Source organism: Kitasatospora sp. MBT66 (genome assembly GCF_000710405.2).
Taxonomy (GTDB): domain Bacteria; phylum Actinomycetota; class Actinomycetes; order Streptomycetales; family Streptomycetaceae; genus Kitasatospora; species Kitasatospora purpeofusca.
Window position 1 is genome coordinate 24,403 of sequence record NZ_JAIY01000005.1, and the last position, 57,671, is coordinate 82,073.

Below are 57,671 nucleotides of genomic sequence, written 5' to 3' on the forward strand. Positions count from 1 at the left end.
CGTCCCGACGTAAGTCGGAAAGGCCGTTGGCCGGGTTAACACCCAGGTCAGCGGCCTTTTGCATGACGACCCGTCAGGAACCAAGGGAATTGGTTCGCGTACTGTTTGGGACCACTTTGGGACCAGCGGAGCCTGGAGCCCTTCCGGCGGGTGCGTGTGGGCCCGAAATGCCCGCTTTCCTGGCTACTCTAAGTGACCGTTGTCAAGCCGTAATAGTCGATTTTCGGTCACGTTCTTGGCGGAAATCAGGCTTGTGTGGCGAAAGTTGGCCACGCCTGACCGCCCCTCAGGTGGCGTGACCGTGTCTAGCCCGACACAATCCCCCCGGCCCGACTAGCGCGGGCGACCCCAACGGCGCGCCATGTGCATGGGCTGGTGGCTCTCTGTGATGATCTCTTCCCCGAACGGGGCAAGGCGCCGAAGGCGGGGTGGCCGTGGAAGTTCTCGGTAGGCTCGCGGTGGCCTGAGGAGGTGTCAGTGCGACGGGTCAGTGAGGTCACGAGGTACCGGTACTGGTCGGAACGGCAGATCCGCGCCCTTGGGCGGGACAATGGCCTCCGCCTGGAGGCCGCGTGGCAGTTTCCACCGCAAGCACCCCATCCTCCCTATTCGGCATCTCGCTTCCCGCGGTCGGCCTCCAGCACGCGGAAGGCCGCGAACGGAGTCGGAAGCACGTGGCCGACCGGCTCGTAAGGGCACTGCGAGATCAGATCGCCGTCACCTACGACGAGCCCCAGGTGCTGCTTGCCAGCGGGCTGGGTAGGGTCGCGTTCTCGGCCTTCACGGACGGACCTGCCCGGGAGAAGGGTGTCGTGCTCCATGCCCGTACCGAGAGCAGCTCTGGCCGGAGGGTCGACCTGTGCTTGTTCGGCAGCGTGGACAACACAGTCGACTTCCGGGCCGGCGAGGCGGTCGAGGGGAGCTCTTCGTCCGCCTGGTCCGCCGTCGCCCAACTCCTCGAAAGCCGAGGCACCCGGACCACCTCGCAGTGGGACGAGCCAGGACTCGCCATCGAGGCATTGAAGATCGCACTCGGGGGCAGGGAAGGGGCCCAGGGCGGCTCGCCGGAAGAACCGTGGACACGCCCGTGGGCCCTCGGTCATGCCACCGACGTCGAATGGCTCGCGGTGATCTACAGCGACGTCACGCTCGACCCCGAGCGGTGGGACTTCGACGGCACCAACCTTGAAGGCACCCAGCGGATCATTGTCGGGGCTCCGCTGTGGGTGCGCACGGCCGGCCCTCAAGCAGTGGTCCGGTATGCCGACCTACGCCAACCGCAGACACCTCGGTTGGCTCGGTGGCGCCGTCCGGGGGTCGTCAGAGCGGGCGATGACCACCTACGCGCGGGCGCCGTTTCCTGGGCAGGCTCGACCCCTGAGCGGTGATGATCGCAGGCCAGGTCGCCGTGAAGCACCACACCACCCGCTCCTTCGCCGACTGCGCGCCGACCTTGGCCGGGCGTTGGCCACGGCCTACCAGCTTGCCGCAGGGCCCAGTTGCACGAGCAAACGGTCGATTGGAAACCCTGCCTCTCTGGTGTCGAGCGCAGTGACTGGCATAGCGATATCGGTGTCAGAGATGAGCCGCTCGGCGATCAGCTGCGGGACGAGCAGGGCCACCGTTCCGTCCGGCCAGTTCGTGGCCACCTGGTACATGGCGAGAACCCCCGCTTCCCACTGGCTCAGCGGATCCCGGGAGCGGCCGAGGTAGCTGTCGAACGTCGTGGGCGGTACCGACACGGCCAGTAGCCGCCGGGGCGCCGCCTTGTGCATGTCGACTACGGAGCGGGCTTGCGCGCACCAGGACGCGACCAGCTCGTCGAGCGCAGCGTATGCCTCGTCGCGGCCCTTGCGGCGTTGGCCGAAGGCGCCGTGCAGGACCAGTGACGCTGAGGATCGGTCGTCCTCGAGCGCCAGCCACGAGCGGGCCGTGTCCGCGGCCCAATCGTCCCAGGCCCTCCGCAGTACTGGCGCGGCTTGATCCCCCAAGCCGGTGAAGCCTTCTTTCGACGCGAGGTCGTGAGGTGGCTCAAGTCGGGTGATGGCTGCGGAATCGAGCAGGGCGTCGGGGCGCAGTAGCGCGGCGAAGGCATGCCGTTCGGATTCGATCACGGCTGCGAGCGCGTCCAGGGTCGGCTTCGCCCATGTTGCGAGCCAAGGGTGGGCCGCCACGGCGGAGTTGCTCTCAAGCATGGAGTCGTGGAGGTGGCGCCAGTGTCCGTGGTGACGCTCGCGGATGAAACGGGCGCGTGCGTACCGGTCCGACTCCGCCTCGTCGTGCTCGTCTCCTCGGGGGTAGTCGCCTTGGGCGAGCACGGCAGCGGCGTCAGCCTCCTTGGAGGGGTCGAAGTCCACGTCCGGCGAAGGATCCGGGCCGGTATACGACGTCACTCCCAGTACGTCCCGGACCGCGTTAGTAAATGTGACCAGCGGATCACCGAAAGGCATCGGCCAGAAGCAGGTGCCGCACAACCGCTCCGCCGCCTCGCCCAGTTTCACCGTTACTGCTTCGACGGTCCGGGAGGAACGGAGCGATCCGCAGGTCTTCTTCCCGTGGAGTTTCCCGTTCCGGGAAGAGGCCGTGAAGCAGCTCAGAGGGATGCCCGCCAAGGGGCCGAGCGGCACGTCGGTGCTGAGGACGCGGCCGAGGTCCAGGCGGTAGTTGCGTGGGTCGAGGGGCATGGGTGCAGGCTAGCCAACGGCTCCCACCGAGGAGCGCCAGCTCCGTGGGAAACCAGCTAACTTCTTCGGGCTGATCGTTCGCTATGTCCGAGCCGCCGTTCGGTGGCGCAGGTATGGCGGCAGGGTGAGCGCCAGCTGCGCGACCTCCGAGGCTGGCAAGGCGAGGTCGAGCCGAGAAACGTGCGGACGACGCCGACGACGCCGCTCTCGGCATGCCGGTGGGCCGTCGAACCGTTGCACTGTTATGGCGAGCGGCTCTCAGCTGATGGGCAGTTAGAATCGGCGTGAGTTCTCCCGGTGCGTCCGGTCGTTGCCGTGGAGATCCTCAGCTGATCCGGTGGGTCGGGCTCGCGAGTCGTCACGCAGTGGGCGCCGGCTGGGGCTGACCGGCAGCCGCTAATGGGCCGCCGCGCCCAGGCGCAACGCACTACAATCCGTGTCCTGCCAAGAGCCCTAGGCGACGGTCGCCCCAATCCATCGGCTGCTCGAACGAAAGTTGCTGGTCATGCGCTGGTCTCAGATGCACATCCCCACCCTTCGTGAGAACCCGGCGGAAGCTGACGCGCCAAGCCACCAGCTGCTGCTTCGCGCGGGCTTCATCCGTCAGCTCATGGCGGGCCACTACTCTCTGCTGCCGCTCGCCGTCCGAGTGCGCTCGAAGGTCATCACCATCATCCGCGAGGAGATGGCGGCCATCGGAGCGCAGGAGTTCACCCTGCCGGCCATGCACCCCGCCGAGATCTGGCGGCGCAGTGGCCGGTGGGAGGTGATGGGCGATGAGATGTTCCGCCTCAAGGACCGCAAGGGTGCTGATCTGGCTCTGGGGATGACCCATGAGGAGATCTTCACGTCGTTGGCGGCGGAGCTGAAGTCGTACCGCGAGCTTCCTCAGATGTGGTACCAGTTCCAGACGAAGTTTCGTGACGAGCCGCGTGCCAAGGGCGGCCTGATGCGGACCCGGGAGTTCACGATGAAGGACTCCTACAGCTTCGATCTCACCCAGGACGGGTTGGACCGCTCGTTCGACCTGCACCGCGAGGCGTATGTGCGGATCTTCGCCCGTCTGGGAATTCCCGCCATTCCGGTGGAGGCGTCGAGCGGCAGCATGGGCGGGTCGGCATCGACGGAGTTCATGTGCCCGGCCGAGGTCGGCGAGGACTTCGTCGTCCACTGTCCCTCCTGCGGCTACGCGGCCAACATCGAGAAGGCCACTTCCCGGCTGGCCTCGGCGGCGGACGCCGCCGGCCCTGGTGCTCCCGAGCGGTTCGATACCCCCGGTGTGCGGACCATCGAGGACCTGGTCTCGCGCTTCGACGCGTCGGCGGACCGGCAGGTGAAGACGCTGGTCTACGTGCTGGACGAGCAGCTGACGCTGGTTCTGCTGCGTGGCGACCACGCCCTGGCGGAGCAGAAGCTCGCGGATGCCACCGGGGCGAACGCACTGCGGCCCGCACGTCCGGAGGAGATCCAGGAAGCCCTCGGCGCGCTGCCGGGCAGCCTCGGCGCAGTCGGTGTCACGTCGCTCACCGTCCTCGCGGATGAGGCCCTGCGCGGGCGGACGGACATGTTCACCGGCGCGAACGCGGACGGCGTGCACCTGCGGGGCGTGGACGTGGAGCGGGACATTGCCGTTTCCACCTGGGCCGACCTGCGTGAGGTCGCGTCCGGGGAGCCGTGTGTGCAGTGCGGTGAGCCGCTGCAGGTGCAGAAGGCTATCGAGGTCGGGCACATCTTCAAGCTCGGCACGAAGTACACCGACGCCTTCGACGTGACGGTCCTGGACACTGACGGCACGCCCAAGAAGATCATCATGGGCTCCTACGGCATTGGCGTCGAGCGTGCGATCGCGTCCGCTGTCGAGTGCCACCATGACGACAAGGGCATCGTCTGGCCGGTCTCCATCGCGCCGTTCGAAGCCGTCGTCACCGTGGCCCAGCCCGACGACGAGGCGACTGCCTCGGCCGGCGAGCAGGTCTATCAGCAGCTCCTCGCCGCGGGCGTGGAGACGGTGATCGACGATCGCACCGAGCGCGTGGGCGTGAAGTTCAAGGACGCCGAGCTCGTCGGCATCCCGCTGCGGGTGACCGTCGGCAAGCGCGGACTCGCCGACGGCGTCGTGGAACTCACCGACCGAGCCTCGGGCGAGACGCAGCGGATCCCGCTGGACGAGATCGCCGCCTGCGTGCGCAAGGGCATCGACTCGGCCAAGTAGAAGCACCTTTCGTCAAAGAAGATTGATGATCAGTCACCCGCTGGTAGCGTCCAGCGGGTGACTGGCCTGTCTGAACATCACAGCGCACCGAACGGGCTCCTGAGCCGGCTACAGCTCCTTCGGCAGCCGCAGCCAGGGGACGGAGCGAATGCGGGCCTGCTCGGCCTGTTCCTGCTCTGGAGCGAGCCCGGCATCGCCGAGTTGTGCGGCCTGCTCCCGCTCGACTTCGTCGTGATCGACATGGAGGCCGGGGCACTCGGCAGGCCCGAAGTCCTGAGAATGACGCAGGCCATCGCAGGTCGGCCAGTGTCGGTTCTGGTGCGAGTCCCCTCACATGACCAGCAGGCCATAGAGCACGCCTTGGACATCGGGGCCGACGGCGTGATGGTGCCCAAGGTCAGTACGTTGGCGGAAGCCGAGGCGGTGGCCGCAGCGACGCGCTTCCCGCCGGCAGGGCACCGCGGGGTCAACCCGGTGCGTGCCTCCGGCTACTTCGGTGACCTGCCCGGCTACTTCGAGCAGGCCAACGAACGGGTTCTGTGCGTTGTGCAGATCGAGACGGGCACGGCAGTGGAGAACGCCGAGGCGATCGCGGCGGTACCGGGCATTGACGGCCTGTTCCTCGGGATGGGGGACCTGGCGATGGACCTTGGCCAGCCAGGGGTGACGACCGGCCCGCTGATGGACGAGACCCGCGCACAGGTCCTGAAGGCCGCCCGCAGGCACGGCAAGCTCGCAGGGGCGTTCGCCTACTCACTTCCTTTGGCCCGGGGGTACCGGGCGGAGAGCTTCGACATGATCGCCGTCGGCAACGACATCAAGCTCCTGCGCGAGGGTATCGAGCAGACTCTCGCGGCGGTTCGCGCGCCCGGCGGACCGGCGCTGCCCGAAGGGTCGGGCGGCGCAGACTGACACCGCTCAACCGGGATCGGTCTGCCGCAAGGCGTTCAGCGCGCCGAAGCCGCGGTCCTGCCTGTTGACGGGCAGGTCGCAGATGCACAGGCGGAACTTGCCCGTTGTCGAGGACGGCATCTGCGTGAGCCGTTCGAAGGTGACCTGGAAGGGGAAACCGGCCAGCTCCCGGATCAGGCCGGCGACCTGCATCGTTACGGAGTCGTCCACAGCCCTGTGTGCGACGATGCGGACCAGCAGCGCGTCCTCGCGGTGCTGGACGACCTGGAACCAGTCGACGTCGGGGAATTGGCGCAGTACGTTCGAGAACAGCTGGGGGTGGACCAGGCCGCCTTCCGGAGTGCACAGCAGGTCCTGACTGCGCCCGATGACCTGCGACATGGAGGGCAGTGCGCAGTCGGCGGTCGCCGGAGTGGCCAGGGGCGTGGCGAGGTCGCCGGTGTCGTAGCGCAGCAGCGGCATGGCGCGGTTGTTGAGCGTGGTCACCACGACCCGGCCGGCCGTTCCGGACGGGCAGGGTTGCCCGGTGTCGTCCAGGATCTCGACGTAGCTGTGTTCGGCCTGGATCCGCAGGCCCGCGTGGTCGCGTCCCTCGTGGGCGATGATGTTGGTCTCGCGGCTGCCGTACTTGTCGAAGACCTCGCAGCCGAATGCCTCCTCCATCTCGGCCCGCATCACCGCGTTGAGGGGCTCAGCGTTCGGCTGGACCGCTCGCAGGCCCGGCAGCCGCACGCCCTGCGCGCGGGCGAGGCGCGCCAGCAGGTACAGGGCGGTGGCGTAGCCGCTGATCAACGTCGGCCGGTGACGGACCAGGCGCTCGAGGAGCCGGTGAAGGGATTCGTCGTCGAGCCGGAAGGCGTTGAGCTCGATCCGGTTGGTCAGGGCATTGTCGAGGCGGTCGCGCCGGCTTCGGGTCTCGAAGTAGGTGGGCGCTCCCCACACGAGTGCGAACGGCTCTCCCAGGCGCCAGTTGCCGCACCAGGCGTAGGTGCGCAGCTGGTGGGCCCGGCACCACCGGTCGAAGTCGCGGTCCTGCCAGAACTCCACCCGCTCCCCGGTGGAGCCACTGCTCTGCCTGCGTTGCAACGGGCTGCTGGCTGCGGTGCTTGAAATGAGGGTCCTGCCCGCGGAACGCAGGGCTGCCCGCGACAGGACGGGTAGGCGCCGGTAGTCCTCGGCGTCACGGATCCGCTCCGGGCGCAGGCCGTGCCGGTCCATCAGCGCCCGGTAGTAGGGAACGTTCTCGTAGCTGTGCGCCACAAGCGCCTGGAGCTTGCGGAACTGGAACGCGCGGACCCTGGTCGGCTCCCAGCGCTGGCTGTGCTCCAGGAGCGCGAGGCGCCGCCGCACGTCCGAGTCTCCCCGCATGGCCTGGCTAGTCCAGTACAGGAGGCGGGCCGCGTCAGGCGCAAGGGGGTTCACAGGAGGTCCTTTCCGTCGGCAAGGTCGAGGAGGGCCAGCCACTGGCGTTGGCTCATGCGGATCGTCTCGCCGAGGTCGGCACGACTACTACCGGGCCAATGGACGGTGGGAGAGGAGGCTTCCACGTGGGAGCGGACGGCTTGCATGTCCTGCAGAACCTCCTCGTAGGCGCGGCCCGCGAGAGCGGGCGAGAGCCCGATGAAGAGGCCGCCGTTACCGCGCTTGTCGGCGTCGTCCCGTACGAAGCCAGCCCCGGAGATCACCCCGGCGAGGAGCTCGACTGCTACCCCGAGGGCGAAGCCCTTGTACCCGTGGGTGCCGCCGAGGGGGGTCATGAACGCGGTCGGAGGGTCGCTGTACAACCGCCCCGGGTCGGTCACCTCTGACCCGGCCGCATCGACGAGCCACTCGCCAGGCACCGGGGTTCCGTCGAGCCAGTGCTGCCGGATCCTGCCCTCGGAGACGGTGCTCGTCGACATGTCGAGGACGAACGGGTCCGGTTCGGCGGGTACGGCGATCAGCAGAGGGTTGGTGCACAAGCGCCCGTCCTCGCCCTGCCAGGGCATGACGCGCTGCCCGGCCCCGAGGTAGTTCACGAAGCCCAGCACCGCGCCCCCGCGCAGGGCCACCGCCCTGCCGATCCCGGACAGGCGCCCGATGTGCCCGGCGCCGGCCAACGCAACCGCGCACAAGGGATGGGCTTCCAGCAGCTCAGACAGGTTCGCCGTCACGGCGTCCGCGGCCAGCACACCGAACCCGCCCTGCCCGTCGACGACCCGCACCTGGCTGCTGTGCGCGCAGACGGTGGGGCGGGCAGCGACATCGAGCAGGCCGGCCGCAGCGTCCTGCACGTAGTCCGTCAGCCGCAGAATCCCATGCGAGCGCACGCCGCCGACCTCGTTGGCGACGAGATCGCCCACCACCCGCTCCGCGATGTCGGCCGGTGTCCCTATCCGCAGGAGCGCACGCCGCCCGACGTCCAGTGCCTCGCGCGGCTGCAGCTCGATCGTCTCCGGCCGCTCGCCGGACATCTCGCTCATGCGCTCACATCCGAGGCGAGACGAAGGCGACCGTCTCCACCGGCTTACCGGTCACGACGCACGGTTGCGACCGGCCGGTGCGGCAGAAGCCGAGCACCTCGCCGCGGCGCAGCGCCGCGACCTCGCGCACGGCCTCCTCGCTGACCGACAAGCCGCAGACCGCCACCAGACGCTGAGCCAGCACCTCGGGCAGGTCGGACGCCGTAGCCGGCACCAGGCGGCTGCGAGCGAACTCCCACGCGCCTGCTGTGAAGGCGGAACCCAGGTCCGCGAGCAGAGCCCGCAGCTCTGCCGAAACCTCCAGCGGATCGCCGCAATGGACGGTGCACTCCTCGCCGGTGTCGGCGCGCCTGATCACCGCCTTCCACTGCTCGCCCGCAGTGCGCGGCTCGAACAGTTGGACCATGACCGGCACTCCACGCGGCTGCCACTCCCGCCGAGCCTTCGTCAACGCACCCGCACTCTCGCAGACGACCTCCCGGACGAGGACCCCACTTCCCGCCAGACCGCGGGCCAGGGCGCTGCCGCCCTGTGGCGACGAGGCCTGGGCGCGCACGAGTATGAGCACCTGGACCGGCGCCAGATCGGGATGGATGAACAGCTGCTGCCGCCCATGCAGGCCCAGCATCAGGTGGGCCATCAGCATCCGCCGCGACGTGTACCCCGCCAGCTGCTGACTGAGGTGGAAGGCGCCTTGCTCCCGGAAGCCGATCCGGTACGGGCGGGAGAACCGCGTGCCCTGGTCGTACAGGCACGCGATCTGGCCCGTCGCCCCCAGCGGTAGCGGCGCGTCGGCCGCCACCGCCAGGTCCGCCACCTCGGCCCGATTGGTCCACGGAGGCCGCGTGCTCCACACCACCGGGACGTGGAAGCGACCGATCAGACCTGCCACCATGTCCCTCAGCCGCCGCAGGTCCTGCTGCTGCGCCGCCCGGTCGGCGTGGGCGCAGTGGAACTCGAAGACATCGTCGTGCTCGGTGGTGTGGAACACTCCCCGGCCGCCGTGCCGCCCACCGCGCACCGGCCGGAAGTACCGGGCGCGCTGGTACATCCGGATCGGAAGATCACCGCGTCCGGAGACGGCCCGAGACCAGTGGGAGTAGATCACCATCTCCCCGGTCGGTGTGAGCACCAGCCGGGGCTTGCCTTGTGCCAGGTCGGTGTCCGTGCCGACGAGGAGCAGCCTGTCGTGGAGGTCCACGACCTCCCGGGTGGGTTCCGCCACGGACAGGGGCACGGTGTGGGGGTACTCGTGCTCGGCGAGGCCCGCGTCCTCGTACGCCGCCCGCACCAGGTGCCGGAACCGCTCCATCAGCGCCACCCCGTACGGCAGGACCACCGCCGCACCGGTCGCATCGATCGCGCGGTTGTCCAGGATCTGCGCCTCGCGCAGCACCCGGGTGAAGTCACCGACGTTGAACGGCCCCCGCGCCAGCACTTGGCGAGTGCTGCGGGCCGGCTCCTGCCACTCCAGGCGACCCTGCGGTTGAAGAGACAGGCTCGGCTCCCAATCGCCGGTCCAGAGTGTCTCGACATCGGCGGCGCTGACCTGTGGCCCGCTCACCGCAGGCTCCCGGACGTCGCGCCCGCGTTGGCTAAGACCGCCTCGACCTGGGATATGACCACCTCGAACACTTCCTCGCGGCTCCGGGCGGCGTCGACCACCATCACGTTCGGCTGGGCCTGTGCACAGGACAGGTACAGCTCGCGGTACTCGGCCAGGTCCGCGACGTTTTCATCGCGCCCTGGTCGGCCGCGCAGCGCAACCCGCTCGACCGCCAGTTCGGCGGGAAGATCGAGGACGACCGTGAGGTCCGGAGCCGGAGCGTGGCTCAAGATCACGTCGATGTCGGCACGGGGACACCCGGCCCGGTAGGCGTTGACCCGCCGGTCGAGGAGGTGTCGGTCATGGAGGAGCACCGTCCCGGGTCCGACCGTCCTGGCCGCCGCGCGGTCGAGCCGCACCTCCTCCAGCGCCATCACGTAGTCGACATACCGAGCGTCAAAGGCGAATCGGGCACTTCCGGGATCGCCGTGGTGCTCGGCCGCGTAGTTGAAGAAGAAGGACGAAAGGAACGGATCGCTGGGATCGATGATGCCGGTGTTGTTCTGCCGGTAAGCACGGGGCAGGTTCCCGACGACCCGCGTAGGCGTGCCCCGCGTCTCGAGCTCCGTCTGCAGCGCCTGGCACAACGTGGACTTGCCACCCCCGTCGATCCCACACACCGCGATGCGCACATGTTCGGTCACGTCGCCCGGCTCCTATCGCTGCGCGTCCGGGTGACCCGCTGACTCGCGGATCTCGCCATTGCCGACCAGTGTCATCCGATGGGGAGAGTCCAGGGGCGCGTGCGGAACGCCGAACGCGAGGATTTCCAGGGGCAGTTCGACCGCAGGGTCCGTCTTGACGCCGTGCGGGTACTTCGCTGGCACATACACGGTGTCGCCCGCCCGCATCCGAAAGTCCGTCCCGTCCACATGGATGAAGCCCTCCGAGGCGAGGACATACAGGATGTGGTCGCCCTCATGGGTGTGGAGCTCAACTCGCTACCAGGCTCCAGGACGATCCGGTCGACTCCAATGCGCATCCCGGCGAGAGCTTCCTCGCCGGCGCCCGGCCGACCGCTGATGCCCTCCAGGACAGTGCCATCCGACTGGGTCAGTACGGTGCTGGCCTCGGCGAGCACGTTCCGAATGTGCCGCGCGGGGTCAAAGTTGACCATGATGCCACTCCTTCGCTCTGTCGTAGCGCACGTAGTGGCCTCACTGGTGGTGCCGTGAGGCAGACCGCTGCCAGCCCGCGACGGGAGGCAGCAAGGTATGCCACCGTAGCCGCTCGGTGACCCTGCGTTCGAGGCAATTAGCGAATTGCCCGACCTGCAGCGGACCGACCAGCCGCCCGCCCGCCACCGGCCCCGGCAGGACGCCGAGCTTCGGAGTCCAAGCTCCCCGCTGACCCGCTTCGCCAACGGGCGTCGATCACGAACAGGCCGCTGACGCCGTCGCTCCGAGACCGGCACTGCCCAGCGGGCGTTGTCCATGCGACCATGCCCGCATGGACAACGCCGCGGATGATGTGAACGAGGCAATCCGCTCAGAGCTGCGCCTGATCGATCCACACGTACGCCTGTCGAGCGAGCAGGCGGCAGGGCTGCTGGACCCGGACTTCGTGGAAGTCGGCTCGTCCGGGCGGCGTTGGAGTCGCACTGACATGCTCGCGGCCCTACCCGATCTACCGGGCGCTGGCGACGACCCCTACCTGGCCACGGAGATGTCCGGTGTGCTGCTTGCGCCGGGGCTTGTGCACCTGACCTATCAGACGACCAGATCGGGGCACCGCGCGCGTCGCAGCTCCCTCTGGCGTCGCAGCGCGGACGGGCACCAATGGAAGCTGTACTACCACCAGGCGACCCCTGTGCCGCCGTCCCAACAAGGCTGACATCGCCGTCAGCTCCCACAGGTGAGCAATATTCAGGAGCTCGGCCGCATACGAACATGAGATGCTCGACTGCAGCTCCGGTCGCCGCGCAGGCGTGATGCAGCTCGGCGACCGACACGCGGCCCCAACACGTCTCAGGAAGCGGTCCTTCGATCTATGGCTACGGTCCTCTCCATCGCCGACGCGGTGAAGCAGCGCTTCGCGCAGGCGATCTCCATCGCGTTCCCCGACGCTGCGGACAGCGACCCTCAGCTGCGACGAAGTGACCGCGCGGACTTCCAGGCCAACGGCTTCATGAGCCTCGCCAAGCCCTTGCGGGCCAATCCGCGTGAGGTCGCCGTGCGCGTCCTGGAGAACCTGGCCGCGGACGAGGTGATCGCGAACCTGGAGGTCTCGGGCCCGGGGTTCATCAACGTCTCGGTCACAGATGCCGCGATCCTGGAGCGGCTGGCCGCCCGCGCGGCGGACACCCGGCTGGGCGTCGGCAGCAGCGCTGCACCTGGCGTGACGGTGATCGACTACAGCCAGCCGAACATCGCCAAGGAGATGCACGTCGGCCACCTGCGCTCGACGATCATCGGCGATGCCCTGGTGCGGATCCTGAAGTTCTCCGGCGAGACGGTCATCAAGCGCAACCACCTCGGAGACTGGGGCACCCAGTTCGGCATGCTCATCCAGTACCTCCTCGAGCACCCGGGCGAGCTCGACGAAGGCAAGGAGTCGGCCGATTCCGGTCCGTCGATGTCCCGCCTCAACCGCCTCTACAAGGCGTCGCGTGCTCTGTTCGACAGCGACACCGAGTTCGCCAACCGGTCCCGTCTGCGCGTGGTCGACCTCCAGGCCGGCGACGAGGAGACCGTCGCCTCCTGGCAACGGATGGTCGACGAATCGAAGCTGTACTTCGAAGCCGTCTACGCGAACCTCGACGTCCTCCTCGAAGACAACGACGCCATCGGCGAGAGCTACTACAACCACATGCTCGCGGACGTGTGCGCCGACCTGGAAGCCTCCGGTGTCGCCGTCCGCTCCGACGGAGCCCTGTGCGTCTTCTTCGACGACATCAAGGGCCAGGGCGGCGAACCGACCCCGCTCATCGTCCAGAAGAGCGACGGCGGCTACGGCTACGCCACCACCGACCTCGCCGCCATCCGCGACCGCGTCGGCATGCTCGGCGCCAACCAGCTCCTCTACATCGTCGACAGCCGCCAGGCCCTCCACTTCCAGATGGTCTTCGAGACTGCCCGGCGCGCCGACTGGCTCCCCGATGACGTGCGCGCCCTGCACCTCGGGTTCGGCACCGTCCTCGGCAAGGACGGCAAGCCCTTCAAGACCCGCTCCGGCGAGACTGTCCGCCTCATGGACCTCCTCGACGAGGCCGTCGACCGCGCCGGCACCGTCGTCTCCGAGAAGAGCCCCCAGCTCGCGAGCGAGGAACTCGAAGACCGGGCCAAGCAGGTCGGCATCGGCGCGGTCAAGTACGCCGACCTGTCGACCTCCCGCACCCGCGACTACATCTTCGACGCCGACCGCATGGTCTCCCTCAACGGCGACACCGGCACCTACCTCCAGTACGCCTACGCCCGCATTCAGTCCATCCTGCGCAAGACCCCCGAAGGTGTCACCCCGACCGCCCACCGGGACCTGGCCCTGGAGCCGGCCGAACGCGCCCTCGGACTCCTCCTCGACGAGTTCGGCGCCACCGTCGACCTCGTCGCCGAGACGTTCGAACCCCACCGCCTCTGCGCCTACCTACACAACTTGGCATCGGCTTACACGACCTTCTACGAGCACTGCCCCGTCCTCAAGGCGCCGACTCGCGAGGTCATGGAGACCCGGCTGCTGCTGTGCCAGCTCACCGGCCAGACCCTCCGGCAGGGCATGGACCTCCTCGGGATCGGGACGCCCGAACGCCTGTAGCCGGGCAAGCCTCCGGGTGAGCGGCCACTGGCCGCCCACCCGGAGGCTTCGGCGTCGAAGCGGGTCACCTGGGCTGGTGTACTGCTACCCAGTGGTGCGCATCAGGGTGACGCTGCGGCCTCGGTTCTCGATGCCGACGTAGGCGTTGACAAGGAAGGGAGCCAGTTTCGGGGTTGCCCGGTCAGCTCCGGTGCGCGCGTCGAGGATGACATTCCCATTGGTGGTGTTGCCGTAGACCAATCCGTGCCAGACCGCGGTGACCTGCGGAACGAGTCGCCCGCCCTGCGAGGCAGTGATTGACCAGAGCCATTTCATCGACGTCGCGTCCAAGGCCGCGATCGAGTGAGTCTGGCCGAACAACTGGTCGTTACAGAGGATGACGGACGTTCCATCGAAGTCGCAGTGCCAGGGGTGCACATACGCCCCTGGCCCCGGGTGGGCGCGGACCGCTCCGGTACGGGCGTCAACGATGACGAACCCGTCCGAGGCCGACATCGCGAGCAGGCCGGGGCCGGCGGAAGATGCGACCGCTCGGCTTTCCGTGTGGACGGCTGACCACCGGGGACTGCCGTCTGATGCGCCGTAGCCTGCGAGCTGACGCTCGCCGTACGTCGGAGCCTCGGCGCCGGCCACGATGCCATCGACAAGCTGCATCGCGTGGAAATTCGCCCTGGTCCATCGGAGCTGCCCGGATCCCGCGTCGACCACGTAGGTCGTCTCGTCGTCGGATACGACCACGTTCTGGTCGTCCACCGCCACCACCTGGGCCGCCCTGATGCCGTCGGCGAGCAGCGATTCGTCGCGGGTCACAGCCTGCTGGCTCAGTGGCGTTTCCACGAGGTCGACCTGCGCGCTCCAGACCGTCTTGCCCGTCGTGGAGTCGGCGGCCAGGATCTCGATCACGTTCCGACCCCGGCCCGTCCCGGTGCCCGGGACGTAGCGGGAGAACGCCACGAGCACGGCGTCAATGCCGTGGAAATGGGCAGGCAGCGGCGCGGCCGTCTCGGAGCCGAAGCCGCTCTTCGAAGCGGGGATGGTGCTGACCGCACTCCAGAGCGTGTTCCTGGTGACGACATCGACGGCTTTCAGACCATCCTCGGTAGTCACGAACGCGGTCGTGTCCTTCAGAGAGATCGCCGGACGTTGCCGCGTGGGGCTTGATGTCGAGGGCTGCACCCCCTCGTCGAGTGCGTCCCCCGTGCCCGGACCATCGCCGAAGTCGAATGACGTCGGTGGGTCGAAAGCCTGGAGATGCCGGGAAGCAGCAGGAGCGACCCCGTCCGCGGACAACGGAGTTGAACTGCTGCAGGCGGACAACGAGCCGACCAGTGCCAAGACCAGGCCGGCAGCGCCGACCCATTGGCAGTGCCCGCGAGCTGCGAAGATCACCATTCCCCCTTTGCTTGATCACCGAAGCAGTGCAGACTGTACCTGACAGTGATCAGCTGGCTCCGAAATGCCGCATGCCTGGGGACGACCCAGGGCGCCGGCGCACCGTGATCCATGGCCCGCTTGATCACGGGAAGGACTACACGCCTCCACCTGTCGGCCCCGACCGATAGGGTCAAGGCCGTGGAGAAGGCCATGGTTCGTCCGCGGCCGGGCAGCAAGGACCAGGAGGGTACAGGGGTGTCGGCAGCGGGCAAGGACGGCAACTCGGGGGCGCGTCGGCCAAAGCCTGCACCGCCGCGTGTGCAGCGCTGGTTTCAAGAACGCCCCTCCCCGTTCCCGCACGAGCAGGAAGCGCTCGACCACGTCAAGGCACTGATGCCGCAGGCGGAGCCCTTCCGGGCCTGGGCGACCTTCTCGTTCACGGCCGCCTCGGGGCGTACCAACGAGTGCGACCTGCTCATCCTCGTGCCGCGCGGCCTGTTCCTCGTGGAGCTCAAGGCGCACCCGGGGCGCCTCGTCAACAACGGGAGCACCTGGAACTTCCACGGCCCCGACCGGGTCCGCACGATCAACAATCCCCTGCACCTGACCGACCTCAAGTCCAAGGAACTGCGGGCCCGGCTGACCTGGGCCGCACAGACCTCCAACGCAGGCGTGCGCATCCCGTGGATCTCCCCGGCAGTGTTCCTGTCCGCTCCGAGCCTGCGATCCGAGCTCGACACCGTCCAGCAGACCAACGTCTACGGCCGCGACGACGGCGTCAGCGGCCTGCCCCGGATCTGGCAGGACTTCCTCGGCCTGCCCCCGCAGCGGGACTCCGAGGCTGCCCGGCGCGAGCGACTCGACCTGGCACGGGCGCTGCCCGACCTCATGAAGAGGATCGGCGTCCGGGCATCCACTGCCCACCTGAGCTTTGGTGACGGCTGGAACCTCGCCGGGCGCCCCCTCGACGGCGGCCCCACGTGGGAGGACCGTCTCGCCATCCGCGAGCAGCCCATCCGCGAGGAAGGCCGCGTCCGCGTCTACCTGGTGAGCCTCCAGGCAACCGCGGAGACCCGAAACTCGGTCGAACGAGCAGCCCGGCGCGAGTACCAGGTCCTCCAGGGCATCAGCCACCGCGGCATCGCGCAAGCCCGGGAGTTCCGCGACCACCAGGGTGGCCCGGCCATCCTCTTCAACCACCGCGCCTCCGACCTGCGCCTGGACGCCTACCTGGCCACCCACGGCGCCTCGCTGACCCACGAGACCCGACTCGAGCTCGTTCGCCAGATCGCCGACGCGCTGCGCTACGCCCACCAGCGCTCGCTCTACCACCGCGCTCTCGCGGCCCGGTCGGTGTACGTCTCCTGCAAGCCCGACGGGTCCAGCCCGGTCGTGCGCATCGTCGACTGGCAGGTCGCCGCCCGCGACTTCGACAGCTCCTCGCACCCTTCTCTCGGGACCCCGAGCGCGGGCGGCGACCACGTCGAGAACGCCGCCCAGGTCTACCTGGCGCCGGAGTTCGACATGGAATTCGCCGACCCAGTCGATCTGGACATCTTCGGCCTCGGCGCCCTCGCCCACCTGATCCTGAGCGGCGAACCGCCGGCCGAGCGCCGCAGCGCCATGATCGAGCGGCTGACGAACGACGGTGGGCTGCGCCCCTCGGCTGTGTCGGACGCCGTGTCGGATGAGCTCGACGGCCTCGTGTATCAGGCAACCCGGGCAGACGTCGCCGAACGGCTCGACTCGGTGGACCGGTTCCTGGACGAGCTCGACCGAATCGAGCACGCAGCGGCCACGGAAGCGCTGGCACCCGTTGGCGTGGACCCGCTTATCGCGATGGCGGGACAGAGCGTTGACGCGGAGTGGAGCGTCGAGAAGGTCCTCGGCACCGGCGCCACGGCCAGAGCCCTGCTAGTCCAGCGCGAAGTGGAAGATCTCGGCGGCACGATCCGGGTCGAACGACGCGTGCTCAAGGTTTCCCTGGATGAGACCCGCGACGACCGCCTGGAGTCCGAGGCGGACGCGTTGGCCAAGGTCGGTGGGGGCGCCGTTGTGCGGCTTCTCGCAGGCCCGCGCAAGATCCACAACCGGACGGTACTGGACCTCGAGTACGCAGGCGAGCGTTCACTCGGAGCCCGACTGCGTGGAGACGGGCGCCTGACCTATCACGAGTTGGAGCGCTTCGGCCGGGACCTTTTCACCGCCCTGGACCAGCTTGCCGGCAAGGGGGTGTGGCACCGTGACCTCAAGCCCGACAACTTCGGCGTGCTCCAACGGGCCGATCGGTCTTGGCAGTTGGTGCTTTTCGACTTCTCCCTTGCGGAGGTGTCGGAACGGGATGTGAAGGCCGGTACCCGCGGCTACCTTGACCCGTTCCTCGACACACCGCGCCGATCGGTCTTCGACAACCACGCCGAGTACTACGCCGCAGCGGTCACCCTGCACGAGATGGCGTCCGGCGAGCGCCCTCGCTGGGGCGACGAGATGACCGATCCCCGTACCACCGACGACGAGTACCCGGTGATCGCGGAGGATGTGTTCGAGCCTGCCCTGAAGGACGGACTGACGGCGTTCTTCCGGCGGGCGCTTCATCGCGACGCCGACCGGCGCTTCGACACCCTGCGGCAGATGCACGAGGCTTGGGAGTCCGTGTTCGCCAAGGCCGATGCGATGGCGCCGGATGACGAGGATGACGAGACGGAGGACCTGCAGGCCGCTCGCGATCGTGTCGCCGCGCAGGCCGCGCCGGACACCCTGCTCAAGGACGCTGGTCTTTCGCCGCGCGCGCAGTCCGTCGCGAACTCGTTCGGTGCGACCACGGTCGGGGAGCTTCTCAACGTTCCGCTGCACCAGATTGCCCGGGCACGTGGCGCCGGCGCGGTGATCCGCAAGGAGCTCAACCGTCGGCACAAGCAGTGGACGGCGAAGCTCCGCAAGGCCGCAGCACCTGCCGCGAAGCCCGCCGGGAATGCGGAGAGTGCGTCCACGGCCCCGCGGATGGACCTGGCTAAGCTGCCGGTGGACATTGCTGCCCGCGCCAGTATCGACGAGATCGCTGCTCACCTTGACCCGGGCCCGAACAGCAAGGGCTCGCGCAGGCGCGAGATCATCCGGCTCACGCTCGGCCTGCCCGGCGTGGACGGAGCGCCCTCCACGTTGCCGCCCTGGTGCTCCCAGACGGATATCGCCAAGGCTCTGCCCATCTCGCAGGCGACCGTCTCGCGGAGCCACGTGGCCGCGATCCAGTCCTGGGTGGCTGACCCTCTCCTGACGACTCTCAGGGAGGAAATTGTCGCGTTCGTCACCGGGGCAGGGCGCGTGGTCACCGCACAGGAAGCGGCTACCGACCTGCGAATCCGCAAGGGCGTTCGGGAGCAGGACCCGCAGCGTGCCGAGGCACTGGCGCTCGCCGTGGTGCGCGCGGCCGTCGAGGCAGAAGCCTGGCCGCCTGACGACGCAGACGGCGACCAGCCGCGGCTCGCCGTGCTCCGGCGCAGCGGACGTGTCTTCATCGTGTGCGAGTCCCTCTCGGGGACCAGCGACCCCAGCGCTCCCGAGCTCGCGGACTATGCACGGGCGCTCGGACAGCAGGCAGATCGGCTCGCCCAGACCGAACCACTGCCGGACCGCGCCGTCGTGATTCGCGACCTGCGGTCCGTACCGGTGCCGTCGGGCATGACTCCGGTGTCGGATGGGCGCTTGGTGGCACTTGCCTCGGCAGCCGCGCAGGACGCCTTGTATTCACCGCGTCTCGAGCTCTACCCGAGAGGGCTCGGCCTCGCTCAGGCGATCCGTATCTCGCAGGCCGCCGCCGGTATCCGGCGCGACCGGGGTGCAACCGCGGATGAGCTGCTCGCCAAGGTGCGACTCCGCTTCCCTGATCTGGATCTGGCCGAGCCGACCGCGGTCGAGCTGGAAGAGGCTTTGGCCGAGGCGATGAAGCAGGCGCTTCAGCACGCGGGATTCGTCCTCGAATACGACGCGGAAACCAAGCGTTTCCGCGCGCCGGTTCCGGAGGGCGTCCGCTCCATGACCGCATCGGCGACCGCGACCACGCTGTTCCCGAGCGCGGCCGGCGTAGCCGCAGCGTCGGCGGCGGCCGGCCGAGACCCGAAGGCACTCCTCGGGGCCAAGCTGGACGACGCCCTGCGCCGCGGAGGCTTTCTAGCTCTGACTCTGCGAGGCAAGCACCTCCCCGGGGCCGCCGACCTCCTTGCCGCCGCGTACGGCGTGGAGCCGGTCTCGCTGGGCGGGCTCTTCCTCCGTGAGTTCCGCGCGCTGGCCACCGAGCACGGCACGGACTGGGGACGTGTCCTGACCATCGACACCAAGTTCACCGAGTCCGGCGAACTGCCGCGAGGGCTGGCGTCGTACGTCAGGGGCACCTGGGCCCGCGTCGGTGAACGCCTGCGCGAGCGACTCGAGACTGCTGGGCCGACAGGCGTGCTGTTCCTTCACGATGCCGGTCTGGCTGCTCGATACCAGGATGCCGGCGGGCGGGAACTGCTGGTCACGCTGCAGAACGCGGCCCGTCGGGAGTTCGATGCCCCGCACGGCCTGTGGCTGCTTTGCCCGCAGGAGGCGCCCCACGAGAGCCCGCAACTGGACGGCATGATCGTTGAGGTGCTCGGTGAGGCGGAGCGGGCCGTGCTGATCAAGGACTTCCTGGACGAGCTCCGAGCACGGCGTACCGCAGCCTGACGAGACGCGCCGCGGCGGAGGGGACATCGACCTTTCGGAACGGCCGATCGTTCGGGTGCGCCGAACTGGCAAAATGGGGAACCGCACGGTCCGCCGGGACCGACGGATGGACGGACAAAGGACGGGCGCTGTGACCGGTCGGGGAGTGGACCAGAACGAGCTGCTGAAGGACCTGCGCAAGCAGGTGGCAGCGCTGGAGGACGACCTGCGAGAGCGCAGCCAAGACGTACCGGAGTTCGCGGAGAAGCTGGACGACGAGTACCAACGCGCTCGGGCAGCTGAGCGCACGGCAGCCACCTACGAGAGCTGGCGCGAGGAGCGCATCACCCAGGCCGCCGTCGCCTGGGTCCTCGGCACGGTGTTCATCCGCTTCTGCGAGGACAACGGGCTGATCGAATGGCCGTGGCTCGCCGGCCCTGGGGAGCGGCTGGAGATCGCGGAGGAGCGCCACGAGGCCTACTTCCGCGATAACCCGGAACAGAACGACCGCGACTGGATCATCGCCGCGTTCGACCACCTCGCGGCGTCGAACGAGACGGCGGGCGGGCTCTTCGATCGGAACCACAACCCCCTGTGGGGGCTCACACCGAGCTACGAGGCCGCGCGGGCGCTGCTGGTGTTCTGGCGGCGCAGGGACAAGGACGGCGAGGCTGTCCACCTCTTCGGGAGCGAGGGCTGGGATACCCGGTTCCTCGGCGACCTGTACCAGAACCTCAGTGAGCACGCCCGGAAGACGTACGCGCTGCTGCAGACGCCTGAGTTCGTGGAGGAGTTCATCCTCGACCTCACGTTGGAGCCGGCGGTGGAGGAGTTCGGGCTCTGGCCCGAGCTGACCATCCGCGAGAGCGAGTCGCGTGTCGTTGAGCGGCGGGGGCTGCGGACGATCGACCCGGCGTGCGGCAGCGGGCACTTCCTGCTGGGCATGTTCCAGCGGCTGCTGGCGAAGTACCGGGAAGAGGCAGGGCCGGGCGTCGACGACTGGGCGAACGTGCGGGCCGCACTGGAGGCAGTGCACGGATGCGACAAGAACCCGTTCGCGGTGAGCATCGCCCGCTTCCGGCTGCTGGTTGCGGCGCTGAAGGAGGCCGGGGTCGAGCAGCTGGACCAGGCGCCGAAGTTCCCGATCAACGTCGCGGTCGGCGACTCACTGCTGCACGGGCGGGGGGTCGGCAGGCGCAAGCAGAAGGGGAAGTCGGAAGACGACCTATTCTCGGCCATGGGGCTGGCCGATAACGGGAATGAGGAGGAGTCGGAGGGGGCGTTCGCGTACTCGACGGAGGATGTGAACGAGTTCGTCCGTAGCTGCGACCTGCTGGGGCAACACTCGTACCACGTCGTCGTCGGCAATCCGCCCTACATCACGGTCAAGGACAAGCAAGAGAACGAGAACTATCGGGGCATCTACGACGCTTGTGCGGGAACTTATGCATTGTCGGTGCCATTTGCTCAGCGAATCTTCGAGTTGGCCACGCGAGGTGATCGAGGATTCACTGGTCAGATCACCGCAAATTCATTCATGAAGCGCGAGTTCGGAAAGAAGCTCATCGAGGACTTCTTTCGCACAGTGAAGCTCACCCATGTCATTGACACCTCGGGGGCATTTATTCCCGGACATGGAACCCCGACCGTGATCCTCATTGGTCGAAACACGGATCGGGGCTGGGCGGAGCCAGTTCGATCGGTGATGGGCGTACGTGGGGAGTCAGGGCAGCCGCTGGTAGCCGCAGAAGGCAAAGTTTGGCGCGCGATTGTGGAGAATGCCCAAAGGCCGCCGGTTGAAACAGATTGGGTGATTACTGAAGACGTCTCGCGGATTCGTTTCACCGCACACCCGTGGACGCTCGGCGGCGGTGTCGCAACTGATGTCATGCGGACCATTGGGCGATCGAATAAGGCTCTCACGAAGGCGATCGATCCACCCATCGGGCGCGCTGTTCGAATTGGGTCCGATGAGGCTTTTAGTCGACCAAATCGATCAATGGCGGGTGCGCGGGCTCCACTTGAAGCGTTGCGGCCAATCGTGCGCGGCGAAAATGTTCGAGACTGGGGCATCTCCGGCCTTGGGCTGATCTGGTATCCGTATGCCAAGGATGGTTCAGTTCATGATGATCTTCGGAATGAGCTCTGGTCACTTCGCACACACCTAGCAGCACGCAGAACTTTTCAGGGGGTAATGGAAGACGCGGGCCGGGCGTGGTGGGAGTACATGCAGCACACTCGATCGGCGTACGCAACCCCTCTTTCCATCGTGTTTTCGAATGTAGCCACTCACTTGCATTTTGCGCTTGATCGGGGAGGCAAGGTCTTCGATGCTCATGCGCCAGTGATCAAGCTGCCTGATGGGGCATCGGAGGAGGAGCACCTGGCGCTGGTTGGCCTACTGAACTCGTCGGCGACGTGTTTCTGGTTGAAGCAGGTCTGCCAAGGAAAGGGCAACCGGGGCGGGGAGCGCTCAACGGGCCGATGGGAGTGGGAAGAGTATTATGAGTTCACTGGAGCAAAACTCCAGGAATTGCCGCTCCCTACGGTGCTCCCGGTTCAACTGGGTGGCGTATTGGACTCGCTTGCCCAGCAGCTTGTAGGCCATGAGGCCGCCGCCGTGGCCGCAGCCTCTGCAGTACCGACTCGTGCCGATCTCAACAGTGCTCGCGCCGTGAACACTGCGACTCGCCATCGCATGATCGCGCTTCAGGAGGAACTGGACTGGCAGGTCTACGGGTCCTACGGGCTACTCACGGACGCTGAAGCCGAGTCCCTCGTGGTCGCTAACATTGATGATGTCCCCGACGTTGCCCTGGGTGAGCGCGCCTTCGAGATCTTCCTCGCTCAGAGGGGGATCGACAGTGAAGCGGATTCTGCCTGGTTCGATCGGCACGGCTCCATGCCTAGCTTGGAGATCCCTGCCCGGTGGCCGGAATGGTACCGGGAGATCGTTCAGCGTCGAATTGACACCATCAAGAAGCGCCGCGATATTGCGCTCATCGAGCGGCCGGAATGCAAGCGGCGCTGGTCGCCGCAGAGCTGGGAGAAGAAGGAAGCCGAGGCCCTTAAGGCATGGCTCCTGGGCCGCTGTGAGCGAGAGGATCTCTGGTTCCATAACCGCGATGGCATGCGCCAGCCTAGGACGCTTACCCCTGCTCAGTTGGCGGACCTCCTCACCAGTGATTCCGACGTTCACGCCGTTGCTGAGCTCTATGCAGCGGATCACCTCGGTAAGCCGGATCTCCGGCTTGCTGATGTGCTTCGGGAGATCGTCGCCGACGAGCACGTTCCTTACCTCTCCGCTTTGCGCTACAAGGACTCTGGGCTTCGCAAGCGTGAGCAGTGGGAGAAGGTGTGGGAGCGGCAGCGCGAGGAGGACCGGATTGGCGAGCGGCTGGACATCGCTGTGCCGCCGAAGTACTCCAGTGCGGACTTCCTGAAGCAGTCGTACTGGTCGAATCGGGGCAAACTCGACATGCCGAAGGAGCGGTTCATCTCGTACCCGGATGCCGGACCGGAGGCTGATCCCAAGCTGGTTCTCGGCTTGGCTGGTTGGGACCACCGTGACCAGGCACAGGCCATCATTAACCTCGCGGCCGATCGCGTGGAGCGGGACAACTGGCAGGGTGAGCAACTGGCTCCGCTCCTTGCCGGGATGTTGGAGCTGCTGCCGTGGCTGAAGCAGTGGCACGGTGGGTTCGATCCCGACTGGGACGGCGTTCCCGCGACCGACTGCCAGGAGTGGCTGGAAGCCCAGCAGCGTGAGCACGGCGTCACGACGGATGCGTTGCTCTCCTGGCGTCCGTCCGCGCCCAAGCGCAGCAGGGGCGCGGCCAAGTAACGTGCAGCCATTGCACGATCGCACCGACATGAATTCCACGACGAAGGGAACCGCGACCCGCGATGTCCAGCACTGAGCTCTTCCTCCGGGACGTCCTGGACATCCCCGACGCGGTCCTCGCCGGTAAGTTCAAGGTCGAGCTGTCCGGCGGGTTCGAGGAGACCCAGCGCCTGGTCGACGAGTACGTCGTCACCGATCAGCTGAAGGAAGCCTTCGGCAAGGCACTCACCCTCGTCCGCAGCTCCGTCCGCGACGGCTCGTCCAACGCCGCATACCTGCACGGCTCGTTCGGTTCCGGTAAGAGCCACTTCATGTCGGTGCTCCACGCGGTGCTCAACAACGAGCCGGCTGCCCGCTCCAAGCCGCGTTTGCAAGAGGTCATCGCCGAGCACGACGACTGGCTGCGCGACCGCCGATTCCTCATGGTCCCGTACCACCTGGTCGGCGCAGCCGACCTGGACTCCGCACTGCTCGGCGGATACGTCCGCGCGATCCGCCGCATAGACCCGAACGCGCCGACGCCGCCGGTATACCGCGCCGATGCGATGCTGGATGACGCCCGCTACAACCGCAACATCGAGGGCGACGAGCTGTTCATCCGCAAGCTCGGGGACCGCGCTGTCGGTGACAGCAACGTCCACCCCGGTGCCGCGGACGACGACCTGGTGCCGCTGGAGGAAGCCGAGGCGCCCGCTGCCGGCTGGACAAGCGAGGACCTGGACCGGGCGTTTACGGCACCAGCCGGTGATCCGCTCCGCGAGGCGCTGGTCTCCGCGCTGCTCAGCGGTCCGATGAAGTCCTACGCACGCGGTGCCAGCGGTGATGCCAACGCCTTCATCCCGTTGGAGGACGGGCTGTCCGTCATCAGCCGGCACGCGAAGTCACTTGGCTACGACGGCATTGTGCTGTTCCTCGACGAGTTGGTCCTCTGGCTCCAGGCCAGGATGAGCGACCAGGACTTCGTGAAGACCGAGGTCGGCAAGCTCGTCAAGATCATCGAATCGGGTGTGGCGGACCGGCCGGTGCCGATCATCTCCTTCGTCTCGCGGCAGAGGAACCTCTCCCAGCTCGTCGGCGAGGACGTCACCGGCGCCGAGGTGAAGAACCTGGAGTCCCAGGTCGGATACCTCGCCCAGCGTTTCGACGTGATCAGCCTGGAGGACAGGAACCTCCCGGCGATCATCAAGGAGCGCGTGCTGAAGCCCCGATCCCCGGAAGCGCGGGCCGCTCTGGATGCGGCGTTCGCCGACTTCGAGCAGGCCAACGCACGAGTCAAGGACGCTCTGCTCGACTCCCAGGGCGCCACGCAGGCCGACTGGTCCGACTTCCGCGACGTATACCCGCTGACGCCGGCCCTGCTGAACGTCCTCGTGGCCTTGTCCGGCGCGCTGCAGCGTGAGCGGACCGGTCTCAAACTGCTCCAGGAGCTGCTGTGGCGGCGCCGCGGGGACATGAAGGTCGGCCAGATCATCCCGCTCGGTGACCTGTGGGACGTCCTCTCCGGCGGCATGGGCGACGCGTTCACCGAGAAGCTCCGCAAGGAGGGCGAGCAGGCCAACCGGTTCTACGGCAAGGTCCGCCTCTGGATGCTGGAGCGCTACCAGGGTGAGGAGAGCCCCGAATTCAGGGCCACCGACCGGCTCGTCAAGACCCTCCTGCTGGCCTACCTAACGCCCGAGGTCCCGGCCTTGGCCCGGCTGACCGCGCGCCGGCTGGCGGACCTCAATCACGGCTCCGTCAAGCGCACCCGGACGATCACCGACGACAAGGTGGCGTTGGCGCGTTTGGAGGAGCTGCAGGGAGAGTTCGGCGGGGAGCTGCGTTCGGACGGCGGCAACGACCCGGTGTTCGCGCTGCACTTGTCCGACCTCGACGTCGAGCCGCTGCTGGATGCTGTCGGTGAGGTCGACCGGGTGAGCGCTCGGCGTGTGTGGATCAAGGAGGCCCTCTGGGGCGCGTTGGGCATCCAGGACACCGAGGGCTTCGTCTGCGAGCACGAGATCGTGTGGCGCGGCACCAAGCGCACCGCCGAGTTCGTTTTCGGCAACGTCCGCGACGCCCAGGAGATCCCGGACGACCACTTCATCCCCTCGGTGGACGGCCGGGTGCGCTTCGTCGTCGACTACCCGTTCGATGTCGCAGGTCAGTACCCGAGCAATGACGCTGCACGGGTTCGTCAGCTGCTGCGGGACGAACGGCACCGCCAGCCCACCGTGGTGTGGCTGCCGGCGCACCTCTCGCGTCAGCGGGCCGGCCAGCTCGGGCGCCTCCTGAAGATCAACTACTTGCTGGAGCGGGAACGGCTCGATGACCTCGCGGTCAACTACTCCACCGAGGACCGCATCCGCATGCGCCACCAGCTCCAGGCGCAGCGCGACAATCTCACGTCCCAGATCACTGTCACGCTGGCCCAGTTGTACGGCATCAGCCGCCTGGATGAGGCCAACGCCGGCGCCCCGGTCGGGGAGGACGGCCACCTGCTGTCGATGCTGCCTGGCCACCGGCCCCGGCTGGAGGCCGCGGCCGGTTTCGCGGGCAACATGCTCCGCATTGCCGACGGGGTCTTCCAGGAGCTGTACCCGAAGCACCCCAACTTCGACCCGTCCGGCAACCGCAAGGCGATCACCCCGGCCGAGCTGAAAACCGTGCTCGGCTGGATCACCAAGGCCATGGAGGACGGCTCCGGGCGCGTGGAACTCGACCGCGGGCAGATGGCCGTCGTCAAGAAGATCGTGCACCCGCTGGAGCTCGGAGAGGTCCACGACGGTCCGCTGACTCTCAGCACCGAGTGGCGCCGGCGGATCGACCAGTACGCGGCTCAGCAGCAGGTCACCGGTGAGTACAAGGTGGAGGACATCCGCCAGTGGATCGCCAAGCTGGGTTGGACTGGCTTGGACAAGCAGGTCAGCAGTCTGCTGATCGCCACCTACGCGCTGCTGGCCGACCGGTCCTGGGTCTACAACGGGAAGGCCGAATCGGCGGCACCTCCCCTCCAGTCGATCGGGGCCGGCCATGTCTTGCGGGCCCAGGAGAAGCCCAGCGAGGCCGAGTTCGCGACCGCGCGGGAGCGTGCGGCTGCCCTGTTCGGCGTCTCGGGCGTGCCGCCTGTGCTGTTCGCCCGCAACGTCGCGAAGCTCGCGGCTGCGGTGCGCACGAAGGCGGAGGAAATGGAGAAGTCCGTCGAGGGAGTGCGCAGCTCTCTCGGCAAGCCGCAGCGCGCCGAGGCGCTGGGCCTGACCGACCCGCGTGCGCCCCGTCTGCTGGCGGCCCGGCATGCTGCTGACCTCGTCCAGCGGCTGACGCGGCATCAGGACGACACTCCGCTGGTGAAGGAACTTGCCGCGGTCGCCTACGACATCACCGACCAAGAGCTCGGGGCTGCCCTTGGCTCGGCGAAGACCGTCCTTTCTGCGCTCGACCGTACGCAGTGGGACCTGCTGGAGAGTGTGCGCGAGTACACCGGGCGGACTGACGGGATCGGCGACCGCGCACAGCGGCTGATTGCCGAGGTCCAGCGGGCCGCTCACGAGGACGAGTTCGCCCGTCAGCTCGCGCCTGTCCTGGACGGGATCCAGCCGCAGGCGCTGGCACTCATCAGGGACGCCGCCCGGCTGGCCGCCGTGGCCGCACCGGCGGCACCCCCGGCCGCGCCGCCCGTGACCTCGCCTGCTCCCCAGGAGGCGCCGACCGAGGCCGGGCAGGTCAGTCTGACGTTCCACGGCCAGCCTCCTCTGCCGACGTCCCCCGGGGAGCCGAGCAGCCCTACCGCTCCCGCCGGCACGACCACTCCGGCTGGTCCTGGGACCGGTGTGCCGCGTCGCTCCACGCGCAGGGTGGCAGCCCGCGCCGGCGAGACCGTGTTCGAACGCGCGCTGGCGGATCTGCTCGGCGAGATCCGGGCGTTTGCCGCCACCAACCCTGACACGGAGATCGAGATCGGGTGGAGGCCTGCGGACGAGCCCGGAACGGGCGGTACCGTGAGCGAAAGGACGGCGGACTGATGTCGGCTCAGCCACCCCTGGTCAACCGCCGGGTCATCGAGGCGCTCTTGCGCCTGGAGCTCCCCAACGAACCGGAGCGCCGCCTCGTCCTGGTCCACGGACGCTACGAAGCCGGTGCGGCAGCTGAGTTCACCAGCTCCGTGGCCGACGACAAGCGCCGGATCGAGGTTATGGAGGAGCATTCCGTCCTCGGTATTTCCGACGCCTGGCACCGCTACCAGGAGGAAGCCGCGGTCCCGGGCGCGGTGCTGGTGGTCGCCACGACGGTCGAGGACGAGCAGCTTGGCTGGGATGTCCTCGGCCACGCCCTGCGCCGCCAGGTCCTCAGCGTCGACCGGGCGGAGATCGTCAGGCTGCGGTTCGGCGCCACCGGCCTCGACCCGCGCATCCGCGCGGAATCCTGGCTCGTGAACGCCCTCCTCGAAGGCGAGCCCCACGGCGGCTGGCCGCGGTTCGGCTCCGTGCTCACCCTGGACGCGGCGATGCGCGCACTCGTCGAGGCCAGGCTGTCGATCAGCCAAGCGTCCCCGGACATGGCCGGCACCCGCGGCGAAGCACGGCGTGAGACCCCGCTGGACGCTGACACCCTGCTGGCGTGGTCGCGCAGCCCGCTCGGACCCGCCGCGTACGCGGCACTGACCACGGACGAGCAGCAGGGCATCAAGGCCTGGTTGACCAAGGTCGCCGGAAGCGCGGCATCGCTGCTGCTCGACCTCTGCGCCGCAGGCCGTGGCCAGGACGCCATGGCCCTCGGCGTCGTCGGCTCCGCGGTGGCCGGCCCCGCCACGTCGGCCGAGACAGGCCTCGCGCTCGGCGGACTCTTCGGCACCATCCGGATCAAGCCCGCCGATCTGCGTCCCTTCACTCTCGCCGTCGAAGGAACGCTGATCCGCTGGCTGCTGCAGGCCGAGCAGGCCGGCCCGGACCAGCACGCGGCCCGCAACCGGGCTCTGGACGTCCTCGAACAGGCAGACCGGCAGGCCCAGGACGCCGGCCTGACCGAAGCCCTCGCGGGCAACGCCTACCTTCCCTCCGGATTCCAGGCGCGCCTCACCGCACTGGCTTCCGTCCTCGACCAATCAGGTACCCGCACACACGACCTCGCCGCAGTTGAGGCGGCACTCGAGGACCTGCGCCGCCACCATCTCGCGGGCCTGCGGGGCGCACGTGTCCGCACGGCTGAGGCCGCAGTGCGTCTCGCCCGCTGGCTGGCCGGCCCTCACCCGACGGTCAGCTCTGTCGCCGGCGCCGTCGAGCAGCACCTCGCCGACTGGGGCTGGGTGGATGCTGCTCTCACTGTCCTGTGGGCCGGCGACGCCGAAGCCCAGGAACCGGTCACTGCCGCCTACCACAGCATCTATCACGCTGCCCGTGGGCGGCGCGCAGTGATCGACGAGATCTTCGCCCGGTACCTGCGCGACTGGACGCGCACCGCCTCCAGCCAAACGCCCGGCGGCGCGCTCCTGGTGGAGAACGTGCTCGACACCATCGCGGTCAAGCTCGCCGGCAAGTCGGGCCGGGCACCGCTGATCCTGCTGGTCGACGGCATGAGCAGCGAGGTCGCGGTCGGCTTCGGCGAAGAACTCGCCCGCCGCGGCTGGCTGGAGACCGGCCCCACGCGGGGCCGCCGCACGGCCGCAGTCGCCGCGATCCCCTCACTCACCCGCATCAGCCGGGCCTCACTCCTCACCGGCAGCCTCACTCAGGGCGGCCAGTCCGTGGAGAAGCCCGGCTTCGAGGCGTTCTGGTCCCGGCAGCGCCGGTCAGGTGTGCTCTTCCACAAGGCGGACATAGGAGGGGCAGCCGGGCAGCGGCTCTCCGACCCGTTGCAGCGAGAGCTGGCTGGCGAAGCGGTCGTCGGAGTCGTGCTGAACACGGTCGACGACTCACTCGATCACGCGGCCCAGGGCGACCGCACCCGCTGGCGCCTGTCCGATGTGACCTACCTGGAGGAGCTCCTCGCCGCCGCCCGCCTCTACGGCCGGCCCGTCGTCATCGTCGCCGACCACGGCCATGTCCTCGAACGAGGCGAGGGACTCGACGCCCCGACAGCTACTGGTAACGCGGGTGCCGCGCGTTGGCGCCGCGGCGAGCCGGACGCCGGCGAGGTCCTGCTCACCGGGCCGCGCGTCCTCGAAGGCGATGGCCGCATCGTCGCGCCCTGGCGCGAGGACATCCGCTACACGCCCCGCAAGGCGGGCTACCACGGCGGCGCCTCCCTCGCCGAGATGACCGTGCCGGTCCTCGCACTGTTGCCCGCGGACACGGACCCGCCCAGGGACTGGCACCTCCTCGCACCGGAGGACATCACCCCGCGCTGGTGGAACGCAGGCGGCCCCGCTGGCCAGACGGTACGTACCGCCGAGCAGAGCGAACAGCCGTCGAGCGCGGCCGGCCACACGAGCGGCCAGGAGGCTGCGGACGAGACAGGTGAAGCCACCACGGTGGGTACCACCGCGGACCGCTCTTCCTTCGGGGCGAAGCTGGTGGCGTCCGAGACCTTCCGTTTCCAGCGGAAGTACGTCCGCAAGCCGCCCGAGCCCGAGGTCATGGCCGCCGTCGTCGACGCGCTGGTGGCGGCAGACGGCGCTCTGTCCCTGACGGCTGTCGCGGCGGCAGCGGGCAAGGCGGGACGCAACGCCGACGGCTTCGCCGCCACACTGCAACGACTCATGAACGTAGAGGGCTACCCCGTGCTGGAATTCAGCGACAACGGAACCAGGCTGCGGCTCAACGTGCCGCTCGCCGCTGAACAGTTCCAGGTGGACAGCTGATGAGCACCATCCAGCCCCCCTCCGGTGGTCACGCGGCTACCGTGAGCGCGGCCCGCCGCCGCGATGTGGTCGATGCCCTGCGCCGCGGCACGGTGCCCCAGTTCGGGCTCGACCTGTTCGCCGTCGGCCTTGACCGCTTCGAGCGTGCCCTCGACGACGACCTGACCGTCGTCACTCGAGGCGGCGCCGCCTTCCACGCCGTCCGCGGCGACTACGGATCCGGCAAGACGTTCTTCGCCCGATGGCTGGCCGAGCGGGCCAAGCGCATGGGCCTCGCCACGGCCGAGATCCAGATCTCCGAGACCGAGACGCCGCTACACCGGCTGGAGACGGTCTACCGGCGCCTGACCGAACGCCTGTCCACCGCAAGCCACGCCCCCAGCGCCCTACGCGCCATCGTCGACTCCTGGTTCTACACCCTGGAAGAGGAAGTCCTCGACGCCGACGACGTGTCGGAGGACGACACCGAAGCCCTCGGCAAGGCCGTGGACGCACTCATGGAATCCCGCCTCGCCGAGGTCGCCCGCACCACCCCCGCGTTCGCAGCAGCCCTGCGCGGCTACCGCCACGCCAAGGCCGCAGGCGACGCCGCCACCGCCGAAGCGCTCATCGCCTGGCTCGGCGGCCAGAAGTCCGTAGCCGCCGGTGCCCGCCGGACGGCGGGCGTTCGCGGCGACCTGGACCACTTCGCTGCCCTCGGCTTCCTCCAGGGCCTGCTGACAGTGCTGCGGGACTGCGGCCACCCCGGGCTGCTGCTCGTTCTTGACGAGATCGAGACCCTCCAGCGCGTGCGGGGAGACATCCGGGAGAAGGGCCTCAATGCCCTTCGGCAGCTGCTGGACGAGATCGACGCCGGGCGCTTCCCCGGCCTGTTCCTGGTGATCACCGGCACGCCCGCCTTCTACGACGGACAGCAGGGTGCGCAACGGCTTCCCCCGCTGGCCCAGCGCCTGGCCACCGACTTCACGACTGACCCGCGCTTCGACTCACCCCGCGCGGTCCAACTGCGCCTTGCCGGCTTCGACCTGGAGCGGCTGGGTGAACTCGGCCGCAGCGTCAGAGACCTCTACGCCGGAGCCGCCCGCAACCCGGACCGGATCGGCGAGCGCGTCGACAACGCCTACATCGCCGAGCTCGCCACCGCCGTCACCGGAGGCCTCGGCGGCCAGGTCGGCATCGCCCCGCGCGTGTTCCTGCGCAAGCTCGTCGCCGACATCCTCGACCGCGTCGACGACTTCGAGGACTTCGACCCCCGACAGCACTACGCACTCACCCTCTCCGCCACGGAGCTGAGCGAGGCGGAACGCAGTGCTGCCTCCGCCGGTGACATCGAGCTCGACCTGTGAGCAGCGCCGGCACGGTCGGACCTGGCGGCCCGGCCGCGATGAGCAGGCTCCAGCCCGCGCTGGTCCACCACATCGTCAACTCCCTCGGCTGGCGCGACCTGCGCCCCCTCCAACAGGAGTCCATCGCCCCGCTGATGGACGGCGCCGACGCCGTCCTGCTCGCCCCCACCGCCGGCGGGAAGACCGAGGCCGCGTCCTTCCCGCTGCTATCCGCGATGGAGCAGGGGCGCTGGACGGGCCTATCGGTGCTGTACGTGTGCCCACTCAAGGCGCTGCTGAACAACCTCCTGCCGCGCCTGGAGACGTACGCCGGATGGCTGGGGCGCCGCGCCGCACTCTGGCACGGCGACATCCCCCAGACCGCACGGCGCCGCATCCTCACCGACCCACCCGACATCCTGCTCACCACCCCCGAGTCGATCGAAGCGATGCTGGTGAGCACCAAGGTCGACCAGCACCGCCTCTTCGCCAACCTCCGCGCCATCGTCGTCGACGAAGTCCATGCCTTCGCCGGAGACGACCGGGGCTGGCACCTGCTCGCCGTCCTGGAACGCCTCCAACGCCTGGCCGGCCGGCCCATCCAGCGCATCGGCCTGTCCGCCACCGTCGGCAACCCCGACGAGCTGCTCCACTGGCTCCAGGGATCCGGCCGCGGACAGCGCCCCGCCCACGTCGTGGCCCCAGGCGTCGACCTCACACCACGCGCCGGCGCAGAGGTCGCGGCGCCGCCAGGGGACATCGAACTCGACTACGTCGGATCAACGTCCAACGCGGCCAAGGTCATCGCCGCCCTGCACCGCGGGGAGAAACGGCTGGTCTTCTGCGACTCCCGGCAACTCGTCGAGGAGCTCGGCGCCGCACTCCGGGCCGCAGGCGTGACCACCTTCCTCTCCCATGCCTCCCTCTCACTGGACGAACGACGCCGAGCCGAAGCGGCCTTCGCCGAAGCCCGCGACTGCGTCATCGTCTCCACCAGCACACTCGAACTCGGCATCGACGTCGGCGACCTGGACCGCGTGATCCAGATCGACGCCCCCACAACCGTCGCCTCCTTCCTCCAACGCATCGGCCGTACAGGCCGTCGCCCCGGTTCCAACCGCAACTGCCTGTTCCTCGCACGCAGCCACGAGGCCCTCCTCGGCGCCGCAGCCCTCCTCGTCCTCTGGGGCCGCGGCTACGTCGAACCCGTCACCGCGCCGCCCGAGCCCAGGCACATCGTCGCGCAGCAGCTCCTCGCCCTGAGCCTGCAGGAACACAAGATCGCCCAGGGGCTGTGGGACGAGGGCTGGGGCGGCCTTCCCCCCTTCGACCGCAGCGCGGAACCCATCCTGCGACACCTCGTCGACCACGGGTTCCTCGACCAGGACGGTGAACTGCTGTTCATCGGCCCGGCCGCCGAGGAGAAGTTCGGCCGCCGCCACTTCATGGGCATCACCGCCGTCTTCACCGCCCCACCCGAGTTCACCGTCCTCGCCGGCCGCCAGGAGATCGGCCGCACCGACCCCATGCTCCTCACCGAGAAGATCGACGGACCACGGGTCCTGCTCCTTGGCGGAAGGAGCTGGAAGGTCACCTGGATCGACTGGACCAGACGCCGCTGCTACGTCGAAGCCTCCGACCTCACCGGCCGCGCGCGCTGGTTCGGCACCGGGTACAGCGGTACCTCCTACGCCCTCAACCAGGCCGCCCGGGACGTCCTGCTCGGAGCCGACCCGCAGGTCAAACTCACCCGACGCGCCACCCAGCAACTCGCCCATGTCCGAGAGCAGAACGTCGACACCGTTCACCCCGGCGGCACCGTCATCACCCGAGCCGGCGACGACATCCGGTGGTGGACCTGGGCCGGATACCGGGCCAACGCCACCCTCACCGCCACCCTCGCGGGAGTCACCGACGAGCGCCAGCGCTTCTCCGACGAATACCTGCGCCTGCGTACCGACCTCACACCGCAGATGTGGAAGGCCGGCACGGCGGATGCGGTCTCACGGCTGTGCCTTCCGGACGTCGACGTCAAGGCGATGCGCGGGTTGAAGTTTCACGAGGCCCTCCCCGAACGTCTGGCCATGGCCACGCTCGCGACTCGTTTGGCAGACCTCGACTCGGCGACGACTGTGTTGTCCGGACCGGTCAGGTTCTCACTTCGAGCAGAGTAGAACTGTTTCGGACCCGGGAGGGGTCAGGGAGCAGCTCTCCCGACAGGCGGTGACTGTCACGGCGTCCATGGCATCGGCCACGGCACTGGTGCTGCTGCCAAACGCGTGTCGGGGTTGAACGCCTGGACGGTCGGTCATCTCCACGGAGAGGACGGGTGCGAGGGGTGCGAAGGCGCTCGCGGGGACGCCAGCTACGACTGGGAGGCCCGGATGGCAACCATCACCTCGATCAAGTCGGACATCACCAAGTGCTTCGACCGGTCCGTGTGAACCGACGCTCTGCTAGCAGCGGCTTCAGCATCGAACGCCGCTGAACGACCTGGGTGGTAGCCAGATCGTGTGAATTTCCCCAGGGCCACGTGTCTGGAACCCCGTCTGCCGGTTGCTGAGGGTGAGTCCACCAGTCGCGATGAGGAGGCCTGAGGTGTTGGCGCTTGCCGCTGCAGCTGCGGCTGTTCAAGAGCTGGACGAGGACCAGCTCGCGGCGCTGGACGCATGCGTGGTTGCGGCGCTGGCTCTGAGCAGTCCTGAGGGTGAGAGCGAGGCACGCGCCCGGCTTCTGATGGAATGCTTCGGACGCTATGTGGCTGCGTTCGGCGTGCTCACCCCGGCGCCGCCGTACCCGACGTTCGTTAAGCGGCTTCGCGGTAGCCACTTGGCGGACCTCCTACCGCGGAGACCATCAGAGTTCGCCCTGGGGGAGCTGCGGCTGCTCGAAGAAGACGGCACGCCCAGCCCGGCGTTGAACCGGATGGCGGTGGAAGCCAGCGAGCACGGGTATCAGGCGCCGGGAATCGGTGCCGATATCCGCCACATGTACAGCCTCCTGCGCGCCGTCGGCCTGCTTCCGGAAGGCGCCCGGCTGTCCCGGATCTCTGGCGAGACCGTCCAGCACGCTGTCTTTCGTGCGCTCCGCGCCGCCGGCTTCGAGGAGTACACCCGTGGGCGCGAGGCCATGGTGCGGACACCTGTCCTGCGCCGCCGCGCCCTGTCCCGGAACGCGGCCCTGACCGAGCTGGGCGCGTACACCGCCATCTCCCCGACGAGGCAGTTCGACGGCTTTTGGGCCCCTTGCCCTCTGTGCCAGTGGACCATGCGGGCCACCTACCGGCCGAACGGCACTGTCGGACTGGAATGCGAGGATGAGCGCCACGGCCTCCTGGGTGCACGCTACCGGGCCGAATCCTCGGCGGAGGGCTGGCGCCTCACCGCGCAAGGCGAGCTTCGCACGGTGCCCGAACTGCTGCCCGTGGACGGCCACGTAGCTCTGCCGTATGCGCTGTGGCTGTGGGTCACCTTGCCGGGCCTGCTGGAGATCGACCTGCACGACCGACTGGTCGCCATGGCAGCGACGGTCGAGCTGTGGCCGTTCGGCGACTCCTACGACCTGCACGTCACCCTTCCCGGCAGCCCACGGCGGTGGCGCATTGACGTCAAGACGTGGGCCGATCCGTACGGCCTGGCCCAGAATCTGCGCGACGACCCCGACGACCCCGGGGACCTGTGCATCGTGGTGCCCGAGCACCTGCGCGGTTACCTGTCCGTCCTTCGCCGGGGTGTGCAGGGCACCGGAGCGCGGGTGCTGACTGACACGGACCTGCTGGCGGAGGTGAAGAGGGCTTGAGCACGGCACTGGCGGCGGCGTTTGCGCTCACCGAACACCTCCTACCTGCGCGCTTCCGCAACGGGCAGCGAGTGGTGTTCGTCCGTGATGCCCATGCCCTGCTCACCGGCCATGCCCCCCGCATCGTGGAGGACTGGGAGCTGTGGTCCTACGAGGACAAGCAGCGGGTCGGGGCGCTGCTGCGCGTGCGGCGCCGGGAGGAAGCGCTGCTGCACCACATCGAGCGAGCCGTTCACGAGATCTTCCAGGACCCCCAGGCCGATGACCCGTTGCTGGCCCTCTACAGCGTCGCGCGCAGTGAGCGGGGACGGGCCCTGGAAATGGTGCCGGGCCACGGCCAGACTCCGGCCGATGTCGCGGACCGCCTTCTCGCAACGGCCCGACGGCGCCGGCCGCTGCGGACCGCCCGTGGACCGGGCTGGTCGGCGGTGACCTCCCGTGGCCTGGTCCAGCTCACCTTCCCCGACGAGCAGAGCGAGTACATCCCGCACCGGATCACGACCGCGCCACCCGTTGACCTGGTCCTCGACGCCGACGAGCTCGGCTGGCAGAGCCGGGACACCGACCTGTTCATGGAGGGTCCCGCCTTTCGCGATCGGCAGATCGCGTTGCTGCTCAGCGGCACCATCGGAGGCGGACGACGGCCCCGCGACCCGGGCGTCCTGCCGCCGGGGCGCATCCACCTCATGAGCGCACCCACCGGCGTGGGTAAGAACGTTCTCGGCAGAGCACTGGCGATCCAGCAGGCGGGGCTCGGGTACACCACCGTGCTGGTGGTGAGCGACAACGGCGACGTCTACGGGGAGGCCGCAACCCTGCAGGCTGAGCTTCGGGCTCTGGGCGTCAAGGCGACGGCCACCCCGTTCATCGCACCCAACAGCCGCTACGACTTCGCGCTGCGCACGGCCGCGAAGATGGACGGCAGCGGCGCTCCCCTCTCACAGGCCCCCGCCGACATCGCCTTCCGCCTCGACCACTCCGCCTACGGGTGCGCGGTGCAGTCCCAGCTCGACGGCCGCGACGCCTTCAAGGGAGGCAAGGAGCCGTGCACGGTCACGGAATCAGGCTTCTTCGACCGTCCGGAACGCGCGCTGTGCCCGTTCGTGTCGGCCTGCGGCAAGTTCGACCACGTGCAGGCCGCCACCACGGCCCGGATCATCGTGACCACCCACGCGTGCTTCCAGTCCGGGATGATCAAGGTTCCGGTGGACGTCGACGGCGAGATCCGCAACAGCATCAGCGTGCGCGAGTTCCTCCTGCGCCTGGCGTCCTTCGTGGTCATCGACGAGGTCGACGCCTATCAGTCCCAGGCGTTCGACCAGTCGGGTCACCTGGAGCTCGCCTCTCGCTCCCACCCAGACACGGTGCTGCGGCAAATCCGAGACGGTCTGCACCGGGCGCCGCCGCGGCTGGCGGTCGCCGTGCGCCGCACCCTGACCCGCGCGGTGTTCCTGGCGGAGCAGCTGCTCGATCTGGTGGCCGGCGAGGAGATCTGCACCGAGGTCGGCCAGGCACGGGCCATGGCCCGAGGGCAGGACCCGCGCCGTACCCGCCGGATCCTGCAGGACCGCAAGCGCTGGTACCAGCCCCACCAGTGGGACCGCCACCTGTTGGAGTACCTGATCGGCGTCGGCGCCTCCAGCACAGCCACCGACGAGCAGACCGACCTGCTGCAGGCCCTTCTACCGCGCGTTGCCACCCGCCCGGCCGACCGCCCCGCCGCCATTGTGCTGCCCCAGCGGCTGCGCGCAGTCCCGAACTTGCTGGAGCGGATGCTCACGATCGACGAAGGCGGCGAGTGGCAGCTGGCCGTCCTCAAGGACGAGCTGCGTGATGCCCTCGCCGCGGCCATCTCGGCTCTGAGCCCCGTCGGAACCGAACGCACGACTCCCGAGGACGTGCCGGTCCCGGCCCCGCGTGCGAGCAGCGCGGCCAAGCCGGCTTCGGCCGCCACGCACGACGAGGTCACCGCGGGCGTCTTGCACGCGCTGATGATGAAGGCATGGCTCACCGCCCTCACCCACACCATGTTCGACCTGTCGGACCGGGCCGGCGAACTCGCGGGGCACGGCATCGAGGCGGCCTCCAAGCTCGCTGACGCCATCGGCCATCAGGGCGTCGGCACCGTCGTACCCTTCGGCCCGCTGGGCCGACAGCTGGGAGGGTTCCGCTTCGAGGGGCTGGACGACCCCAACACGCCCGCGAGCCTGCGCATGGAGGTCCTGCGCGGCGATCCCCACACGGAGACGCAGTACCTCGGCGACATCGTCGCCCTCGCCCTGACCGGTCACCAGCGGGTCGTCCTCGGCATGTCCGCCACCGGCTTCATGCCCGGAGCAGCCCGCACCCACCTGCTCGCCCGCCCCGACTGGGCCATGCCCGACACTCTCCGCGGCGGCCTGACCATTTTCAACAGCACCCCCGTCGCCGACGGGAAGCTGCTCGCCGTCGGCAGCACTCCCTTCCACGAACGCGACCAGCGGGTCATCGCGCTGGCCACCGGATACGCCCCAACTCTGGTTCGCGATCTCACCCGCCTTGCCGCGGACCGCCGCACCGCGCACCGAGCACGGGCTCTGATCGCCGTCAACTCCTACCGGCAGGCCCGCCTGTTCGCCCAGGCGCTCCACGACACCGCACTCGCCGCCGGCCGCAAGCTACGGATCTACGTCGCCGTCGCGGACAAGCCCGACCCCGCCCTCCCACCGGTCTGCGACAGCATCGGCCTGCTCACGCGCGACCGCTTCGCGCAACTCGCCGACCTCGACGGTGAGGTGCTCATCGCACCGCTGCCACGCACCGAGCGAGGACTGAACGTCCTCACTGTGTTCAACGGCGTCGCCGTCTCGGCCGTCACCCTGATCGGGCTGGCCATCAGGCCGGTCATGCCGGCCGACGATCCCGCCGTCCTGGCCGCCAGCGTTGCCGCCCGAGCCTGGCGCGACCTGGTCCCCAGCCGCGATCCCGCAGCCGTCCTCGCCCACGCCCGTGACCTGGCTGTCGCGCACCTGCGCCTCAACCTCGGCGCACCCAAGCGCTTCTCCGCCCTCCCCGACGAGTTGAAGCACGAACTCGTCGCCACCCTCCTGGGCCAGACCATCCAACTCGGAGGCCGCGGACGCCGGGGGCAGACCCACGTCGAACTCCACTTCATCGACGGCGCGTTCCACGACGCCACCTGGGGCTCCGATCTGCCCACCCTGATCCGCGGGCTGCTCGGGCAGTACACCCAGGACGAACTCGCCCAGCTCGGCGGCTGCTACGGCTACTCCATGGAGGAGATCGCCGAGTACGCCCACGCAGGGCACCTGGTCCCGGCCCTGCACTCGGGCTTCCTCACCCACCTGGGAGAGCGCGTATGACCCGCCCACTCGACGACAGCACCCGCAAGCAGGCCCGCCTGCTCTGCTACCGCACCGAACCGAGCGACCTGGGGCAGGTCTTCGCCTACCGGCCCGCGCCGCCCGCGCCGCAGCTCGCAGAGGAACTGTCCCGCGAGTACACGCGCAACGTCGGCTCCGGCCTGGACGTACAGCCGCCCTACCGCGCGCTCGAAGCCGTCCTGCGGGCCGCCGTCGGCACCTGGGCGCGCTGGCAGTGGAGCGATGGCCAGCACGAACTCCTCTCCGCTGCCCCGATCAGCGCCGAGGACCGCCGCGACGTCTTCCTCTACTGGGCCGAAGCGGTCGTCTCCGGCCCAGCCGGCCAGCAGCTCGGCGAGCAACTCGCCGACCTCATCGCCCAGGCCGAACCCCGCCCCGCCACACTGCCCCCACCACCGCGCACCGGACGGCGCTCGCGCGGCTGGTGGCCGGGCGAACTCGCCCGCTGGCGCCTGGCGGAAGAACTCGCCGCCCTCGACTGGCCCCGCAACGGCGCCGACCCGGTCCGCTTCACCCTGTGCACCGATGGCCGTCTCGCCGCGATCGGCCACGAACTGCCCAGCGCACCCGACCGGAATGGCCGCATCCGACACCTGCTCCCGCGCATTGTTATCGGCACCGCCGCCACCGGACACTCCCGGCGCCACGCCCTGACGGTGAACGCCGTCACCACCCTCCTCGCCACCGCCTGGAAAGGCGTCTCCACGGTCCTGCTCGCCAACCCAGACCAGCCACTCGTCGTCGCCGCCCGTACCGACGGTCCGCCGTGGCAGCGCCGCCTCAACGTACCCGCGGTCGCCGCCAGCCGGCGCCTGGCAGCCCTGCCCCGCCTGAGCGCGAACATTCCGCCCTTCCCCGAGCACCTCGCCGACGACGCCCTCGCCGACACCGCCCCCGGCCCGGTCTGGGCCGTCGCGCCGGTCAGCACCCGCACCCCCGGGCTGGGCCGCGGCCACGGCATGGAGCTGTTCCGCCGCATCGAGGAACTTCTCGACACCAAGTGCGAGAAGTACAGCCACCGCAGCCCCCGCTACCTGGAAGTCTCCGGAGTCAAGCTGCCGCCGACCGAGAGCGGCTCGCGCATCACCGGCCCCATCCCCGCCGACCGGATCCCCGCAGCCCTCGACACGGCCGGCATCAGCACCCTCCTCGTCGTCGTCCTGTGGAGCACCGACGAGGTCCGGGCCCGCGTAAAAGCCGCCATCGCCGACCAGTGGGACCTCGGCCCCGAATGGAAGGCGGCCGAAGGCACCGAAGAACCGGCGGCCGGCGGTCGTATCAAGGTCGTCTTCCTCCACGACAAGGCCGGTGCCCTCAGCCACGGACCGCACACGAGCGAGGAACGCCAGCGGATCCTGGAAGAGATGCTCGCCCCCTACACCGGCGAAGGCATCAGGACCGCGGTCATCGGCGAGACCGACTGGGACCCCGACCGCTGGTACCCCACCGTCGAGGCCCGCACCACGGCCGAGGCTGAGGACGGAAAGTGGCCCTCCAAGCAGGCCCTCGCCCGTATCGGGGCAACCTCCCAGTACGTCAAGCAGGCCCCACCGCCGGTGCCCACCCACACCAGGGAGGGCAAGCCGTACAACGAGAAGTACCGAGCCGACAAGGTCAAGTCCCGCCAGAGCGGTCTCGACAGCTCCACCGAGAACGTGCTGCGCGAGATCCTCACCGGCGTCGGTGCCACCGACCACCGCCTCGGCGCCGCATTCGGCAAGTTGCCCCTTGAACCGTGGTGGCACATCGGCATCCATGTCCGCCGCCATGCCCAGCGCCGCGCGTACGGAAAGCGCCGCACCAACACCCCCGCACCGATCACCGTCACCCTCACTGCCATGCGCCCCGTCTGCGGACCCGACGACCCCTGGCAGATCTGGGCCTACAGCCCCCAAGCCGGGCACTGGACGACCCACGGCCCAGCCACGACCACCCTGCACGCCGCAGACCTCGCCTGGGACGTCACCCCCTACACCGCCATCGGCAACGAGACACAGCAGGCCAGTGCAGCCGCGCAACTGGTCGAGCAAGCCCTCGTCGCCGCCCGTACACAACTACCCGCGCAGGAACCGACGGTGCTCTACGTAGATGGAGACGCGGCCGAGTACATCTGGACGGGCCTCACCGACGAAGCACTCGGCCAGACCCCGCCGGCAGACCTGCCTCGGCCGGCCTCCTGGCTACCCGGCCACAGCCTCCCCCGGGCCCAACGCCCCCTCGCCACCGTTCGAGTTATCAGCGACCTGGTACGCATCGGCCGTCCCACCGGCGCCTACATGCGCACCGCCGACGGCACCTGGCGCGCCACCGACACCACCAACGGCCTGTTCCAACTCGCCAACGATGACGGCACCCAGCTCTACCCCGACTTCATGCTCGTCAACGTACCCCGCACCTACTCCGCCAGCGTCACCGGCCGATTTGGGAAGGACGAAACGCGTTTCGACAGCAGCCGCCAGAACAAGAACGGCTACGCCCACACCGCGACGCGGTACACCATCATCAGCCAGCGCGACGAGGTGGACTGCAAGCTGATCGGGACCGTCGCCGCTGTCCTGACCAACCAGGGCATTACCTCGGATGTCCGTCAGAGCACCCCAACCCCCCTGCACCTTGCCCGCAGGATGGATGCTGGCCACCCCTACCACCGGCGGACAGCAGAGGCCGACCAGGATGTCGACGGAGGCCCGGTCGAAGACGCCACCGTTGGCGAGGAAGTCGTGCCCGTCGTCGAGTGAGCCGAGCCCGGCATTCTCCGTCTACGCCAGGGGACCTGGACTGCGCAGGCCATCGCAGCGTTTCGGCAGCCACGCCGGCGTCGAACCAACGGGTTCGTCGCGAGCCATTTGTTCGGTCTGCGCCAGCACTCTGGAGAGATCCTGCAGCAGCACCGTGGAGGGCGCTTACATGGGCTGGCGGGAGCCGTTGAGACTACTCCCGCCAGCGTAGGAGTCAGCGTCCGAGGGAGATGTCGAACTGGTTGAGCCAGTGGACGTCGCCCTTCCCTGCGGTGGCGACCACGCCTGCGGTTAGCCAGATAAACGTGGGGAGGAAATCGTCGCCGAGCTGGTCGGCTGCCTCGTTGACGGTGGCGCCGGATGCGTCGGGGTGTCCGAGGATGCCAGCGATGTGCATGACCTTGCGGCTGTGAGCCGTGCCGAGTGATTCGCGGACCCAGTCGACGGCCACGATGGCGTCGTCAGGGGTGAGCTCGGCCTCGCGGGCGCCGGAGAGCCAGCCCGCGAGGGCGCCGAACAGGAGGGAGGCCATGAGACCGGCGGCTTCCTCGCCTTCGGTTGCCCCTGCCTGGTCGATGCCGAGTACGACGCGCATGGCGATCCGCGGGTCACGTCGCGTGATGATGGCGTCGATGACGTTCCGCAGGCTCTCCAGCGGGGTGTCGGCCTGGGGCTCCTCCGGCTGGGAGCCACCTTCGCTCTGGTACGCCCTGACGGTGTCCGAGAACACCTGGATCTCGGCGGCACTGAACAGGTGCCGGGTGTCCTCGGTGACCACGTACCCGAGGTCCCGCCAGGCGTGGATGAAAGCCGGGTCGATTCCGGCCTGCTCGGCGATCACCGCCATCTCGCCGAGCAGCTCGCTGATGCGCTCCTCGGGCATCGGGCGGGGCTCGTCAGCGTCCGGGTCGAAGAACAGCGGGTCGTCGGGTCCAGGCTCCCGGCCGAACTTCTCCCGGAACGAATCGAGCTGGCGCTGGATCGAGTCCTGGAGGTCCTGGCCGGTCTTCGTGTCCGGGTGCCAGGAGATCTCGTGGCCCTCGTCCGTGTGGCGGCGTTGGATGAAGCGGGGGTCCAGGTGCCGTTCGGCGACGGTTCCGGCGTGTGCCTCGTGAAAGCCCTCCGTGGCGCCCAGACGCTGCCGCTGCACCTCGTCGGCCCTGGCGCGCGCGGCGTCCCGCTGGCGCCGCGACTTTTTGTTCGACATGGCAGCTCCTCTTCCCCGAACTCGGCTGTGGGGAGCCTAGCGGCACAGCGGTTTGCGCCGTGCCGACGCTGGGGAGGTTCCCGCCCGTCTGACGGGACCTCCGCAGCTGGTGAGGGCTGACCAGCTTCAGCCGGTCAGGGCGAGTTGGCGGATTAAGCAGGACTGACCCGCCAGGGGGTCAGGCGTGCCCGGTCGCCGGGGCGTCGCCGGGTGACGACACCTCCGTGGTGCTCTCGTGCGCCGGCTCGGCAGCATCGGTGCGGCGGGCGCGCCACTTGTCGTAGAGCAGAGTCCCGGCCACGGCCGCGCCGGTGAGGACGCCGCCTATGACGACGCCCTGCCCGCGATAGAAGTACCGCAACGCGACTGGGCCGCCACGCTTGCTGGCCTCCGTGGCGAGTTCCGCGTAGTTCCACATGGTGCTGCCTCAGTTCGTGTCGCTTGCCCGGGACGAATCGATGATCGCAGGATGGCGCCACGCAGTTGGGGTAAATCGCGAAGCGGGGGTCAGGTGCCGTTCGGTAGTTCGGACGCGTGCCTCGTGGAAGTCCTCTCGGGTGCCCAGGCACTGCCGCTGCACCTCATTCGCCTTGACGCGAGGGGCGTCCCGCTGGCGCCGCGACTTCTTGTTCGACATGGCAACTCCTACGCCCCGAACTCGGCGTCAGGGACGTTGAGTGCTGGACCGGCTGCGCCATGCCGACGCTGGAGAGGTCCCCGTCCGTCGGACGGGGACCTTCGCGCTGATCGGGGCTGGCCAGGGTCAGCCGGTCAGGGCGAGTTGGCGGATCTGTTCGACCTCGACCTTCGGGCCGGGCAAGCCCCGGGAGGCGTTGATGTAGGTGGTGAGCTGGGCGCCGGCGCGTTCGATGGAGCGCAGGTCGGGGTGGAGGTAGCGCTGGGTCGTGGTGAGCTGGCCGTGTCCGGCGATTCGCATGAGGACGTGGGGCGGGACGCCGGCGTCGGCGAACCAGGTCAGCGCGGTGTGGCGCAGGTCGTGTCGGCGCAGGTACTCGTAGCCCAGGCCGACGACGACATCGTCCCAGTGGGTGGCGTCGCGCAGCACCGCGGTGGTGATCCGGCCGCCGCGGGGGCCAGTGAACAGCCGGGCATCGGGCCGGTTGCCGACCCGGGAGATCCGCCAGGCGATGTTGGGCCGCAGCTCCGGGATGATCGGGACGAGGCGGGAGCGCTTGCCCTTGGTGCCCTTGTCGATCAGCCCGCCGGGTGCGGTGGTGGTCTGTCGGCAGACTCGCCAGATCCACTTGTCGGTGTCGATGTCGCCGGCGCGGACGCCGGAGACCTCGCCGATGCGGGCGCCAGTGCCGCCGGCGAAGCGGACGATGTCGCCCCAGCCGTCGTACTGGTTGAAGGAGGCGGTCACCAGGGCATCGGCGAGGCGGTCGAGCGTGTCCCAGTCGCGCAGTGCCAGCCCGCGGGGGTCGTGTTCCTCGTCCTCGGCGGTCTTGATCAGCTTCTGCCAGCCGTTCAGGCGGGCGGGGTTGATCTCGATGATGCCGTCGCGGATGGCCTGCTCCATGACCCTGACCCACACGGCGATGGTGTTCTTGAGGGTGGAAATTCCGGCACCGTCGGCGATCCAGGCGTTGAGGGCGCGGTCGGCGATGCCAGCCGTGATACCGACGACCTGGAGGTGGCCGACGGTCGGTTTGACGCGAAGACGCCAGCCGGCCATGTACGGGGCATGGGTCTTGAGTTCGAGTCCCCGCATTGCCAGATCCATGACGGAGTCGCCGTACTCGCTGAGCGACGTCGTGGCGAGGTCGACGCCGACGCCGCGCCCGGCCGCCTTGGCGATGCGGTCGAGCCAGTCCTGCGCATCGGGCTCGGTGGGGAACATAGTCGAGCGCGACGGACGGGCCTTGGTGATCGGGTCGACCCAGCGGACACGGGCGCGGTAAGGGTTCGGGTTGCCGGGCCGGTACTCGATGTCGGTGGAGATCTTGACGCCGACCGGGGCGTCGATGCGCTCTGGCGTCGTCATCAGGCCGCCACCTCCGGCACCACGACGCAGCTGGCAAGGTAGTCGACGAGGTCCTGGTGGCGGTAGCCGACTCGGCCGCCGACCTTGACGTAGGCCGGCCCCGTGTTCTCGCGGCGCCAGCGGCGCAGCGTTCCTGGGCTGACCTTGAGGATCGCGGCGGCCTCGTCTGCGGTGTGGAGAAGTGCGGAAGCGTCCGGGGGCGCGCAGGCGCAGCCTGGGGTGGGCGGAGGGGAAGGGGGGAGCGCACTGCGTGCGGCCCGTGTGCGGGCATGCGGCATTATGGGGCGAGCCCTCTCTGGTCGATGGCCAAGGGGTGGCTGGGTCTCCGGGACGGACGGAAGCTGCCAGGCGAAAGCCGTCTCGGGGACCGTCAGGTGTGACGGTGGGAAGGATGTCCGGGGGAAGCTGCGGCGGTGTGCGCCGGGCCCCGGCCAGGACGTTCGAGTCAGCCGGAGGCCGGCCTTTCGGGAGCGTCGACGAACTCGAGAGCGGCCGGCAGCGGTGCCGGCTGGAGCCCGTCGGCCCGCATCCGGTCCCGGACGGTCTTCAGGCGCGCACAGTCCTCATGGGCCATGCGGTCGAGTTCGTCCGCTTGTCGGGCCAGCTGCTCGTAGCGGGCGGAGCCGAGGGCCTGGCGGGCCTGAACGCGGCGGCTGTGGGCTTCGCGGGTGGAGATCAGCGCGGTTCGGACATCGACGTCGTGTTCACGGAAGGTGCCGAGTACGGCACGGGCCGAGCCGGGCGGCGGGGCCTCGCCCAGGTGGTCCTCGCCGGTGACCCAGGCCGCTGCCTCCCACACGGGAATGGTCACGTTGGGAAGAAGGTCGATGTCGGCCTGGGCCTCCAACGGGATGAGCAACGCAACGAGTGGCAGATCGAGGGCGTGGGCCAGAACGATGGCCTCCTCAAGCCTGAGTGAGTCCCGCTGCCCTTTTTCGATCTTGGTGATGGTGTTGGCGGCGATCGGCACCCCCCTGACCTCGCATGCCTCCGAGAGATCATGCGTCGTCATGCCTCGCCGACCGCGCTGCTCCTTGACGACCCGGGCGATCCGCGCCGTGAGTGAGGCCGGCCAGTGCTCACTTGATTCTTCCATGAGGGGAGGATACATGAGATGTCTTCTGCGGCTAGGGCAGGTGTGATAGAAGTTTCTCGCACAGAGAACATCGCGCGAGAGGGAATGTTGCCGTGAACGCAGTCCGGACTGCCCGGTCGGGGAGGTATACCCCGGAGGCTCTCGCTGCTCTCCCGCCGGCGATCCCGCTGTCGGTGGCCAACGAGCTGCTCTCACTCGGCAGGACCGCGGGGTACCGCATGGCCCGCGAGCGCCGCTACCCGGTGACCGTCGTGGAGGTGGGCGGCAGCTACCGCGTGATCACCGCGGACCTCCTCCACTTCCTGCGCCCGCGAACCTCCCGAAGCGCGACGTAAGACACCGAGCCGCAGGGCATCGTGGCGGCGGCGGGATGATCACGCCAACGGGCGGTGCTGCCTGCTTCCGGGCGCGGGCCGCTCCCGCGCGGGCGGGACGAAGCCGTCCCAAGACCGACGCTCCGACCGTGGCACCATCATGGGCCGGGCAAGCTGCCCGCGGCGGCCTGGTGCGCTGTAGGTGTGCTGTTCGGCAGGCTGCCACAGAGGGTGTCGGTAGCGCTTCGTAGGCTGAGGACATGACGACCAGCGTGCGTGCCCGCCTGTGGAAGTTCAGTGTCCAGCCGAATCCGGACGGCACCTCGGACGTCGTTGCCACCGAGGTCGGCCAGGGGCCGCTGCCCGTGGCGCTCTCGAGGCTTGTCCACATCAACGCCCTTGCCTGCGACACGCGGAAGATCGTCGATCCGCGTGTGCGGGACCATGAGGTGGCGCTCCTGCTCAGCTACCTCACCTCGAGCACGCCCGGTGCCCCGCTGACGGCCGACGTTCCTGCGCTCCTCGCCAGCTCCGGGCACATCAGCCGGTTCGTCGCGGAAGCCGCTGGCCTGGGCGTGATGACCGCGGCCAGCGAGTGCCTGCTCGGGTGGTCCGAGGGCGACGCTCTGCACAGTTTCGATGTCCTGCCCGGCCACCTGGTGAAGCAGTACGGCGGTGGTGGAGTCCGTCCGGACCTGCTGTTCCAGCTGGGCACCGGCCCGCTCGCCGGGGAGGCGCGCGGACGGCGCAGGACCAGTACCAAGAAGCTATTCCCCGGGAAGGAGACACCCGAGCAGCGGCGCCGACTCCTTCAGCTCGCCGAGTGGTCGACTGCGCATGCCGGCCATGCCTACTTCATGAGTTGGGTGTGGATCGGGCACGCGGGCGTGGGCGTCGACATCTTCCTGCCCGCCGCTGACGGCCTGGACAGCGGCGTGGACCGGTCCTGGATCGAGGAGCCGGGGCATGCGGTCTGGGACATTCGGGCGGAACGTCGCAGGGACGCCTACCGTGAAGCTCCCGCCGGGCCAGCGACGGACGAAGAGGACGACGACACCGGCGCGGGAGGCCCGCTCCTCCATTCGCTGCCGACCGATGTCGGGGCACCGTCGCTGAGGGAGGAGCTGGAGCGGGCCGAGGCGCGGACGGACGCTGCGCTGACGCGCCGCTTCGAGACGAACGGTGAGGTCGAGGGCCAGGTTGGCGGCGTCCTGGTGCGCGGGCGATGGGTGGCGGCGGATCGGCTCGGCCCCGCAACCCACGAGGTCCTACTGGGAGTTCTCGCCCACCGCCTGCCCGAGCCGGCTGTCCGGCGCACTCGCAGCGCGCGGCGCGAACAGGCCTTGGACACCCACCTGAACGGGCGGCTGTTGACCGTGGTCCGCCGCATCGGCGAGGGCCGGCCAACGTGGGACCGGATTACGGCCGATCTCCTCGAAACACCGTAGCGCCGTCTTCGAACCGCGCGCGGGGCATCCGCCACACCTGCTCCTCGCCGGTCTCGGCGGGTGCGAGGCGCTCGGCCGGCCGGCGCTCGTGCTCGGTGAAGCCGAGCCTGGCCGGAACCGCGCCGCTGGAGCGGTTGGCCGGGTCGTGGACGATCTCGACGCAGCTCACGCCGGGGAGGGCGAACGCTTCGCGCACCAGAGCAAGGGCAGCACGAGTCGCCAGGCCGCGGCTGGTCGCGGCGGGGTGGAGCCAGTAGCCGATCCCCAAGATCCCGTCCGCCGGGGCGCCGGTACGAAACAGCTGGCAGGTGCCCGCGATGGCGCCGTCGGCGACGATCGCGTAGGTGTAGGCCTTTCCGCTGTCCCAGCGTTCGGCGCGGGTGAGTAGGAAGGCGCGCGTCGCCTCCGGGCTGTGCTCGGCGATCCACGGCATCCAGGGCCGCAGATGGTCCTGGGACTCGCTGATAACGCGGAACAACTGAGGCAGGTCCGCCTCGCCGTTGAAGCGGCGGAGCACCAGCCCCTCGGCCAGGGTGATCACTGCGGGTGGAGTGTCCATGACCGGAGGATCGCGCGGTCGGATGATCGCGGCAACGGGTTTTCGCCCCCCTCACATGGGGCGGGGAGGAGATGCCAGCTGAGTTCCCCTCGGCGATGAGCCGACGGTAGAGGCGGCCGGAAAGAGGGCCTTGCCGGTGGCGATCTCGAACAGCAGGACGGTGCCAGGTCGGGCAGGACCTGGCACCTGCGCAGCATCCCGATGCAAGGGTAGGTGAGATGTCGAGGGGCGGATCATCCGGCTACGGCCGGGCAGAAAGGCGCTCCCGCCCACCCGGAAGGGCCGCCGGCCGTTACCCTCGGGCGGGGGCGGCCGGGCCGGGTTCGTCCGGCGGCGGAGGCTGCGACCTTGCTGCCGTTGACGGTGCTCGCGCCCCAGACGTTGGTGCTCTGGGTCCTGCTGACGGTCAGGCGGTCGCAGATCTGAAGGGCTTGGTGGTGGCCATGCGGAAGTCGGTGGCGGACACCGCAGTCCTGCCTCGGACCTCGCACGTCAGCGGGCGAACTCCGTCAACGGGTCGGTCACGGCCTCACGCCAGTGCCCGCGGTGGCCGCCTACGCGCAGGCGGAAGTACACGGTCTCGCGCCGCTCGTCGCGGGCGGTCCCGAAGTGCCCGCCGATGTTGTGCGCCAGGAGGTAGTGCACCAGGACCAGGCTTCCGGCTGCTCCGGTGACCTGGACCGGCTTGCCCAGCTCGACCGGCGGGTACGGCGCCGCGGTGGCCAGCGCGTCGGCGCCATGCTCGCGCAGCCACGCCCCGGTGCGCAGGTGAGTGCCCGGCCATACCCACAGGTTTCCCCGGTCGCGGTCGCGCTGGTCGGTCAGGAGCAGGCCGGCGAGCACGGTGAACGTTCCCGGTCGGCCGTCCTCCTCCGTTGGGGTGAGGCCGTCGATGTGCGGGGCGCCGGGATAGCGCGGGTGCGGGGGCAGGGTGAGCGCCAGCTGCGCGACCTCCGGCTCCGCCAGTGCGAGGCCCTCCCGCAGAAAGGGACGGACGGTGTCGGCGACGGCATTGCCGCCGTACAGGGCGCGCAGTTCGGGGTCCTGCGCGAGTACGGGCCACAGGAAGTACGGTCCGGTCCGGCCGTTCTCGGGCGGCTGCTGGTCGACGTGCCGGGCGACCAACGCGCGCCAGGAAGCCACTTGGCCGGGTGTGAGGGCGTCGGGCACCACGGTGTACCCATTGTCGCGAAACTCGTTGAGGTGCTGCGGAGTTGCTGTCTCCATCCGTAGATGGAAGCGCGCCGCCGGTGGTGGCGGCAACAGAATATTCGTAGGCCCGTGCAGGGCCGCAGCCCGTGGTCGAGGCGCGGGTTGCACGGGCCCGCGCGAGGTGGTCGTGCAGCCGGGCCCCGGCGCCGGGGTGCGGCGCGCAGTCGGATTCCCCGGCCGCTGACCCCAGCACGAGGCTGCCGGATGGGCGGACCGGCGGCGGGGGAAGGTCGGGCATAGTGAGTGCAGGGCTGCCGAGAAGGGGACGAGAGTGGTCAAGAAGAAGAGGCTGTGGTGGAGGGCCGGCGCGCTGGCGGCGCAGACACAATCGGCCGGATGGTCGGACGCGCTGTGGCGGGGGGCCGAACTGGTCGAGCCGCGTTGGGAGGACGACGAGGGCCCGTACGACTCCTACGCCGTCCACGGGCTGCAGGCGCTGGCGCTGCTCCTGCTGGCCGGTGCCGACGAGCACGCCGGCCGTGTGAGTGATGTGCCCGAGACGGAGATCCGAGCCACGGTCGCCGATCCGGTGCGCGCCGCCGCGGTGGTCGAGGGGTTCGTCGCTGGCCACACAGGCGTACCCGGGTACGAGTGGCTGGCGCAGCTGGCCGAGCCGCTGCTGCGCGAGCACATCCCGCTGCCCGACATGTTCGAGGTCCCGGCCGCGCTGACCGACCGGCGCGGAACCCCGCTCCAGTGGGGCCTGGAGTGGCTGGCCTGGGCACTGGACGACAGGGGCGCGCAGGTGCCGGCCCGGCAGTGACCGCGATCCGCCCGGGCGGCGGGGAGCCTACTGCCCTGCCGGCCGGGCCGGGGGCACGCGACCACGGCGGCCTGCCGGGCGCGAGCGGTGCCGCTCGCGCCCGACAGGTGCGTGCGCGGGCTCAGCCGGCGGGTGTCCCGCCTGGCGCGAGGTCGAGGTGGGCGAGGGCCTTGTCGTCGCTCGGCTTGTAGCGGGGCCAGGCCCGGCCGTCGGCGTCCTGCTCCTCGGCCCGGTGGACGGCGTCGACCAGGGCCTGCGGCCCGTCGGCGCGGCAGGAGGCGGCCAGCTCCGTCCACGAGTACAGGCCGTAGTCGTCGACCGCGCTGGACACCCCGTCGGTGGCGGCCAGGATCTGGGCGACTTCGGCGCGCGGCCAGGTGGCCGTGACCGCTTGGCGGCCGGCCTCCGGGACGGCCTCGGCCACCCAGTAACCGCCCGGCCGGTTGATCCATCCCATCTGGGCGTCGCGCAGCTCGACCAGCAGCTGGTGGTGCCGGGTGTCGAAGCCGCTGCCCGCGGCCAGGCGCTGCCGGTACTCGGCGGCCTGCGGCCGGGTCTCCACCAGCTCGGCCAGACGGGTGTCGGTGAGCGTTCGCACCGTGCCGTCGTGGCCGATCAGCACGACGGGGCTGTCGCCCAGGACGGCCGCCTCCACCACCGTGTCGCCCAGGCGCACGACGGACACCGTTGCGGCGGGCGAGGCCCCCGGCGCCAGGGCGTACTCGCGGGTGATCGCCGAGATCGCGTCGTGCAGGACATCGGTCAGCTCCGCTCCCGAGCCCGCGGCGAGGCGGTCGACGATCAGCTTGCCGAGGGTGTCCGCGTACCAGCCGCCGCGAGGCCGGTCGTCGGAGAGCGTGGAGACTCCGTCGAGGACCACGAAGGCGTCGCCGGAGGGCGTGGCCAGGATGCGGTCCTCGCTGGGGCGGTCGTTGCGGCCGGGCCGCTCGCCGGTACGGAGGGACGGGGCAGGGGTCGGTGGCACAGGCAGTTGTCCTTCGCAGGCTGGAGGGATGGGGGCGGTCAGGTGTTCTGCAGGGCGGTGGTGATGATGGCGCGGGCGTCGTCGAAGTACACGGCGGACTGCTTGAGCCGGTCGAAGGCTCGCTGGAAGATCTGGACGCGGTCGTCGGTGATCGTCTCGCCACCGCGGTAGCCCTCGACCTCGACCCGGGCGCCGTCGAAGATCCCGAAGCCGTCACCCGGGTACACGAGGAGCCGGGCGCGGGCGGGGATGACGCCGAGGGTGAGGCCGGGCAGGTCCATCGCCTCCAGGAGGTGGTTGAGCTGGGGTCGCATCACGGCCGGGCCCCCGATGCCGGTGAGCAGGGCCTGCTCGCCCAGCAGGACGTGGTAAGTACGTCCGCCCTGCCCGAGGTACTGGGCACGGGCAACGCGCTCGGCGGCTCCGGCGTCGATGTCGCGGGGAATGTCGTGCAGGTCGGCGACCAGCCGCAGGACCTCCCTGGCGTATGCGCGGGTCTGCAGGTTGCCCCAGACGAGGTCGGGGCTGACCCCCTGGTAGTGCGTGGTCTGTTCGACGAGCTGGCGGAACTCGGCCTGGATCGGGCCGGTTCCCTGCTGCAGCAAGCCCTGCCAGTCGGGAGCGGACACGGGCACCGCGTGGGTGTACGTGGGGTTGGGGCTGCCGGGTGTGGACATGGTGCCTCCAAGTGGTGTGGGTGCGGCCGGGGTTGCGGCAGCAGGGCGGGGTTGGGGCAACTGCGGCGGAGCGGGTACGGGTCGGCGGACGGTGAGGGACCTCGGCCGGTGGGCGGTGCGGCCGGGCCGGCGGTGACCCGGCTCGCCGCACCGGCTCGGATGGTGACCGGACCGGTGGCCATGGGAGACGGTGCCCAGGAGGCGGCATTCCCATGGCCAGCTGCGTCCGCCGGCTCATGGGCGGGGCGTGGCCCGGGCGGTTGGAGAGATTGCCGTGAGGTCGAGGTCGGTGGTGACGGGCAGGTGGTCGCTGGCCCGTTCGGCCGCCGACAGCGTGCCGGTGGCCATGTGCTCGGCGATCACCGTGGACGCCTTCTCGGAGATCGAGCCGTGGCCGTCGGCGACATGCTGGTGGACGACGCCGGCGAGCTTGGCGCCGAGGGGCCCGCCGTGGGTGGTGTGGGCCCGGACGGCGGGGGCCAGGTCGCTGGTGATGCGCAGGGTGTCGATGCGGCGGGGCCCGAAGCTCTCGCGGCGTCCTTCGGCGTCGACCCAGTGGCCGGTGGTGGGCTGCCACGGCACGTCGGCCACGGCTGCGGTGTCCACGAGGCCGCCGGGCTGCTGGAGCAGGAGGGTGGTCGCGGAGCGGTCGGAGGAGGGCGGGGCGGTCGGGTTGTCGGGGTCGAAGCGGGCCTGGTAGCGGACCTTGCGGTGGGTCTGTCCCGGCAGGGTGTCCGGGTCGAAGTAAGCGCCCGTCGGCCGGCGGTCGGAGCTGATCTCGTTCCAGTCGGCGCCTATCCCGCCGGGGAGCCCGTCCTGGTAGGCGGACAGCACCCGGTACGCCTCGCTCAGCCGCTGCGGGGGCCGGAACGGGTCCGCATGGTAGGAGCCGAGCCGGATTCGCCCAGCCGCTCCGGTTCCGGTGTCGAAGACCGCAGTGGTCATGGCGTGCCAGAAGTCCACCCCGCCGTTGCAGGTCCAGAGGGTGCCGGGGACCGGTTCGACGCCAACCCGCCAGAGCAGGCCGACGTGGAACCGGTGAAGGCTGCTGCCCAGCGCGGGCTCGGGGCCCGTGCTGGATGCGCGGGTCGCCTCGCAGGACATGCCGGTGTCGTCGGCGAGGCGGCGTAGGACTACCGCGGCCTCCTCGGGGTCCTTGCCGATGATCTCCTGGACGGCGAGGACGTCGGCGTCGAGGCCGCGGATCACCTGCACGAGCAGGTCGTAGCGCTCCCGTTCCTCGCGCGAGGCCAACTGCCCCAGGTTGAACAGGTTGTAGGTGCCGAATCGCATGAAGTCTCCATAGTGGATGGCCCGTTGGGGTTGATCAGCTACGGGTGGACCGCGGGGTGGATGCCCTGTCAGGCGGGCTCGGGCGCCGCCTCGGCCACCGTGCTGTCACGCTGGCCGGGCACCTCGGCGGCGAACTGGCCGGCCTGAAGCAGATAGGCGGCCCGGTATCCGCCGTCGAGGTCGGCCATGAGCTGGGAGTGCGTACCGCTCTCGGACAGGCGGCCCTCGTGCAGAACGTGGATGAGGTCGGCGTCGGCCGTGGCGCCGAGGCGATGGGTGATCAGGATGACCGTGAGGCCCTGGTCGGCCAGTTCGCGGATGCGCGCGAATGCGGCGATCTCGCTCTGGGCGTCGAGGGCGGAGGTCGGTTCGTCGGCGATTACCAGGTGGGTCGGGCGTCCGCCGGGTCCGCTGGTGAGAGCCCGGACGTGGGTTCGGGCGGCACCGACGCGCTGCCACTGTCCGCCCGACAGTTGCACGCCGCCCTGGAAGCCGCGGGCGGCGAGCGTGTCCCAGCCGTTGTCCTGGGCCTCGACGACGGGGTGCAGGTCGGCGTAGTCGGCGGCGCCCTTGAGCAGGGCCGGGTCGTCGCCGTGCTCGGGGCGGCCGACCAGGACGTTGGCGCGCAGGGTGAACGGCCAGCGCTGGAAGTCCTGTTCGAGGACGGCGACGGAGGAGAACAGCTGGTCGCGGTCGGCTCCGGCGGTGTCGGTGTCGTCCCAGAAGATGCGGCCGGTGTCCGGGAGGTAGAGGCCGCAGAGGATCTTGACGAGGGTGGACTTGCCGGAGCCGTTGTCGCCGACCAAGGCCACGACCTGCCCGCGCGGGATCGTCAGGGTGATGCCGGACAGGGCCGGGCTGGTGCGGCCGGGGTAGGTGAAGCCGACGTCTTTCACGGTGATCACGTCGGGGCGGTGCGGGAGGTCGGTGCCGCCGGTGGGGATGGCACGGCGCTCGGACTCGCGCTGGAGGCGCTCCAGGTCGGCGACGAACAGGGCTTCCTCGTACAGTCCGTTCGCGGTGCGGACGAGGGAGGTGATGTCGGCGGCTCCGGTGCGGATGCCGACGACCGCGGTGCCGGCGACGGCGAGGGCCATCTGGCCGTCGTGGACGAGCCAGCCCAGGACGGCGAAGGTCGCGGCGGCGGCCAGCCCGGACATTGCGGAGGCGAGCATCGAGGTGCCGGCGGCGGCGCGGGCGAGGCGGTTCTGCTCCTGTTCGGACGCCTCGGCCATCGCGGTGTAGTGGCCGAGGATGAACGGGCCGATGGCGTGGACGCGGACCTCGGGTGCGGAGTGCGGCTGTGTGATCAGCTGGGCGAGGATGGCGGCGGCCCGGTGGTGCTGGAGCCAGGCCATCACTGAGCCGTAGCGGCGGCGGGCGGAGCGCACCGCGCCCCAGCCCTTCGGGGCCGCGATCAGTACCAGCATGGGCATCAGGACGGGGTCGAGGGTGAGCAGGACCCCTCCGGCGGCGACCAGGCCGAGCAGGGCGGTGAGGACGGCGATGCTCTGGCTGATGAGGCGTCGTACCGCTGCGGTGCCGAACCGGGCGGACTCCAGCAGCCTGCTGAAGTCCGGGTCTTCCAGGGAGGCCAGCTCTACGCGGGCCGCGCGGCCGAGGAAGGCGACGGTGGCCGCTCGCTCGGTCTTGGGCTCCAGCCGGTCGCCCGCCCAGGATGAGGCGATGGTGAGGAGCGCGGAGAGCGCAGAGGCCCCTCCCACGGCGAGCGCGGCCGGCAGCGCGGCTCGTAGCAGTTGGTCAGCGCTTCCGGGAGCGAACAGGGCGGCGAGCGCGCGGTTGGTGGCCAGCAGTCCGAACGCGGCGGCCAGGGCGCGGCCGATCTCGGCGACGGCGATGACCACCAGGGCGGCGCGGTCGGCGTGCCAGGCCAGGTGCAGGGCGGTGCGGAGCATGCCGGGGATCTGGCGGGCGACGGTGAGAAAGCTGATCTTGAGCATGGTCTGCTCGTGGGAGGTGAAGCCGTAGTCGTAGCGCAGCCGGCCGCCGAACAGGAACTGCTCGCTGGCGGAGACACTCTCGTCGGGGTCGGGCTCGGGCGGGCGGGTCTTCAAGCGCTCTCCTCTGGGTGGACGGCGGAGGGTCGGGGTCGTCATCCGTTCTCGCCCGGCACACGGGGCTCGGAGACGAGGTAGGCGGCGACGCCGGTGCGGCGGGCGGTGAGCGAGGCGCGCAGCGTGCGCAGCCGGCGCGGGGTGACGATGCGCGACCACTCATCGAGGGTGCGGACGGCGTGGCCACTGTGCTCGGCCGGGTCGAGGGTGATCCGCTCGATCTCCTCGTCGGTGAGCCGGCCGCCGTCGAAGGTGACGCCGATCTTCCACGGCCACGGCGGCTCGGGCGGGGTGAAGGAGAGCAGCAGGAGACGGGGCGCGTCGTCCAGAGAGGCGGGGACGAAGCCGATCTCCTCGCCGGTCTCCCGCAGCGCGCACTGCCACGGGTCCTCGCCCGGGTCGAGGAGCCCACCGGGGTACTGGTACTCGCCCGGGTGGTGAACGAGGTGAGCAGCAGCGGCTGATCGTGGCAGTCGGTGAAGAACACGCCGGCGTAGGAGACGCCGTGCGGCAGGGTGGGGACGAATTGCTCGGGCGGGACGAAGGCCACGGTCAGGTTCCTCCGTTGAGGCGGGCGCGCAGGTCGGCGGCGAGGCGGTCGGCCCGCTCGGGGTCGTCGGGCAGTACCCCGGCGCCTTCGGTCATCAGGGAGTGGAACTGCTGCTGCTCGTATGGGGTGTTGGGCGGGAGGGCGGCGATGTGCCAGTGGACGTGGGCGTTGCCCTGCTGGCTGCCGAGGCTCAGCACGTACACGCGCTCGGTCGGAACGGTCGCCGTGAGCGCGGTGGCGACGCGGTGGACCACGCGTTGCAGGGTGAGGTACTGGTCCTCGGTGAAGTCGCCGATGGTGTCCTCGACGTGGGTGCGCGGGGCGACCAGGACCTTGCCGTGCAGGGTGGGGTAGCGGTCGAGGAAGGCGACGTGGACGCCGTCGTCCAGGACGATCGGGTGCTCATAGCCGGGGGCGCCGGCGAGCATTGAGCAGATGAAGCACGGCCCGTTGCGGGCCCGCTCGTTGTAGGCGTCGAGGTCGAAGGCGGTCACCGCGCCCACCCGCCGGGGCCGGGGCGCAGCGTCATGAAGCCGTCGAGGGGCTCGAAGCCGAGGGTGCGGTACAGGCCCGCGCCGGCGGCGGTGGCCCTCAGTTCGACGGACCCGCAGCCGCGGTCCTTGAGGGCTTCGACGAGGGCGGTGGTGACGGCCCGGCCGTGTCCACGTCGCTGATGGGCGGGATCGGTCACCACGGTGTGGATGCGGCCCCACAAGCCGGTGGGGAACGCGGGGCCGAGGTAGCCGCAGTAGACGATGCCGATGGCGCACGCGGCGAGGCCGCCAGCGGTGGGGACGACGTAGGCGAGCAGGTTCGGGTCGCTGCCCAGGCGCTCGCGCATGTCGTCGCGGAAGGTGTTGCGCCACTCGTCGGTGAGCGGGCCGCCGTCCAGGACGGCGACGCGCAAGCGCAGCAGTTCGTCGGCGTCCCCGGGGACGGCGGGCCGGGCGGCGGTGGTGGGGGTCATCGGCTGGTCCTCTCCAGGGCGAAGTGGGTGGTCAGCAGGAGGCAGAGCAGGTCGTCGAGCGGGTACTCGGCCATGGCGCTCCAGCCGAAGGCGCGCAGCAGGTCGAGACTGGCCGAGCGCAGACCGATCGACTCCCAGCCCGCGCGTTGGCGTTCGGCGAGCGGGGTAGTGACGAGCAGTCGGCCGCCGGGGACGAGGAGGCGACGGGCGCAGGCGACGGTCGGCACGAGGTCGACGAACGGGAGGAACAGCCGGCAGGTGATCAGGTCGAACTCGCCGGCCGGGAGCAGGCCCAGGCCCCCGCGGTCCGCGTCGAGGAGCCGGAAGTCGAGCCCGTCGCGCTCTCCCTGCCGGTCCTGGGCGGTGGCGACGGCGACCTCGGAGAAGTCGACCCCCGTGACCTGGAAGCCCAGATCGTGGAGGGCGGCGGAGTATTCGCCGGTGCCGCAGCCCACGTCGAGCGCCCGGCGGCCGTTGCCGGGGCCGAGATGCTCGGCGAGCAGCGCGACCTCCAGCTCGGCGACGGGACGAAATCCTTTCCCCTGCTTGTAGTGGTCGTTCCAGTGGTCGGCGGCGGACACTTCCGCTCCTCTCGGTCGGGACGCCGGCGGACGGGTCAGTCGGCGTGGTTCAGGCCGGGCGGGCGCAGGGGACCGGGAGCCAGGCGCTCCAGCAGCCGGTCCACACTGCCGTCGGGCCGGTAGTGCGTGCGGTAGGCGTACGGGTGCCGTCCGCCGGGGAGCGTTGCGACGCCTTCGTCGGTGACGGTGCGGCCCTGGGTGATGGCGAGCAGCCGCAAGTCGATGTCCGCGGGCAGGACTGCTTTCTCGCCGGTGGGCGGGCGGCGGTGGCGGCCGGCCATCTCATGCCCCGACCAGGGCGCGCAGGTCCTCCGAGGCGTCCCAGCCGTAGGTGGAGAACCCCCGCCCGTCGCCGGCGAGGTAGGCGGTGAGGGCGGCGTGCGAGGTAGGGAA

Annotated in this window: 41 protein-coding genes (1 of these 41 running past the window's edge); 17 read left to right on the plus strand and 24 right to left on the minus strand. The window is 69.6% G+C overall.

Going from position 1 to position 57,671, the window contains the following annotated elements:
* The first annotated feature begins 572 nt into the window (after positions 1-572).
* The gene (locus BI06_RS11190; RefSeq protein WP_158515662.1) at positions 573-1,388 is read left to right on the plus strand and encodes a hypothetical protein; all 816 of its coding nucleotides are present in this window, start codon (positions 573-575) and stop codon (positions 1,386-1,388) included.
* 87 nt (positions 1,389-1,475) lie between these two features.
* Here the strand turns inward: BI06_RS11190 and BI06_RS11195 are convergent, their stop codons facing one another.
* Complete coding sequence (locus BI06_RS11195) at positions 1,476-2,684, minus strand: hypothetical protein (RefSeq protein WP_051740740.1); 1,209 nt, start codon at positions 2,682-2,684, stop codon at positions 1,476-1,478.
* A 505-nt stretch (positions 2,685-3,189) separates the two neighbouring features.
* Here BI06_RS11195 and BI06_RS11200 point away from each other — a divergent pair.
* Both BI06_RS11200 and BI06_RS11205 read left to right on the plus strand, forming a co-directional pair.
* Positions 3,190-4,896, plus strand: a complete 1,707-nt coding sequence (locus BI06_RS11200) for a proline--tRNA ligase (protein ID WP_033825769.1) — start codon at positions 3,190-3,192, stop codon at positions 4,894-4,896.
* Positions 4,897-4,953: 57 nt separating this feature from the next.
* The gene (locus tag BI06_RS11205; RefSeq protein ID WP_051740742.1) at positions 4,954-5,808 is read left to right on the plus strand and encodes an HpcH/HpaI aldolase/citrate lyase family protein; all 855 of its coding nucleotides are present in this window, start codon (positions 4,954-4,956) and stop codon (positions 5,806-5,808) included.
* A 6-nt stretch (positions 5,809-5,814) separates the two neighbouring features.
* On the opposite strand, the gene BI06_RS11210 is transcribed toward BI06_RS11205, so the two are convergent.
* From BI06_RS11210 to BI06_RS53355, 5 genes are read right to left on the minus strand one after another with little or no spacing between them, the layout of a single operon-like run.
* Positions 5,815-7,230 (minus strand): phenylacetate--CoA ligase family protein, encoded by a 1,416-nt coding sequence (locus BI06_RS11210; protein ID WP_149030341.1) that lies wholly within the window; start codon positions 7,228-7,230, stop codon positions 5,815-5,817.
* Positions 7,227-8,270, minus strand: coding sequence for an Ldh family oxidoreductase (locus BI06_RS11215; protein WP_033825771.1), 1,044 nt, complete (start codon positions 8,268-8,270; stop codon positions 7,227-7,229). Before BI06_RS11215 ends, BI06_RS11210 begins: the two co-directional genes overlap by 4 nt.
* Positions 8,271-8,274: 4 nt before the next feature.
* Positions 8,275-9,834: a hypothetical protein gene (locus BI06_RS11220; RefSeq protein WP_033825772.1), complete on the minus strand. Its 1,560-nt coding sequence runs from the start codon at positions 9,832-9,834 to the stop codon at positions 8,275-8,277.
* Positions 9,831-10,520: a hypothetical protein gene (locus BI06_RS11225; RefSeq protein ID WP_051740744.1), complete on the minus strand. Its 690-nt coding sequence runs from the start codon at positions 10,518-10,520 to the stop codon at positions 9,831-9,833. Before BI06_RS11225 ends, BI06_RS11220 begins: the two co-directional genes overlap by 4 nt.
* A 12-nt stretch (positions 10,521-10,532) precedes the next feature.
* The gene (locus tag BI06_RS53355; RefSeq protein ID WP_369826106.1) at positions 10,533-10,784 is read right to left on the minus strand and encodes a cupin domain-containing protein; all 252 of its coding nucleotides are present in this window, start codon (positions 10,782-10,784) and stop codon (positions 10,533-10,535) included.
* A 541-nt stretch (positions 10,785-11,325) separates the two neighbouring features.
* On the opposite strand from BI06_RS53355, the gene BI06_RS11235 reads away from it, so the two are divergent.
* Together BI06_RS11235 and argS are read left to right on the plus strand one after the other, a co-directional pair.
* Positions 11,326-11,709: a DUF4440 domain-containing protein gene (locus BI06_RS11235; protein WP_033825773.1), complete on the plus strand. Its 384-nt coding sequence runs from the start codon at positions 11,326-11,328 to the stop codon at positions 11,707-11,709.
* Between the two features lie 156 nt (positions 11,710-11,865).
* Complete coding sequence (argS, locus tag BI06_RS11240) at positions 11,866-13,626, plus strand: arginine--tRNA ligase (RefSeq protein WP_033825774.1); 1,761 nt, start codon at positions 11,866-11,868, stop codon at positions 13,624-13,626.
* Positions 13,627-13,710: 84 nt separating this feature from the next.
* Here argS and BI06_RS11245 read toward each other — a convergent pair whose 3' ends face one another.
* A complete protein-coding gene (locus BI06_RS11245) occupies positions 13,711-15,018 on the minus strand; it encodes a PQQ-binding-like beta-propeller repeat protein (RefSeq protein WP_082527233.1) in 1,308 nt (435 codons plus the stop codon).
* 180 nt (positions 15,019-15,198) lie between these two features.
* Between BI06_RS11245 and pglW the strand changes: the two genes are divergently transcribed.
* From pglW to BI06_RS11290, 9 genes are all read left to right on the plus strand, one after another.
* The gene (gene pglW, locus BI06_RS11250) at positions 15,199-19,704 is read left to right on the plus strand and encodes a BREX system serine/threonine kinase PglW (protein ID WP_233289436.1); all 4,506 of its coding nucleotides are present in this window, start codon (positions 15,199-15,201) and stop codon (positions 19,702-19,704) included.
* Between the two features lie 145 nt (positions 19,705-19,849).
* Positions 19,850-23,527: a BREX-2 system adenine-specific DNA-methyltransferase PglX gene (gene pglX / locus BI06_RS11255; protein WP_368666637.1), complete on the plus strand. Its 3,678-nt coding sequence runs from the start codon at positions 19,850-19,852 to the stop codon at positions 23,525-23,527.
* Between the two features lie 62 nt (positions 23,528-23,589).
* On the plus strand, positions 23,590-27,528 hold the full coding sequence (locus BI06_RS11260) for a DUF6079 family protein (RefSeq protein WP_033825778.1): 3,939 nt from the start codon (positions 23,590-23,592) through the stop codon (positions 27,526-27,528).
* Complete coding sequence (gene pglZ / locus BI06_RS11265) at positions 27,528-30,302, plus strand: BREX-2 system phosphatase PglZ (protein ID WP_033825779.1); 2,775 nt, start codon at positions 27,528-27,530, stop codon at positions 30,300-30,302. The genes BI06_RS11260 and pglZ overlap by 1 nt, the downstream gene beginning before the upstream one ends.
* Positions 30,302-31,648, plus strand: coding sequence for a BREX system ATP-binding protein BrxD (gene brxD, locus BI06_RS11270; RefSeq protein WP_051740746.1), 1,347 nt, complete (start codon positions 30,302-30,304; stop codon positions 31,646-31,648). The genes pglZ and brxD overlap by 1 nt, the downstream gene beginning before the upstream one ends.
* A gap of 38 nt (positions 31,649-31,686) precedes the next feature.
* Positions 31,687-33,801 (plus strand): DEAD/DEAH box helicase, encoded by a 2,115-nt coding sequence (locus BI06_RS11275; protein ID WP_033825871.1) that lies wholly within the window; start codon positions 31,687-31,689, stop codon positions 33,799-33,801.
* A 424-nt stretch (positions 33,802-34,225) separates the two neighbouring features.
* Positions 34,226-35,425 (plus strand): hypothetical protein, encoded by a 1,200-nt coding sequence (locus tag BI06_RS11280; protein ID WP_033825780.1) that lies wholly within the window; start codon positions 34,226-34,228, stop codon positions 35,423-35,425.
* Positions 35,422-38,787, plus strand: a complete 3,366-nt coding sequence (locus tag BI06_RS11285; protein ID WP_149030342.1) for a hypothetical protein — start codon at positions 35,422-35,424, stop codon at positions 38,785-38,787. The genes BI06_RS11280 and BI06_RS11285 overlap by 4 nt, the downstream gene beginning before the upstream one ends.
* Entirely contained in the window at positions 38,784-41,546 is a 2,763-nt protein-coding gene (locus BI06_RS11290) for an RNAseH domain-containing protein (RefSeq protein WP_033825782.1), read from the plus strand. Before BI06_RS11285 ends, BI06_RS11290 begins: the two co-directional genes overlap by 4 nt.
* A 214-nt stretch (positions 41,547-41,760) precedes the next feature.
* Here the strand turns inward: BI06_RS11290 and BI06_RS11295 are convergent, their stop codons facing one another.
* The 5 genes from BI06_RS11295 to BI06_RS47950 form a co-directional block, all read right to left on the minus strand.
* Positions 41,761-42,753 (minus strand): hypothetical protein, encoded by a 993-nt coding sequence (locus BI06_RS11295; RefSeq protein WP_033825783.1) that lies wholly within the window; start codon positions 42,751-42,753, stop codon positions 41,761-41,763.
* A gap of 178 nt (positions 42,754-42,931) precedes the next feature.
* Complete coding sequence (locus tag BI06_RS11300; protein WP_033825784.1) at positions 42,932-43,171, minus strand: hypothetical protein; 240 nt, start codon at positions 43,169-43,171, stop codon at positions 42,932-42,934.
* Positions 43,172-43,516: 345 nt separating this feature from the next.
* Entirely contained in the window at positions 43,517-44,758 is a 1,242-nt protein-coding gene (locus BI06_RS11305) for a site-specific integrase (protein ID WP_033825785.1), read from the minus strand.
* On the minus strand, positions 44,758-45,036 hold the full coding sequence (locus BI06_RS55455) for a helix-turn-helix domain-containing protein (RefSeq protein WP_082527234.1): 279 nt from the start codon (positions 45,034-45,036) through the stop codon (positions 44,758-44,760). The genes BI06_RS11305 and BI06_RS55455 overlap by 1 nt, the downstream gene beginning before the upstream one ends.
* A 167-nt stretch (positions 45,037-45,203) precedes the next feature.
* Positions 45,204-45,854 (minus strand): helix-turn-helix domain-containing protein, encoded by a 651-nt coding sequence (locus BI06_RS47950; RefSeq protein WP_033825872.1) that lies wholly within the window; start codon positions 45,852-45,854, stop codon positions 45,204-45,206.
* Between the two features lie 173 nt (positions 45,855-46,027).
* On the opposite strand from BI06_RS47950, the gene BI06_RS11315 reads away from it, so the two are divergent.
* Entirely contained in the window at positions 46,028-46,189 is a 162-nt protein-coding gene (locus BI06_RS11315) for a hypothetical protein (protein ID WP_233289437.1), read from the plus strand.
* 239 nt (positions 46,190-46,428) lie between these two features.
* Positions 46,429-47,616: a hypothetical protein gene (locus BI06_RS11320; protein ID WP_051740751.1), complete on the plus strand. Its 1,188-nt coding sequence runs from the start codon at positions 46,429-46,431 to the stop codon at positions 47,614-47,616.
* On the opposite strand, the gene BI06_RS11325 is transcribed toward BI06_RS11320, so the two are convergent.
* A complete protein-coding gene (locus BI06_RS11325) occupies positions 47,588-48,157 on the minus strand; it encodes a GNAT family N-acetyltransferase (protein ID WP_368666638.1) in 570 nt (189 codons plus the stop codon). The two genes, BI06_RS11320 and BI06_RS11325, sit on opposite strands and share 29 nt — an antisense overlap.
* Before the next feature lie 510 nt (positions 48,158-48,667).
* Positions 48,668-49,402 carry a phytanoyl-CoA dioxygenase family protein gene (locus BI06_RS11330; protein ID WP_082558435.1) on the minus strand — a complete coding sequence of 245 codons (735 nt, stop codon included), beginning with the start codon at positions 49,400-49,402 and terminating at the stop codon, positions 48,668-48,670.
* A gap of 256 nt (positions 49,403-49,658) precedes the next feature.
* Between BI06_RS11330 and BI06_RS11335 the strand changes: the two genes are divergently transcribed.
* Positions 49,659-50,150, plus strand: a complete 492-nt coding sequence (locus tag BI06_RS11335) for a hypothetical protein (protein WP_033825787.1) — start codon at positions 49,659-49,661, stop codon at positions 50,148-50,150.
* Between the two features lie 121 nt (positions 50,151-50,271).
* Here the strand turns inward: BI06_RS11335 and BI06_RS11340 are convergent, their stop codons facing one another.
* From BI06_RS11340 to BI06_RS11385, 10 genes are all read right to left on the minus strand, one after another.
* The gene (locus tag BI06_RS11340; RefSeq protein ID WP_033825788.1) at positions 50,272-51,135 is read right to left on the minus strand and encodes a protein phosphatase 2C domain-containing protein; all 864 of its coding nucleotides are present in this window, start codon (positions 51,133-51,135) and stop codon (positions 50,272-50,274) included.
* A 38-nt stretch (positions 51,136-51,173) separates the two neighbouring features.
* Entirely contained in the window at positions 51,174-51,812 is a 639-nt protein-coding gene (locus BI06_RS11345; RefSeq protein WP_051740754.1) for a DUF5753 domain-containing protein, read from the minus strand.
* 234 nt (positions 51,813-52,046) lie between these two features.
* Positions 52,047-53,105 (minus strand): endonuclease/exonuclease/phosphatase family protein, encoded by a 1,059-nt coding sequence (locus tag BI06_RS50580; RefSeq protein ID WP_033825789.1) that lies wholly within the window; start codon positions 53,103-53,105, stop codon positions 52,047-52,049.
* 68 nt (positions 53,106-53,173) lie between these two features.
* Complete coding sequence (locus BI06_RS11355) at positions 53,174-55,180, minus strand: ABC transporter ATP-binding protein (RefSeq protein ID WP_033825790.1); 2,007 nt, start codon at positions 55,178-55,180, stop codon at positions 53,174-53,176.
* 38 nt (positions 55,181-55,218) lie between these two features.
* A complete protein-coding gene (locus BI06_RS55460; protein ID WP_082558447.1) occupies positions 55,219-55,707 on the minus strand; it encodes an NUDIX domain-containing protein in 489 nt (162 codons plus the stop codon).
* 25 nt (positions 55,708-55,732) lie between these two features.
* Positions 55,733-56,224 (minus strand): HIT family protein, encoded by a 492-nt coding sequence (locus tag BI06_RS11365; protein ID WP_033825877.1) that lies wholly within the window; start codon positions 56,222-56,224, stop codon positions 55,733-55,735.
* Positions 56,221-56,697, minus strand: a complete 477-nt coding sequence (locus BI06_RS11370; protein WP_033825792.1) for a GNAT family N-acetyltransferase — start codon at positions 56,695-56,697, stop codon at positions 56,221-56,223. Before BI06_RS11370 ends, BI06_RS11365 begins: the two co-directional genes overlap by 4 nt.
* Positions 56,694-57,278: a bifunctional 2-polyprenyl-6-hydroxyphenol methylase/3-demethylubiquinol 3-O-methyltransferase UbiG gene (locus tag BI06_RS11375; protein WP_051740758.1), complete on the minus strand. Its 585-nt coding sequence runs from the start codon at positions 57,276-57,278 to the stop codon at positions 56,694-56,696. The genes BI06_RS11370 and BI06_RS11375 overlap by 4 nt, the downstream gene beginning before the upstream one ends.
* A gap of 35 nt (positions 57,279-57,313) precedes the next feature.
* Complete coding sequence (locus tag BI06_RS11380; protein WP_033825793.1) at positions 57,314-57,559, minus strand: hypothetical protein; 246 nt, start codon at positions 57,557-57,559, stop codon at positions 57,314-57,316.
* Position 57,560: 1 nt separating this feature from the next.
* On the minus strand, positions 57,561-57,671 hold the 3' end of the coding sequence (locus BI06_RS11385) for an NUDIX domain-containing protein (RefSeq protein WP_043467761.1). Its footprint extends 375 nt past the window's final position; the window shows 111 of its 486 coding nt (coding positions 376-486); its start codon lies off the right edge, out of view; the stop codon is at positions 57,561-57,563.

Excerpts from the sequence above, each read along its gene's own strand:
- BI06_RS11370 (WP_033825792.1), bottom strand. The coding sequence starts at position 56,697 with ATGACCCCCACCACCGCCGCCCGGCCCGCCGTCCCCGGGGACGCCGAC.
- BI06_RS11295 (WP_033825783.1), bottom strand. The coding sequence starts at position 42,753 with ATGTCGAACAAAAAGTCGCGGCGCCAGCGGGACGCCGCGCGCGCCAGG.
- BI06_RS11345 (WP_051740754.1), bottom strand. The coding sequence starts at position 51,812 with ATGTCCACACCCGGCAGCCCCAACCCCACGTACACCCACGCGGTGCCC.
- BI06_RS11200 (WP_033825769.1), top strand. The coding sequence starts at position 3,190 with ATGCGCTGGTCTCAGATGCACATCCCCACCCTTCGTGAGAACCCGGCG.
- BI06_RS11320 (WP_051740751.1), top strand. The coding sequence starts at position 46,429 with ATGACGACCAGCGTGCGTGCCCGCCTGTGGAAGTTCAGTGTCCAGCCG.
- BI06_RS11305 (WP_033825785.1), bottom strand. The coding sequence starts at position 44,758 with ATGACGACGCCAGAGCGCATCGACGCCCCGGTCGGCGTCAAGATCTCC.
- pglZ (WP_033825779.1), top strand. The coding sequence starts at position 27,528 with ATGTCGGCTCAGCCACCCCTGGTCAACCGCCGGGTCATCGAGGCGCTC.
- BI06_RS11300 (WP_033825784.1), bottom strand. The coding sequence starts at position 43,171 with ATGTGGAACTACGCGGAACTCGCCACGGAGGCCAGCAAGCGTGGCGGC.
- BI06_RS47950 (WP_033825872.1), bottom strand. The coding sequence starts at position 45,854 with ATGGAAGAATCAAGTGAGCACTGGCCGGCCTCACTCACGGCGCGGATC.
- BI06_RS55455 (WP_082527234.1), bottom strand. The coding sequence starts at position 45,036 with ATGCCGCATGCCCGCACACGGGCCGCACGCAGTGCGCTCCCCCCTTCC.
- BI06_RS11245 (WP_082527233.1), bottom strand. The coding sequence starts at position 15,018 with ATGGTGATCTTCGCAGCTCGCGGGCACTGCCAATGGGTCGGCGCTGCC.
- BI06_RS11195 (WP_051740740.1), bottom strand. The coding sequence starts at position 2,684 with ATGCCCCTCGACCCACGCAACTACCGCCTGGACCTCGGCCGCGTCCTC.
- BI06_RS11290 (WP_033825782.1), top strand. The coding sequence starts at position 38,784 with ATGACCCGCCCACTCGACGACAGCACCCGCAAGCAGGCCCGCCTGCTC.
- BI06_RS11215 (WP_033825771.1), bottom strand. The coding sequence starts at position 8,270 with ATGAGCGAGATGTCCGGCGAGCGGCCGGAGACGATCGAGCTGCAGCCG.
- argS (WP_033825774.1), top strand. The coding sequence starts at position 11,866 with ATGGCTACGGTCCTCTCCATCGCCGACGCGGTGAAGCAGCGCTTCGCG.
- BI06_RS11260 (WP_033825778.1), top strand. The coding sequence starts at position 23,590 with ATGTCCAGCACTGAGCTCTTCCTCCGGGACGTCCTGGACATCCCCGAC.
- BI06_RS11380 (WP_033825793.1), bottom strand. The coding sequence starts at position 57,559 with ATGGCCGGCCGCCACCGCCGCCCGCCCACCGGCGAGAAAGCAGTCCTG.
- BI06_RS11235 (WP_033825773.1), top strand. The coding sequence starts at position 11,326 with ATGGACAACGCCGCGGATGATGTGAACGAGGCAATCCGCTCAGAGCTG.
- BI06_RS50580 (WP_033825789.1), bottom strand. The coding sequence starts at position 53,105 with ATGCGATTCGGCACCTACAACCTGTTCAACCTGGGGCAGTTGGCCTCG.
- brxD (WP_051740746.1), top strand. The coding sequence starts at position 30,302 with ATGAGCACCATCCAGCCCCCCTCCGGTGGTCACGCGGCTACCGTGAGC.
- BI06_RS11330 (WP_082558435.1), bottom strand. The coding sequence starts at position 49,402 with ATGGAGACAGCAACTCCGCAGCACCTCAACGAGTTTCGCGACAATGGG.
- BI06_RS11275 (WP_033825871.1), top strand. The coding sequence starts at position 31,687 with ATGAGCAGGCTCCAGCCCGCGCTGGTCCACCACATCGTCAACTCCCTC.